The sequence below is a fragment of the Sphingomonas sp. NBWT7 genome, assembly GCF_014217605.1.
Taxonomy (GTDB): Bacteria; Pseudomonadota; Alphaproteobacteria; order Sphingomonadales; family Sphingomonadaceae; genus Sphingomonas.
Map to the genome: position 1 here is coordinate 1518999 of NZ_CP043639.1, position 57671 is coordinate 1576669.

52 protein-coding genes (2 of these 52 cut by a window edge) are annotated in these 57671 nt (G+C 68.5%); 11 read left to right on the forward strand and 41 right to left on the reverse strand.

Annotation, left to right across the window (positions count from 1 at the left end):
- Positions 1–135, reverse strand: the 5' end (the start) of a protein-coding gene (locus tag F1C10_RS07645; protein ID WP_185209894.1) for a polyhydroxyalkanoate depolymerase. It extends 1083 nt beyond the left edge of the window; the window shows 135 of its 1218 coding nt (coding positions 1–135); it begins with the start codon at positions 133–135; its stop codon lies off the left edge, out of view.
- A 129-nt stretch (positions 136–264) separates the two neighbouring features.
- Between F1C10_RS07645 and F1C10_RS07650 the strand changes: the two genes are divergently transcribed.
- Together F1C10_RS07650 and F1C10_RS07655 are read left to right on the forward strand one after the other, a co-directional pair.
- Positions 265–2043, forward strand: coding sequence for an ABC transporter transmembrane domain-containing protein (locus F1C10_RS07650; RefSeq protein ID WP_185209895.1), 1779 nt, complete (start codon positions 265–267; stop codon positions 2041–2043).
- A gap of 14 nt (positions 2044–2057) precedes the next feature.
- On the forward strand, positions 2058–3230 hold the full coding sequence (locus tag F1C10_RS07655; protein ID WP_185209896.1) for a trans-acting enoyl reductase family protein: 1173 nt from the start codon (positions 2058–2060) through the stop codon (positions 3228–3230).
- Positions 3231–3274: 44 nt separating this feature from the next.
- Here F1C10_RS07655 and F1C10_RS07660 read toward each other — a convergent pair whose 3' ends face one another.
- Genes F1C10_RS07660 through parE form a run of 3 tightly spaced genes read right to left on the reverse strand, consistent with a single transcriptional unit; the run spans position 3275 to position 7834 of the window.
- Positions 3275–3583: a hypothetical protein gene (locus F1C10_RS07660; RefSeq protein ID WP_185209897.1), complete on the reverse strand. Its 309-nt coding sequence runs from the start codon at positions 3581–3583 to the stop codon at positions 3275–3277.
- A gap of 2 nt (positions 3584–3585) precedes the next feature.
- Positions 3586–5823 carry a ribonuclease R family protein gene (locus tag F1C10_RS07665; protein ID WP_185209898.1) on the reverse strand — a complete coding sequence of 746 codons (2238 nt, stop codon included), beginning with the start codon at positions 5821–5823 and terminating at the stop codon, positions 3586–3588.
- Positions 5824–5854: 31 nt separating this feature from the next.
- Positions 5855–7834, reverse strand: a complete 1980-nt coding sequence (gene parE / locus F1C10_RS07670) for a DNA topoisomerase IV subunit B (RefSeq protein WP_185209899.1) — start codon at positions 7832–7834, stop codon at positions 5855–5857.
- A 158-nt stretch (positions 7835–7992) separates the two neighbouring features.
- Between parE and F1C10_RS07675 the strand changes: the two genes are divergently transcribed.
- On the forward strand, positions 7993–8856 hold the full coding sequence (locus tag F1C10_RS07675; RefSeq protein ID WP_185209900.1) for an outer membrane protein: 864 nt from the start codon (positions 7993–7995) through the stop codon (positions 8854–8856).
- A gap of 15 nt (positions 8857–8871) precedes the next feature.
- On the opposite strand, the gene F1C10_RS07680 is transcribed toward F1C10_RS07675, so the two are convergent.
- The 3 genes from F1C10_RS07680 to F1C10_RS07690 form a co-directional block, all read right to left on the reverse strand.
- Entirely contained in the window at positions 8872–10557 is a 1686-nt protein-coding gene (locus F1C10_RS07680; protein ID WP_185209901.1) for a pilus assembly protein TadG-related protein, read from the reverse strand.
- Entirely contained in the window at positions 10557–10976 is a 420-nt protein-coding gene (locus tag F1C10_RS07685) for a TadE/TadG family type IV pilus assembly protein (protein ID WP_185209902.1), read from the reverse strand. Before F1C10_RS07685 ends, F1C10_RS07680 begins: the two co-directional genes overlap by 1 nt.
- Positions 10977–11125: 149 nt before the next feature.
- Complete coding sequence (locus F1C10_RS07690; protein WP_185209903.1) at positions 11126–11860, reverse strand: GcrA family cell cycle regulator; 735 nt, start codon at positions 11858–11860, stop codon at positions 11126–11128.
- A gap of 67 nt (positions 11861–11927) precedes the next feature.
- On the opposite strand from F1C10_RS07690, the gene F1C10_RS07695 reads away from it, so the two are divergent.
- Complete coding sequence (locus F1C10_RS07695; protein ID WP_185209904.1) at positions 11928–12779, forward strand: ABC transporter permease; 852 nt, start codon at positions 11928–11930, stop codon at positions 12777–12779.
- Between the two features lie 37 nt (positions 12780–12816).
- Here F1C10_RS07695 and F1C10_RS07700 read toward each other — a convergent pair whose 3' ends face one another.
- The 21 genes from F1C10_RS07700 to F1C10_RS07795 all read right to left on the reverse strand — a co-directional run bounded on the left by F1C10_RS07700 (position 12817) and on the right by F1C10_RS07795 (position 37253).
- Complete coding sequence (locus F1C10_RS07700) at positions 12817–14004, reverse strand: deoxyguanosinetriphosphate triphosphohydrolase (protein ID WP_185209905.1); 1188 nt, start codon at positions 14002–14004, stop codon at positions 12817–12819.
- Entirely contained in the window at positions 14001–16601 is a 2601-nt protein-coding gene (locus F1C10_RS07705; protein WP_185209906.1) for a lipopolysaccharide assembly protein LapB, read from the reverse strand. Before F1C10_RS07705 ends, F1C10_RS07700 begins: the two co-directional genes overlap by 4 nt.
- Before the next feature lie 113 nt (positions 16602–16714).
- The gene (ftsZ, locus tag F1C10_RS07710) at positions 16715–18241 is read right to left on the reverse strand and encodes a cell division protein FtsZ (RefSeq protein ID WP_185209907.1); all 1527 of its coding nucleotides are present in this window, start codon (positions 18239–18241) and stop codon (positions 16715–16717) included.
- Positions 18242–18349: 108 nt separating this feature from the next.
- Complete coding sequence (gene ftsA, locus F1C10_RS07715; RefSeq protein ID WP_085808542.1) at positions 18350–19609, reverse strand: cell division protein FtsA; 1260 nt, start codon at positions 19607–19609, stop codon at positions 18350–18352.
- A 37-nt stretch (positions 19610–19646) separates the two neighbouring features.
- Positions 19647–20564, reverse strand: a complete 918-nt coding sequence (locus F1C10_RS07720) for a cell division protein FtsQ/DivIB (RefSeq protein ID WP_185209908.1) — start codon at positions 20562–20564, stop codon at positions 19647–19649.
- Entirely contained in the window at positions 20561–21475 is a 915-nt protein-coding gene (locus tag F1C10_RS07725) for a D-alanine--D-alanine ligase (RefSeq protein ID WP_185210139.1), read from the reverse strand. The genes F1C10_RS07720 and F1C10_RS07725 overlap by 4 nt, the downstream gene beginning before the upstream one ends.
- A gap of 44 nt (positions 21476–21519) precedes the next feature.
- The gene (gene murB / locus F1C10_RS07730) at positions 21520–22473 is read right to left on the reverse strand and encodes a UDP-N-acetylmuramate dehydrogenase (protein ID WP_185209909.1); all 954 of its coding nucleotides are present in this window, start codon (positions 22471–22473) and stop codon (positions 21520–21522) included.
- Entirely contained in the window at positions 22470–23888 is a 1419-nt protein-coding gene (murC, locus tag F1C10_RS07735) for a UDP-N-acetylmuramate--L-alanine ligase (RefSeq protein WP_185209910.1), read from the reverse strand. The genes murB and murC overlap by 4 nt, the downstream gene beginning before the upstream one ends.
- A gap of 52 nt (positions 23889–23940) precedes the next feature.
- Positions 23941–25035, reverse strand: coding sequence for a UDP-N-acetylglucosamine--N-acetylmuramyl-(pentapeptide) pyrophosphoryl-undecaprenol N-acetylglucosamine transferase (locus F1C10_RS07740; protein ID WP_374939378.1), 1095 nt, complete (start codon positions 25033–25035; stop codon positions 23941–23943).
- Between the two features lie 47 nt (positions 25036–25082).
- Positions 25083–26300: a putative peptidoglycan glycosyltransferase FtsW gene (locus F1C10_RS07745; protein ID WP_185210140.1), complete on the reverse strand. Its 1218-nt coding sequence runs from the start codon at positions 26298–26300 to the stop codon at positions 25083–25085.
- 5 nt (positions 26301–26305) lie between these two features.
- Positions 26306–27598, reverse strand: coding sequence for a UDP-N-acetylmuramoyl-L-alanine--D-glutamate ligase (gene murD, locus F1C10_RS07750; protein WP_185209912.1), 1293 nt, complete (start codon positions 27596–27598; stop codon positions 26306–26308).
- Positions 27595–28665, reverse strand: a complete 1071-nt coding sequence (gene mraY, locus F1C10_RS07755; RefSeq protein WP_185209913.1) for a phospho-N-acetylmuramoyl-pentapeptide-transferase — start codon at positions 28663–28665, stop codon at positions 27595–27597. The genes murD and mraY overlap by 4 nt, the downstream gene beginning before the upstream one ends.
- Positions 28665–30053, reverse strand: coding sequence for a UDP-N-acetylmuramoyl-tripeptide--D-alanyl-D-alanine ligase (gene murF, locus F1C10_RS07760; protein WP_185209914.1), 1389 nt, complete (start codon positions 30051–30053; stop codon positions 28665–28667). The genes mraY and murF overlap by 1 nt, the downstream gene beginning before the upstream one ends.
- Positions 30054–30162: 109 nt before the next feature.
- Positions 30163–30291, reverse strand: coding sequence for a hypothetical protein (locus F1C10_RS16680; protein ID WP_256926567.1), 129 nt, complete (start codon positions 30289–30291; stop codon positions 30163–30165).
- Positions 30281–31702 carry a UDP-N-acetylmuramoyl-L-alanyl-D-glutamate--2,6-diaminopimelate ligase gene (locus F1C10_RS07765; RefSeq protein WP_185209915.1) on the reverse strand — a complete coding sequence of 474 codons (1422 nt, stop codon included), beginning with the start codon at positions 31700–31702 and terminating at the stop codon, positions 30281–30283. The genes F1C10_RS16680 and F1C10_RS07765 overlap by 11 nt, the downstream gene beginning before the upstream one ends.
- Positions 31699–33426 carry a peptidoglycan D,D-transpeptidase FtsI family protein gene (locus F1C10_RS07770; protein ID WP_374939374.1) on the reverse strand — a complete coding sequence of 576 codons (1728 nt, stop codon included), beginning with the start codon at positions 33424–33426 and terminating at the stop codon, positions 31699–31701. The genes F1C10_RS07765 and F1C10_RS07770 overlap by 4 nt, the downstream gene beginning before the upstream one ends.
- Positions 33423–34109 (reverse strand): hypothetical protein, encoded by a 687-nt coding sequence (locus tag F1C10_RS07775; RefSeq protein WP_185209916.1) that lies wholly within the window; start codon positions 34107–34109, stop codon positions 33423–33425. Before F1C10_RS07775 ends, F1C10_RS07770 begins: the two co-directional genes overlap by 4 nt.
- Positions 34110–35117: a 16S rRNA (cytosine(1402)-N(4))-methyltransferase RsmH gene (gene rsmH / locus F1C10_RS07780; RefSeq protein ID WP_374939375.1), complete on the reverse strand. Its 1008-nt coding sequence runs from the start codon at positions 35115–35117 to the stop codon at positions 34110–34112.
- Positions 35114–35617, reverse strand: a complete 504-nt coding sequence (locus F1C10_RS07785) for a division/cell wall cluster transcriptional repressor MraZ (RefSeq protein ID WP_185209917.1) — start codon at positions 35615–35617, stop codon at positions 35114–35116. The genes rsmH and F1C10_RS07785 overlap by 4 nt, the downstream gene beginning before the upstream one ends.
- A 322-nt stretch (positions 35618–35939) precedes the next feature.
- Entirely contained in the window at positions 35940–36224 is a 285-nt protein-coding gene (locus F1C10_RS07790; protein WP_258043128.1) for a hypothetical protein, read from the reverse strand.
- A gap of 48 nt (positions 36225–36272) precedes the next feature.
- Positions 36273–37253 carry a cysteine synthase A gene (locus F1C10_RS07795; protein WP_185209918.1) on the reverse strand — a complete coding sequence of 327 codons (981 nt, stop codon included), beginning with the start codon at positions 37251–37253 and terminating at the stop codon, positions 36273–36275.
- A 102-nt stretch (positions 37254–37355) separates the two neighbouring features.
- Here F1C10_RS07795 and F1C10_RS07800 point away from each other — a divergent pair, with 102 nt between their 5' ends.
- The 3 genes from F1C10_RS07800 to F1C10_RS07810 are packed head-to-tail and all read left to right on the forward strand — an operon-like array spanning position 37356 to position 38499.
- Positions 37356–37625 (forward strand): type II toxin-antitoxin system VapB family antitoxin, encoded by a 270-nt coding sequence (locus F1C10_RS07800; protein ID WP_185209919.1) that lies wholly within the window; start codon positions 37356–37358, stop codon positions 37623–37625.
- A complete protein-coding gene (locus F1C10_RS07805; RefSeq protein ID WP_185209920.1) occupies positions 37622–38014 on the forward strand; it encodes a type II toxin-antitoxin system VapC family toxin in 393 nt (130 codons plus the stop codon). The genes F1C10_RS07800 and F1C10_RS07805 overlap by 4 nt, the downstream gene beginning before the upstream one ends.
- Entirely contained in the window at positions 38011–38499 is a 489-nt protein-coding gene (locus tag F1C10_RS07810) for a DNA-deoxyinosine glycosylase (protein ID WP_185209921.1), read from the forward strand. Before F1C10_RS07805 ends, F1C10_RS07810 begins: the two co-directional genes overlap by 4 nt.
- A 28-nt stretch (positions 38500–38527) precedes the next feature.
- Here the strand turns inward: F1C10_RS07810 and F1C10_RS07815 are convergent, their stop codons facing one another.
- A complete protein-coding gene (locus F1C10_RS07815; RefSeq protein ID WP_185209922.1) occupies positions 38528–39232 on the reverse strand; it encodes a glutathione S-transferase N-terminal domain-containing protein in 705 nt (234 codons plus the stop codon).
- A gap of 183 nt (positions 39233–39415) precedes the next feature.
- Between F1C10_RS07815 and F1C10_RS07820 the strand changes: the two genes are divergently transcribed.
- Positions 39416–39985: a hypothetical protein gene (locus tag F1C10_RS07820; protein WP_185209923.1), complete on the forward strand. Its 570-nt coding sequence runs from the start codon at positions 39416–39418 to the stop codon at positions 39983–39985.
- Between the two features lie 268 nt (positions 39986–40253).
- On the opposite strand, the gene F1C10_RS07825 is transcribed toward F1C10_RS07820, so the two are convergent.
- From F1C10_RS07825 to F1C10_RS07855, 7 genes are all read right to left on the reverse strand, one after another.
- Positions 40254–40472 (reverse strand): DUF2945 domain-containing protein, encoded by a 219-nt coding sequence (locus tag F1C10_RS07825; RefSeq protein WP_185209924.1) that lies wholly within the window; start codon positions 40470–40472, stop codon positions 40254–40256.
- A gap of 86 nt (positions 40473–40558) precedes the next feature.
- Positions 40559–43297 carry an alanine--tRNA ligase gene (alaS, locus tag F1C10_RS07830; RefSeq protein ID WP_185209925.1) on the reverse strand — a complete coding sequence of 913 codons (2739 nt, stop codon included), beginning with the start codon at positions 43295–43297 and terminating at the stop codon, positions 40559–40561.
- Between the two features lie 54 nt (positions 43298–43351).
- Complete coding sequence (locus tag F1C10_RS07835) at positions 43352–44578, reverse strand: sulfotransferase (RefSeq protein ID WP_185209926.1); 1227 nt, start codon at positions 44576–44578, stop codon at positions 43352–43354.
- 443 nt (positions 44579–45021) lie between these two features.
- Entirely contained in the window at positions 45022–45441 is a 420-nt protein-coding gene (locus F1C10_RS07840) for a hypothetical protein (RefSeq protein WP_185209927.1), read from the reverse strand.
- Positions 45442–45445: 4 nt separating this feature from the next.
- A complete protein-coding gene (locus F1C10_RS07845; protein ID WP_185209928.1) occupies positions 45446–45745 on the reverse strand; it encodes a hypothetical protein in 300 nt (99 codons plus the stop codon).
- 49 nt (positions 45746–45794) lie between these two features.
- Positions 45795–46217, reverse strand: a complete 423-nt coding sequence (locus F1C10_RS07850; protein ID WP_185209929.1) for a hypothetical protein — start codon at positions 46215–46217, stop codon at positions 45795–45797.
- Positions 46218–46441: 224 nt separating this feature from the next.
- Positions 46442–47698: a Xaa-Pro peptidase family protein gene (locus tag F1C10_RS07855; protein WP_185209930.1), complete on the reverse strand. Its 1257-nt coding sequence runs from the start codon at positions 47696–47698 to the stop codon at positions 46442–46444.
- 293 nt (positions 47699–47991) lie between these two features.
- Between F1C10_RS07855 and F1C10_RS07860 the strand changes: the two genes are divergently transcribed.
- Both F1C10_RS07860 and F1C10_RS07865 read left to right on the forward strand, forming a co-directional pair.
- Positions 47992–49341: a dicarboxylate/amino acid:cation symporter gene (locus F1C10_RS07860; protein ID WP_185209931.1), complete on the forward strand. Its 1350-nt coding sequence runs from the start codon at positions 47992–47994 to the stop codon at positions 49339–49341.
- 637 nt (positions 49342–49978) lie between these two features.
- Entirely contained in the window at positions 49979–50986 is a 1008-nt protein-coding gene (locus tag F1C10_RS07865; protein ID WP_185209932.1) for a hypothetical protein, read from the forward strand.
- Between the two features lie 12 nt (positions 50987–50998).
- Here the strand turns inward: F1C10_RS07865 and F1C10_RS07870 are convergent, their stop codons facing one another.
- The 3 genes from F1C10_RS07870 to recA all read right to left on the reverse strand — a co-directional run bounded on the left by F1C10_RS07870 (position 50999) and on the right by recA (position 54921).
- Entirely contained in the window at positions 50999–51643 is a 645-nt protein-coding gene (locus F1C10_RS07870) for a glutathione S-transferase family protein (protein WP_185209933.1), read from the reverse strand.
- Between the two features lie 529 nt (positions 51644–52172).
- Positions 52173–53003 (reverse strand): trans-aconitate 2-methyltransferase, encoded by an 831-nt coding sequence (locus F1C10_RS07875; RefSeq protein ID WP_185209934.1) that lies wholly within the window; start codon positions 53001–53003, stop codon positions 52173–52175.
- Between the two features lie 829 nt (positions 53004–53832).
- Positions 53833–54921 carry a recombinase RecA gene (gene recA, locus F1C10_RS07880; protein ID WP_085808568.1) on the reverse strand — a complete coding sequence of 363 codons (1089 nt, stop codon included), beginning with the start codon at positions 54919–54921 and terminating at the stop codon, positions 53833–53835.
- 241 nt (positions 54922–55162) lie between these two features.
- Here recA and F1C10_RS07885 point away from each other — a divergent pair, with 241 nt between their 5' ends.
- On the forward strand, positions 55163–55507 hold the full coding sequence (locus F1C10_RS07885) for a hypothetical protein (protein ID WP_185209935.1): 345 nt from the start codon (positions 55163–55165) through the stop codon (positions 55505–55507).
- A 21-nt stretch (positions 55508–55528) separates the two neighbouring features.
- Here F1C10_RS07885 and F1C10_RS07890 read toward each other — a convergent pair whose 3' ends face one another.
- Both F1C10_RS07890 and F1C10_RS07895 read right to left on the reverse strand, forming a co-directional pair.
- A complete protein-coding gene (locus tag F1C10_RS07890; protein WP_185209936.1) occupies positions 55529–57322 on the reverse strand; it encodes a lytic transglycosylase domain-containing protein in 1794 nt (597 codons plus the stop codon).
- Positions 57323–57327: 5 nt separating this feature from the next.
- Positions 57328–57671 carry the final stretch of a uracil-DNA glycosylase family protein gene (locus F1C10_RS07895; protein WP_185209937.1) on the reverse strand. 400 nt of this gene lie beyond the right edge of the window, so only the last 344 of its 744 coding nucleotides appear in the window; the start codon falls outside the window, past its right edge; the stop codon is at positions 57328–57330.

A 57671-nucleotide genomic window follows, 5' to 3' on the forward strand; every position in this document is an offset into this window, starting at 1 on the left:
CGACGCGATCACCTGCCCGCCGCCGAAATAGGCGAACGGGTTTGCCGGATTGCTCAGCATTCCCGCGCCGAAATTGGCCATCGCGCTGGCGGTGGCAAGCATGGAACGCTGAAATTCATAGGCGTCGTAGAGCATCGGGTATCCTGACCGCGGGTTCGACGGACGTGTCGTAACGCAATTGTGCAACTGCACAACGGGGCTGGGACACGATGGCTCCGGCGGGTGGCCGTTGAGCCACAGTCGCGCCGCTGCTAGGCCGCGGCGATGGCAAGCAACCCGGCGAACGAACCGCCCATCAGCCGTCGGATCGGCAACCTCGCGCTCGTCTGGCATCACGCCAAACGCTATCCGGGGCAGATCGCCGCGGCATGGGTCGCGCTCGCGATCACCTCTGCCGCGACGATCGCCATCCCCTACAGCTTCAAGCGCGTGATCGATCGCGGCTTCACCGCCGGCGGCGGCGAGGCGGTGAACGGCGCGTTCCACTACATGCTGATGATCGTCGGCGTGCTCGCGATCGGCACCGCGGTGCGCTTCTACTTCGTGTCGTGGCTCGGCGAGCGCGTCGTCGCCGATATCCGCACCGGCGTGCAGCGCCACCTGCTGACGCTCAGCCCGCGCTTCTTCGAGGAGAACCGCCCGTCCGAGATCGCCAGCCGGATGACCGCCGATACCTCCCAGATCGAGACGGTCGTCGGCACCACGGTGTCGGTCGCGCTGCGCAACGCCTTCACCGGCGTCGGCGGGCTGATATACCTGTTCGCCATCTCGCCCAAGCTCGCGGGCCTGCTCGTCCTCGGCATCCCGCTGATCATCCTGCCGATCATGCTGCTCGGCAAGCGAGTGCGCACCTATTCGCGCACCTCGCAGGATCGCATCGCCGACGTCGGATCGATGGTGACGGAGACGCTCGGCGCGATGAAGATCGTCCAGGCTTTCGGGCAGGAAGGGCGCGAGAGCCAGCGCTTCGCCGGCGCGGTCGAGGCGACGATGGCGGCGGCCGAGAAGCGCATCGCGCTGCGGGCGGTGATGACGGCGATCGTCATCGGCCTTATTTTCGGCTCGATCACGTTGGTGCTGTGGGAGGGCGCGGTCGACGTCGCCGCCGGCCGCATCTCGGGCGGATCGATCGCCGCCTTCGTGCTGACCGGCGGGATCGTCGCCGGCGCGTTCGGTGCGCTGACCGAGGTATACGGCGAGCTGCTGCGCGGCGCCGGCGCCGCCGGCCGCCTCGCCGAACTGATGAGCGAGACGCCCGAAATCGCCGCACCGCCCCAGCCTACCACGCTGCCGCAGCCGCCGCGCGGCGAGATCGCCTTCGATCACGTCGCGTTCCGCTATCCGACGCGGCAGGATACCGCCGCGCTGCACGATTTCTCACTCGTCGTCGAACCGGGCGAGACGGTCGCACTGGTCGGCCCGTCGGGTGCCGGCAAGACGACGCTGTTCCAGCTGCTTCAGCGTTTCTACGATCCCGCTGCAGGCACCGTCTCGATCGACGGCGTCGATCTGCGCGCCGCCGATCCCGCCGCCGTCCGCGCGCGGATCGCGATGGTGCCGCAGGAAACCGTGATCTTCGGCGCCACGGCGCGCGACAATCTGCGCTACGGCCGCTGGGATGCCGATGACGCCGCGCTTTGGGCTGCGGCCGAGGCCGCCAACGCTGCCACCTTCCTGCGCGCGCTGCCGGACGGGCTCGACACCTTCCTTGGCGAGGGCGGCGCGCGGCTGTCGGGCGGGCAGCGCCAGCGCGTCGCGATCGCCCGCGCGCTGCTGCGCGACGCGCCGATCCTGCTACTCGACGAAGCGACCAGCGCGCTCGACGCGGAGAGCGAGCGGCTGGTGCAGGAGGCGCTCGAACGACTGATGGCCGACCGCACCACCCTCGTCATCGCGCATCGCCTCGCCACCGTGCGCGCGGCGAATCGCATCGTGGTGATGGACGAGGGCCGCATCGTGGAGCAGGGTAACCATGCGGCGCTGATGGCGCGCGGCGGGCTGTACGCGCGCCTCGCAAGCCTGCAGTTCAGCGAAGCCGCCTGACAGGGAGAGAGACGATGGCCGACGCGACCGCAACCGACTTCGACGTGATCGTCTATGGCGCGACGGGTTACACCGGCCGCCTCGTCGCCGAATATATCGCCGGCGCCTATCCCGAAGGCGTGCGCTGGGCGATGGCCGGCCGCTCGCTGACGAAGCTCGAGGAAGTCCGACGCGAGATGGGAATCGGCACGCACGTGCCGCTCGTCACCGCCGACGCCGACGATCCCGCCTCGTTGCGCGCGCTATGCCGCCGCACCGCCGTCGTCATCACCACCGTCGGCCCGTATCAGCTCTACGGCAACGATCTCGTCGCCGCCTGCGCCGAAACCGGCACCGCCTATGTCGATCTGTGCGGCGAGCCCGGCTGGATGCGGCGCATGATCGATGCGCATCACGAAGCCGCCAAGGCGAGCGGCGCGCGCATCGTCTTCTCCTGCGGATTCGACTCGATCCCGTTCGATCTCGGCGTGCTGACGCTGCAGGAGGCCGCGATCGCCCGCTTCGGCCGCCCCGTCCCGCGCGTCAAATGCCGCGTCCGCACGATGAAGGGCGGCTTCTCCGGCGGTACCGCGGCCAGCCTCAAGGCGACGATGGCCGCCGCGGTGAAGGATCCTTCGCTCATTCCGCTGCTCGCCAGCCCCTTCGCGCTGACGCCGGGACACAGTGGCCCACATCAGCCGACCGGCCTCATCCCCGAATATGATACGACGATCGGCGCATGGGTCGCGCCGTTCGTCATGGCGCCGATCAACACCAAGAACGTCCACCGCACCAATTTCCTGCTCGGCCAGCGCTACGGCGACGATTTCGCTTACGACGAGATGGTCGTCACCGGGCTCGGCGATCTCGGCAAGGCGGCGGCCGAGGCGCTCGCCAAGATCAATCCGTTCGCCGACAACAAGGGCCCCAAGCCCGGCGAAGGCCCGACCAAGGAGGAGCGCGAGACCGGCCACTACGACGTGCTGTTCGCCGGGCTGATGCCCGATGGCACACGGATCGACGCGGTCGTCACCGGCGATCGCGATCCCGGCTACGGCTCGACCAGCAAGATGCTCGCGGAAAGCGCGCTCTGCCTAGTGCGCGACGTGAAGGGCGAAGGCGGCGTGTGGACCCCCGGCGCGCTGATGGGCCCCGAACTGCGCAAACGCCTCGTCGACAACGCGGGAATGACGTTCACCGCAAGCTGATCCCGTTCGCGAGCGGGGCTAGCCGGCGCAACGCAACTCTGCGCCTATCGCCCCAGCGCGATCGCCCCCGCCGCGGCAAAGCCGGCCACGGCGATCGCGCCGAGCACGCGGGCGAGCTCCTCCTTGCGGAAATGCACCAGCGCCTGCTCGTCCAGCCAGTGCCGCCCGTCCTCCTCGCGGATCGCTTGAAACGCCGTCATTCGGGCCAGCATCCGGGTCTCGCCGCGCCCCTCGGGGGCCAGCGTGACCGCATGCACTGCATTCAGCGCGTTCGCCGCGCGCAGCCGCTCGACCAGCCGGTTCTGCGCCCGCGTCGAATAGCGCTCCGCCGCCCGCACCACGAAATTGGCCATCGTCACTTCCCCCGTTTTCTGTCGCGCTTCTGATGCCGGATATTCGCCGGCCGCCCGCGGTGCTTCAACACCCGCGGCGGCCGCGCGTCGCGTCCGCTGCCGCGCACCGGCCGCGCGCCCTTGCCCTCCGCCAGCTCGAAGCGCAGCGCGCCCGACACCGGATTGGCCTCCGCCAGCCGCAGCTTGATGCGCTGCCCCAGCGTATATTCCTCGCCGCTCATCTCGCCCACCAGCTTGCGCGCCGCCTCGTCGAAGCGGAAATACTCGCCGCCAAGATCGCTGATCGGCATCAGCCCGTCGCCGCCGACACCCTCGACCGTCGCGAAGAAGCCGAAGTTCTGGATGCCCGTGATGCGCGCGTCGACCACCTCGCCGACGCGTTCGGCGAGGAACGCGGCGACGTAGCGGTCGATCGTGTCGCGCTCCGCCTCCATTGCGCGGCGTTCGAGCTTGCTGATCGTCTCGCCGAGCCGCTCGAAATCCTCATTCCCCGCCAGCCCGCCCGGTCCCAGCGCAAAGGCGCTGGTCAGCGCGCGATGGACCAGAAGATCGGCATAGCGGCGGATCGGCGAGGTGAAATGCGCGTAACTGCCCAGCGACAGGCCGAAATGCCCATGGTTGCCCGGCCCGTAATAGGCCTGCGTCTGGCTGCGCAGGATCTGCTCCATCACCTGCGGGCGGAAGTCGGCATCGCCGATTCGCTCGATGATGCGGTTGAAGGTCGCGGGCTTGATTACCTGGCCGAGCGCGAAGGGCACGTCGAACGTCTCGAGATAATCCTTCAGCGCGACGAGCTTCTCGCGCGCCGGCGGCTCGTGAATGCGATACATCACCGGCGCCTTCTTCGCCTCCAGCGCCTTGGCGGCGGCAACGTTCGCGGCGATCATGTAATCCTCGACCAGCCGGTGCGCGTCGAGCCGCTCGCGCGGCGCGACCGACAGCAGCCGCCCTTTCTCGTCCAACGCCACCTGCCGCTCGGGCAGGTCGAGCGCCAGCGGCTCGCGCTTGTCGCGCGCCGCCAGCAGCGCCGCCCAGCAATCCCACAGATGACGCAGCGCTGTCAGCAGTGCATCGTCGACCGGCGCGTCGGCACGATCGTCGATCATCGCCTGCGCATTCTCGTACGCAATGTTGGACGCGATCCGCACCGTCGCACGGCTGAAGCGCCACGATTTGAGCGCCCCCGCCTTGGTCACCTGCAGATGACAGGCGAGTGCCGCGCGATCGGCGCCCTCCTTCAGCGAGCAGACGTCCGCCGATAGCACCTCCGGCAGCATCGGCACGACGCGGTCGGGAAAATACACCGAATTCCCGCGCCGCCGCGCCTCGCGGTCGAGCTCGCTGCCCGGTCGCACATAGAAGCTGACGTCGGCGATCGCCACGATTGCGCGCCAGCCGCCGGCGTTCGCCGGATCGTCGTCGGGCTCGGCCCAGATCGCGTCGTCGTGGTCGCGCGCGTCGGCCGGATCAATTGCGACGATCGGCAGTTGCGTCAGATCCTCGCGCCCCTCGCCCAGCGGCTGCCGGGCGACACGCGCCGCCTCGTCGAGCGTTTCCTGATCGAAGACGTGGGGGATCTCGTGCTTGTGGATCGCGATCAGCGAGAAGCTCTTGGGCGCGAAGGGATCGCCCAGCCGCTCGACGACGCGCGCGGTGATCCGCGGCGGCCGCCCGGCGCGCTCGGCGAGTACCAGATCGCCCGCCTCGGCGCCGCCCGCGTCGGACACGGCATATTCGCGCCGGTCCTTCTTCTCGACGCCCTGCAGCCACAGCCGGTCGCCCTCGCCGCGCAGCACGCCGATCATCTGCTCTGCCGCGGGTGCGATCGCCTTCAGCGGATGTGCGATCCAGCCGCTGCCCGCCTCCTCGGTCCGCGCCAGAATGCGCATGCCGACGCCGCTCTCGCCGCGCTTGCGCTCGCGCACGCGCAGCCGCGGCGGCGGCGTGTCCGCCTCCCACCGCTCAGGCGTCGCCCAGATCGTGCCGCTGTCGTCGACGTCGACGATGCGCAGCACCGTCACCTTGGGTAGCCCCCCCATCTTGTGGAACGCCCGCCCCGGCGCGCTGTCAATCAGCCCCTCGTCGGCCATGTCCTTGAGCAGCGCCTTGAGCGCGATCTTGTCCTGCGCCGACAGGCCGAAGGCGCGCGCGATCTCGCGCTTGCCCGCGGGCGTATCGCTGCCGGTGATGAAGTCGAGGATCTGCTGGCGGCTCGGCAGCCCGGCCCGTGGTTTGCGCATCCGAACTAGATAGGTACTCGAACCCTCGCGGTCACGCGTCGATCGCTTCCTCGTCCATCCGCGCCGCATTCTCCTGGATGAAGGCGAAGCGGTGCGCCGGATTGGTCCCCATCAGCCGGTCGACCAGATCCTTCACGCCCGCGCGCTCCTCATATTCCTGCGGTAAAGTTATGCGGATCAAGCTGCGCGTCTTGGGATCCATCGTCGTCTCGCGCAGCTGCCCCGGGTTCATCTCACCCAGCCCCTTGAACCGCGCGACTTCCACCTTCTTGCCGCGGAACACCGTCCGCTCGATCTCGGCGCGGTGCGCATCGTCGCGCGCGTAGAGAGACTTCGTCCCCGCGGTCAGCCGGTAGAGCGGCGGCTGCGCGAGATACAGGTGCCCGCGCCGCACCAGATCGGGCATCTCCTGGAAGAAGAACGTCATCAGCAGCGTCGCGATATGCGCGCCGTCGACGTCGGCGTCGGTCATGATGATGACGCGCTCGTAGCGTAGATTGTCGGGCCGGCAGTCCTTGCGCGTCCCGCAGCCCAGCGCCTGCCCCAGATCGGCGATCTCCTGATTGGCGAAGATCTTGGCGCTGGTGGCCGACGCGACGTTGAGGATCTTTCCGCGGATCGGCAGGATCGCCTGCGTCTTGCGGTCGCGCGCCTGCTTCGCGCTGCCGCCGGCGCTGTCGCCCTCGACGATGAACAATTCCGTCCCGCCCGGCGCGTTGGCCGAACAATCGGTCAGCTTGCCCGGCAGCCGCAGCTTGCGCGCCGATGTCGCCGTCTTGCGCTTGACGTCGCGCTCCTCCTTGCGGCGCAACCGATCGTCCATCCGCTCGAGGACGTAGCCTAGCAACGCGCGCCCGCGGTCCATGTTCTGGCCCAACCAATGGTCGAAATGATCGCGCACGGCCTTCTCGACCAGCCCCGCCGCTTCGGGCGACGTCAGCCGGTCCTTGGTCTGCGACTGGAATTGCGGCTCGCGGATGAAGACGGACAGCATCAACTCGCTGCCGACCATCACGTCGTCGGCGGTCAGATCCTTGACGCGCTTGTCCTTCACCAGTTCGCCGAACGATCGCAGCCCGCGGACCAGCGCCTGCCGCAGGCCCTGCTCGTGGGTGCCGCCGTCGGGCGTCGGGATCGTATTGCAATACCAGCTATAGCTGCCGTCGGACCACAAGGGCCAGGCAACCGCCCATTCGACGCGGCCGGCCTCGCCGGGGAAATCCTGCGCGCCGGAGAAGAAGTCCGCCGTTGCACACTCCCGCCCCGCCACCTGCTCGCGCAGATGGTCGGCAAGCCCGCCCGGGAACTGGAATACCGCCTCCGCCGGCGTATCGTCGGCGATCAGCTCGGCCTCGCACTTCCAGCGGATTTCCACCCCGGCGAACAGATACGCCTTGGATCGCGCCAGCCGGTACAGCCGCGCCGGCTTGAAGCCGAGCTCGGGACCGAAAATCTCCGTGTCAGGCGTGAACGCGACCGAGGTACCACGCCGGTTGGGCGCCGCGCCGACCGCTTCCAGCGGCCCCAGCGTCTGCCCCTTGGCGAAGCGCTGACGATACAGCTGCCGGTCGCGCGCCACCTCCACCACCGTGTCGGACGACAGCGCGTTGACCACCGACACGCCGACACCGTGTAGCCCGCCCGACGTCGCATAGGCCTTGCCGGTGAACTTGCCGCCCGAGTGCAGCGTCGACAGGATCACCTCGAGCGCGCTCTTGTCGGGAAACTTTGGATGCGGGTCGACCGGGATGCCACGCCCGTTGTCGACGATCGTCAGACGGTTGCCCGGCTCCAGCGTCACGTCGATCCGCGTTGCATGCCCCGCGACCGCCTCGTCCATCGCATTGTCTAGCACCTCGGCCGCCAGATGATGCAGCGCCCGCTCGTCGGTGCCGCCGACGTACATGCCCGGCCGGCGCCGCACCGGTTCCAGCCCTTCGAGAACTTCGATCGACGAGGCGTCGTACGTGCCGGCCGGTGCCGCGGTGCGGAACAAATCTTGATCGGGCATCTCACACATATAGCGGATCCGCGCCGCACGGCGACCTGTTGCATCAAGGCAACGCTTCGGGCCGAACGCGCCCGCGCAATCTTTCGACATGCATCCTTCGGGCGGGTGGTCCCGTTTCTGCGGCTCTCCCGATTGAAGACCATTCGAAAGGTTCGCGTATGAAGTCCCTCATCCTCGCCGGCATCGCCGCCACCCTGATCGCCCCCGCGGTCGCCGCGCAGACGGTCGACGACGAAACCGGGTTCAACGGCATCTACATCGGCGCAGCCGGCGGCTACGACGTGCAGGGCAACGACATCGGCTCGCGCATCCTGTTCGACCGCAACCTCGACGGCCGCTTCGGCGACACGGTGACGACGGCGACCGGCGCGAACGCGTTCGGTGGCCCGGTGGGCGGCTTCTGCAATGGCAGCACCCGCGCCGCTACCTCGCCGACCAACACGACGGCGCCCGCCGGCTGCCGCAACGACAAGGACGGCTGGTCCTACTATGCGCGCGTCGGCATCGATCAGCAGCGCGGCCGTCTCGTTGTCGGCGCTGTCGGTGAATTCGGCAAGAGCGAGATCAACGACAGCGTTACCGCCTTCTCGACGACGCCCGCGTCGTACGTGATGACGCGGTCGATCGAGTGGGAAAGCTCGATCCGCGGCCGCATCGGCTACACGCCGAACGACACGACGCTGTTCTACGGTACGTTCGGCCCCGGCTACGCCCGCATCGACCGCAGCTTCTACACCACCAACACCGCCAACGGCTTCGCGGAGGGCGGCAAGCGCAACCAGTGGGGCATCACCGGCGGCGGCGGCGTCGAGCAGAAGCTCGGCCGCAACTTCTCGGTCGGCCTCGAATATATGTTCCATCAGTATCAGGACGACGATTATCGCGTCCGCGCCGGCAACTCGGGTACGACGCCTGCTACCAATCCGTTCCTGCTCGGCAATACCGGCGGCACCGATTTCCGTCGCAGCGACGACAAGTTCCGCTGGCACTCAATCCGCGCGACGGCGGCGTTCCGCTTCTGATCGGTCGCGCTGCGGTCAGGCGACGAGGATCGCCTGGCCGCAGCGCATTCCCGTCACGCTTAGATCCGCCTCGCCCAGCCCAACGCCCAGCGTGCCCGTCGCCGTCATCAGCAGGCGATCGAGCGCCGGCGCGATCGGCGTCAGCGCCGCACCGACACCGCGCAGCAGCGGATCGATCGGGATCGCCAACCCGATCACTTGGACGCTCAACGACGCCTGACCGATCAGCGAGGAGACGATGCCGCCGAGTGGCTGACTGCTCGCCACCGTCTTGCGTGCCCGCGTCGCGATCTCGCTCTCGCTGAACCGCAGCGACCGCCACGGCTCGGCCGCCCCGAGCGACATCCGGCTGCTCCCGATCACGTCGATCAGCAGCGTATCCACCAGCGCCGCACGCGCCGGCATCAGCGCGGTCGCAAAATCGTCAAGCCGGCCCGTCTCGATCGTCCCGATCGCCGCGCTGCCGATATCGGTCCGCCCTTCCAGCGTTACCCCGCGCCCCGCACCAGCCGCACAATCGATCGCCGCCAGCCGCCCCTCCGCGCTAGCCAGTTCGACCAACACCGGCAGGTTGATCGACACAAGGCTGCCGAGGCCCGGCAGCGCCATCGGTGACAATCGCGTCTCGAGATACGCCCGCGCCTGCGCGGTGCGCACGATCGGCGTACCCGTGTCGGTGATCGCGATCCACGGCGACTGCTGCGCGCGTTCGCCGATCGCAAGCATCAGACGGGTCGACGCGAGCCCCGGGATCGACGCCCCCAGATCGATCGCCACCTGCCGCCGCGGCCCGGCGAGCTGCAGGATCGCGGTCGCCAGCGCCATCGCATCTACGCGCGCGACGCCCGTGCCGCCCCCCGCCTGCCCGCCGAGCGGCCCGGCATCGATCAGCGCACCGAGCGACACCGACGCCCCGCCCGCCACCGTCGCGATCTGCCGCACCGCCGCCGCCGCGCTGGTCTGGTTGCTGCCCGTCAGCGCGTGCGCCAGTGCGTCGAGCAGCTTGGGCGTCGCCACCTGGCTCGTCAGAATGTCGCGGAAGGTTACCGCGTCGAGCGCCGCGCTGCTGCGCACCAGCGGCAGCAGCGCGAACAGATCGACCTGCGCGTTCGCCAGCGCGTCATAGTCCATCGCCGTCAGCCGGATGTCGCTGCCGGTCAGCGCACCGAGATACGCGTTGAGCAGGCCGGCATCGACGCTCGCCAGCCGCGATCCGATCGAGAAGGCGGCGAAGCGCTGGCGGCGCGCGGTAGCGGAGCGGGCGATGGACACCTCGCGCGTGCCAAATACGCGCGCGAAGAAGGTCGGTACCACGCTCTCCAGCGTCACGCGCGCCGCATCGGCACCGCTGGCGTTGGCCACGAAGCGCGCCGACGGCGCCTTGGCGGGATCGGCCGAATAGGCGCCCTGTTCGACGCGTACCGCCACATCATGCTGCCATCCCGATCCATCAACGATCGCCTGCGCCCGCTGCGTCGCGCCGCTCGTTGTGCTAGCCGCCGCCATCGCGGCGGCGTCGGCGATGCCCTGCAGCCGCCGCGTTTCGAGCTGCACCGCGCCGACATCGATCGCGAAGGCCGCGAAGCCGACCAGCACGGGCATCATGCCCGCCACCATCAGCCCCACGCCGCCCCGCCGATCGCGCGACAACCGCCGCACGCCGCTAACCGGGCGGAAGCGCACTACCGAGGCCAGTCCCATCACTCGATCCCGCCCTGGCGCACCGTTGCGCGCCGCTCGATCACCGGGTCGGGCATCGGCACGATGCGCGCCGCGAACAGGCCATGCGTCGCGGCATCGAGCCGCAGCCGGACGATCGTCAGCTCGCCAGCGTCCTCGACTGCGACGCTCATCTGCCCCGGCTGCACCGCGGGCATTTGCCCCAGTTCGCGCGCCACCGTGCCGTTCGCCAGCGCGACGCGTTCCGCCGCACTCAGCCCGCCGATCGTCGCCCGCGCGGCATCGTTGGCGATCTGCTGCACCGAATGCGCCAGCAGGAAATATTGGCCGTAGCCCAGAATGCCGAGCGCCAGCAGCGCGAGCAGCGGCAGGACGAGCGCGAACTCGATCACCGCCACCCCGCGGCGGCTGTCGGCCAGTGATGACGATGTTTGTCGCATGGTTATCCCTGGTCCTCCCGGACGCAGGGATAATCGTCGTCAGCTTAGCGCTACGCTGCGCGGATCACGCCGCCATTTGCGCAAATCACGTACGATATGCGTAGCTTGATCGTCGTCGTTGCTACCGTTCCGGACGGCGATCTACGCAATCAGCGTGCGCGCGGTCCCCCGAACGGCAGCGGCGCGGCGCGGCGGTCGCGGCGTGGCAATTGCGCCTGATAGGCGTGGCCGCAGTGCGACACGCAATACGGGAAACCGGGGTTCACCTTGTCGCCGCAGAAGTGGAAATCGGGCTCGCCCGGATGGCCGAGTGGCCATTTGCACACCTTGTCGCTCAGTTCGAGCAGCGTCGTCTTGCCCGCGATCTCGGCGGAGGGCTTGGCCGGTACCAGCCGACGCGGCGGCGCGGGCGTGCTCGGCGCCTGCTGCTCGCCCGGCGCCTGGCGCACGAACCCGCCCGGCCCGACCGACCGCACCATCCGCATCTGGTCGACCGACCGCTCGGGCTCGAGTGGCGTGGTGATCGTGATCGGCCGGTGATCCGCCGCCTGCGTGAAGACGGGGCCCGACGCCGCTTCGGGCTCGGCCTCGGCTTCGATCTCTTCCACTTCGGGCGCAGGCTCGGGTGCTGCGGCAGCAACCGGCTCGGGCTCGGCCTCGGCAGGCGTAGCCGCAGCCGCAATCACCGGCGCCGCCGGCTCGGCCTTCGCCTCGGCATCCTTGGGGACTACCGGCGACGGACGCGACTGCAGCCCCAAGCGATGCGCCTTGCCGATCACGGCATTGCGGCTCACCCCGCCCAGCGCCTCGGCGATCTGGCTGGCGGTCTGGCCGCCTTCCCACATCTTGCGCAGCGTATCGATGCGTTCGTCGGTCCAGGACATGGGCCTCGTCGTTCCTTCACTTGGCGCCGGTTGCGGCAGGCGGCGGCAGCGACTACGCGATATCGCGATGAGCAGCCACCCCCCGATCGGCAGAGATCAATCGTTGATCAGGAGCGCGCCCGGCGTGCCGACGATCCGGAACGTCAATTGGGGCGGCCTGAAGACCCTATATGTGAAGGAGGTGCGCCGCTTCTTCAAGGTCCAGCTCCAGACGGTCTGGGCGCCGGCGATCACCACGCTCCTCTATCTCGTCATCTTCACCGTCGCGCTGGGCGGGCGCAGCGCGGTGCCGATCGGCGGCGGCACGGTGCAGTTCGCCGATTTCGTCGCGCCCGGCCTCATCGTCATGGGGATGCTCAACAACGCCTTCGCCAACGCCAGCTTTTCGCTGCTTGTCGGCAAAATCCAGGGCACGATCGTCGATTATCTGATGCCGCCGCTGTCGACCGCGGAACTGCTCGCCGCGCTGGTCGGCGGCGCGGTGACGCGCGCGTTCCTCGTTGGCCTGACGGTATGGCTCGCGATGCTGCTGTGGCCCGGCGTCCACATCCTGCCGCGCCACCCGGTCGCCGTGCTATGGTTCGGGCTGCTCGGCTCGACCTTCCTCGCGCTGATCGGCGTGCTGACCTCGATCTGGGCGGAGAAGTTCGATCACGCCGCCGCGGTGACCAACTTCGTCATCGCGCCGCTAACGCTGCTGTCGGGCACCTTCTATTCGGTCGATCGGCTCGCGCCCGCGTTCCAGGCGATCAGCCACGCCAATCCATTCTTCTACATCATCTCGGGGTTCCGCTACGGCTTCCTCGGCATCGCCGATTCGCCCGTGTTCGTCGGCAGCCTGGTGATCCTCGCCATCGACGTCGCGCTCGGCATCCTGTGCTACACGCTGCTGCGGCGTGGCTGGCGGCTGAAGAACTGACTGGCGCAGACAGCGTCGTTCGACACGACGCGGCGGACTAGAAGCCCTCGGGCATCGTCACCGGCCCGACGACGCGGCGATATTCGCGCACCGCATAGCGATCGGTCATGCCGGCGATGTAATCGGCGATGTGCCGGCTCAGCGCCGGCTCGGCCTCCGGCAGGCGCGTACGCCACTCCTCGGGCAGCGTTGTGGGATCGGCGTGAAACGCCGCGAACAGTCCGGCGATCACGCCATGCGCCGCCTGTGCCGCCTCCAGCTGCAGCGGGTGATGATAGAGGTTGGCGTACATGAAGCGCTTAAGGTCGCGCTCGGCGATGCGCATCGCGTCGGAAAAGCCCACCAGCGCCCGCCCCGCGGCGTGCACGTCGGCAACGCTCGCGACCCCTGCGGCTGCGACCCGGGCGCGCGTCTCGGCGATCAGATCGTTGACCATCACGCCGATCTGGCTGCGCACCAGTTCGCGCGCCTGCCGCCGCTCGCTGACGTCGGCGAAGGTCGCGCGCACCCGCTCCCACCCCTGCGCCACCAGCGGCACGGCGAGCAGCTGGTCGATTGTAAGCAATCCCGCACGCACACCATCGTCGATATCGTGATTGTCGTACGCGATATCGTCGGCAAGCGCCGCGACCTGCGCCTCCAGACTGGCATAGCTATCGAGCGCGAGGCACGCTTCAGCATCGGCCTCGCGCAGCGCCCAGCCGGGGTGGCGCGCCGGGCCGTTGTGTTTCGCCAGCCCCTCCAGCGTCTCCCACGTCAGGTTTAGCCCGTCGAACCGCGGATAGGCGCGCTCGATTCGCATCAGCGTACGCAGCGTGTGGCCGTTGTGATCGAACCCGCCCGCCCCCGCCATCGCCGCCTTCAGCGCATCCTCGCCGGCGTGCCCGAACGGCGGATGGCCGATATCATGCGCGAGGCACAGCGCCTCGGTGAGATCCTCGTTCAGGTCAAGTGCACGCGCGATCGTCCGCCCGATCTGCGCCACCTCCAGGCTGTGCGTCAGCCGGACGCGAAAATGATCCCCGTCGGGCGCCAGGAACACCTGCGTCTTGTGGCGCAAGCGCCGGAACGCGATCGAGTGGACGATGCGGTCGCGATCGCGCTGATATGCGTCGCGTGGGCCGCGTTCGATCCCGTGCCCGGCGCTACCGGACCCGCTTTGTTCTTCGTGAAGGCGGCCTTTGCTGTGCGCCGGGTCCGATGCCCAGGGCGCCAGCGTCCTCACTTGGCGTCGAGCTTCTTCATCTTCTGGCCCTTCTCGCTGGTGAAGGGAAATGCCGATACGCCCTGCTTGGCGAGCGTGTTGACGAAGGCGCGCGCCTCGGCGTCGGTCTTGAATGGTCCGGTCACGACACGGTTGGTCGCGCGCAGCGGCGTCGAATAAGCCGTGCGGCCCTTCAGTGCCGCTGCCTTGCCCGCCGCGGCGGACCATGCCTTGGGCAGGTCGCTCTCGTTCGCGCCGCCGGCCACCTGCACCCAGATGCGCGGCGGATCCGCCTTCGCCGCTTTGGCCTCGGCCGCCGCCTTCTTCGCTTCCTCAGCCTTCTTCGCGTCGGCGAGCTTCTTCGCCTCGGCCGCCTTGCGCTCGGCAGCCGCCTTCTTCGGGTCGGCGGCGAGTGGCTTCTTGCCCTTGGCCGGCGCCGTCGCCTCGTCGTCGCCCGCCGCAGCATCGACCGGCTTGGGCCGCCCGCGACCATTTGCACCTTTGGCCGGCAGAGTATCGGCGGCGGCAAGCTTCGTTCCCTCGGCCTTCGAACGCGACGGCTTCGCGGAAGCACCTGCTGCGGCGATACGCGCTGCCTCCGCCTCTGCCGCCTTCACCTGACGCGCGACCCGCTCCGCCTCCGCCGCACGGCGTGCCGCGTCGGCCGACGCGATACTCTCCGGCGTCGCGATCGACGTGCCGGGCGCTGCCGCTTGCGGCTGCGGCCTGACCGGCGCGACGCCAAGCTCCTCCGCCGGGATCGAGATACCAGCCATGATTCGGGCGAGGATCGTATCTTCGCTGACCCGCGGGACGACCGGCGTTGCGGGCGCAGTCACAGCGGCAACCTGCGTCACGGTACCGGGATTCGCAGCAGGGCTGCCGGCGGCAGGCGACGACACGGCGGGCGCAACGCTCTGGGTCGAAGACCCGGCCGGTACGCTCGGCGCGGCACCCGTCGATGACGCCTGCGCAGCCAACGTCGGTGCAGCCCCGGGTTGAATCGTTTGTGGTGGCGACGCGGCCACCGTCACGGCGCCAGAAGACGGCGTTTGTCCAGGCAACGTCGGCAAGGCGGACGTGCCGTTCGTCGACTGAACATTACCCGGTGCAGACGCGGCCACTGTCACAGCCCGCGACACGCTGCTCGTCGATTGCGTTCCGATACTGCCGGCAGCGGCAGTCGCGACGTTCGAACCGCCAACGATCGGTGTCGACGAGGCAAGCGCCGGCGAGCTACGAGGGCTGTTGGATGCCACCACCGCCGCCGGTTCACCCGTAGCCGCGCTCGCCCCCGGCGCCTGAACGCCCGCCGCGGTCGCTGCCGCTGTCGACACGCCGGAGAAGATCGTTGCGCCCTGCTGCACGGTCGCGGTCTGGCCGACAGTCGGTGCCGCAGCCGATGTCGAGGCCGATTGCACGCGGGTCAACACGGAGGTGCCCGGCGCGACGGCGCCGGGTGCAAGCGCCGCCGCTTGCGTAACCGATGTCACCGTTGGTGATCGGGCGATTGACGGCGCCGAAGCCGTGGAAGGCAACGCCTGCACGACCGCGCGCGGCGGCGCATAGGTGACGCCGTTGCCGTAGCGCGGCGGTTGCATGCCATCGCCCGCTAGCCGGACGCGGCGGGGCGACGCGGCGCTCGCCAGCGCCACGCCCTGCGTTTTCTGCCCGTTCCGCCGCGCCAGCCGCTCGGCCCGCGCCTGTTCGCGGCGGCGTTTGGCTTCCTCGCGCGCCAGCTGCCGGGCGCGGCGCGGATCGGGTTTCGCTGCGACGGGCGGCGCGACGGCGGCAAGCTGCACCGGCGCCTCGGGCTGCAGCACCGGCAGGGGCGGCGTCATGCGCGCATCGGCAATGCGCTGCGGGCTCGCGCGCAATTCGCCGAAATGCACCGCAAAGGCGCGGTCCACTGCCGGCAGCGTCGCCAGCCGGGCGAAGAACGGCGCAAGCGCAGCGCCCATCCCCGGCGGCATCATCGTGCCCGCGATCTTTTCCGCACCCGGCACATCGCCCGTCATCGCCAGGATGAACGCGCGCGCACGCCACGCGCCGCGATCGTTGCGCCGGACGAGGTCGTCGATCTCGGTCAGGGCCGCATCACGCTTGCCGGCGATGCCGAGCGACAGCGCGTAGCGCCGCTGCACCTCGTCGTTGCGATCGCGCTTCAGCGCGGCGCGATACTCGCGCTGCGCACGCTCCTGCTCGCCGATCAGATCATAGGCCAGCCCGCGATCCCCGGCGAAACTCGCCGGATCGAGGCCGTAGCCGGTCGCCTGGTCGAAATAGCGCAGCGCCTCGCCGGGGCGCTCCTGCGTCACCAGGATGCGCGCCATGCCCGCCTTCACGCGCGCGTTCATCGGATCGACGTTCTCCGCGCGCTTGAACAGCGCCGCGGCGGCCGAGACGTCGCCCAGCCGCAATGACAATTCGCCCGCCTCGATCAGCGCGGACACATCGCGCGGGTTCGCGCCCAGCCGGCGCATCGCCGCGGCGAGCGCGTCGGCATCCGGCGTCGGCCGCGGCATCGTCTGCATCGGCGCGGCGGCGAAACCCTGCGCCAGCACGGACGGCGCGCCCACCAGCGCGGCGGCGAGGATCAAGGGACGGGTGATCAGCATGGGAAGCGACTATCTGGGGCAAGCACGCTGAAACGGCAACAAACCGGATGCCCCGCGCGCGCCGAGCCGGACGCGGCGACCGACGAACGTCGGCCGCACGCGTCCGCGCTGCTTTACTGGTTGTTCTGGCGGTGCAGGAAACGCGGAATGTCGAGCGAATCCTTGCCCTCTTCCTCTTCGCCGCGCGGTGCCCCGCGCGACGCGTTCTGCATCCGCTCGAACAGCGTACCGCCCAGCTTCACGCGCGGCTGCGGCGGCACGTCGTCCGCCGCCTCGCTGCCGCCCGACAGCCAGCGCCGCTTTGGCGCCTCAGCTGGCGCGTCGTCGCCGAACACGCGCGGCTGCGCGGGCGTTGCCGCCGGCGCTGCGGGCGTTTCGGGAACGATCGTGTCGCTGCCCAGCAGCAGCTCGTCGCCACCCGCATCTTCTTCCACTTGGCGCGCAGCAGGCGTCAGTTCGACATGCGGCTGCGCGCCGGGTGCCGGCACGCCGGCCGCCATCGCACCGGCTGCCGCCCCGCTCGGGCGCGGCGTTGCAGTGGTGGGGGCGGCAGCGGGAGCCGCGGGTGCAGCCGCAGCCTGCGTGGCCGGCGCGGCGGCGGGCGTTTCGATCCGGCGCGGTGCGGCGAAACTGAACGCACGCGCCGGCTCCGCCGTGGGTGCCTCGCTTGGCGCCACCGCCTCGATCCCGGTCGCGACGACCGAGACGCGGATCTTGCCTTCCAGATCAGGGTTGAACGCCGAACCCCAGATGATGTTGGCTTCGGGATCGACCAGCTCGCGGATGTGGTTCGCCGCCTCGTCCACCTCGAGCAGGCGCATGTCGTCGCCGCCGGTGATCGAGATGATGACGCCCTTCGCGCCCTGCATGCTGACGCCGTCGAGCAGCGGGTTGGCGATCGCCTTCTGCGCCGCGACCAGTGCGCGATCGTCGCCGTCCGCCTCGCCGGTACCCATCATCGCCTTGCCCATTTCCTGCATCACCGAACGCACGTCGGCGAAGTCGAGGTTGATGAGGCCCGGCATCACCATCAGGTCGGTGATTCCGCGCACACCCTGCTGCAGCACTTCGTCAGCCAGCTCGAACGCCTGCTTGAAGGTGGTGTTGGCGTTGGCGATCAGGAACAGATTCTGGTTCGGGATGACGATCAGCGTGTCGACGAATTTCTGCAATTCCTCGATGCCCTGCTCCGCCGATTTGGAGCGGCGCGCGCCCTCGAACGCGAACGGCTTGGTCACGACGCCGACGGTCAGGATGCCCATGTCACGCGCGGCCTTGGCGATCACCGGCGCGGCGCCCGTGCCGGTGCCGCCGCCCATGCCGGCGGCGATGAAGCACATGTGCGCGCCCTCGAGCAGCTTCGATACCTGATCGATCGTCTCTTCCGCCGCGGCGCGGCCGATCTCCGGCCGGCTGCCCGCCCCCAGCCCCTGCGTGATCTTCGCGCCGAGCTGAATTTTCTGCGGCGCGATCGATTGCTTCAGCGCCTGCGCATCGGTGTTCGCGATCAGAAAGTCGACGCCCTGGACGTCGGCGCGCATCATGTTCGCAATCGCGTTGCCGCCCGCACCGCCGACGCCGATCACGGCAATCTTCGGGGTCAGCTCGTCCACCTCGGGTGCAATGAATTCGATGCCCATCGCCAAATTACTCCGTCATTTCGGGCACGAAACACTGGCCCGCCATCGCCATTAATCTTTGTGCAGCATCGCGAACCTGCGTACCAGCCGAAAAGCGGCCGTTCGCGATCAATAATTCGCCTTCGCCGCCTGAAACAACCGCCTCAGCGCGCCCAGCCCCTTCTGCCGCACCACCATCTGCTGTTGCGGCACCAGTCCGCGCAGGTCGACCGGATCGGACGCGGCGAAGAAGGCGAGCCCGGCGAGTGTCGCGAAACCCGGCCCGCCGTGCGCCTCGGGCAGCCCGGTCAGCCCGCGCGGCCGCCCGACGCGCACCGATCGGCCGAGCACCTGCTGCGTGTAATCCGCAATGCCCTTCAGCTCCGCACCACCGCCCGTCAGCACCACCTGCCGCCCGACCGGCCCGTCGAACTTCAGCTCCTTCAGAGCCGCCTGGATCTCCGATACCAGATGTTCCAGCCGGGTGCGGATGACCGAGATCAGTGCTGCCTTGGTGATCTGCAGCGGATCGACGTCGTCCTCCGCAACCCCGGGGCGGATCGTAATCATCTCGTGGTTGTCGCGCGGCGAGGCATTGGCGGAGCCGTGGAAGCACTTCATTCGCTCGGCCTGCCCGCGAGTCGTGCCGAACGCCGAGGCGATATCGTCGGTGATATCCGCCGATCCGATCGCGAGCGACTTCAGCCCCACCAGCATCCCGCCCGCGAAAAGCGACACGTTGGTGATCCCCGCGCCGATCTCGACCAGCGCGACGCCAAGGTCGCGTTCCTCGTCGCTGAGGCAGGCGAGCCCCGTCGCCACCGGCGAGGCGATGATCGATTTCACCTCGAGATGCGCCGAGCGCACGGTAAGGTCGAGGTTGCGCACCGGTGATCCATCCGCGGCGATCACGTGGATGTGTACTCCAAGCCGGTCGGCGTGGAGCCCCAGCGGCTTCTTCACGCCGGTCAGCCCGTCGAGCGTGTAGAGCGCGGGCTGCGCGTGCAGCACCATCCGCCCCTGCGGGTCGATCGCCTGCCGCCCTTCCTGCAGCAGCGCGTCGATATCCTGCTGCTCGATGCGGTGGCCGTTCAGCTCGACCTCGATGAACGCCTCGTCGCTGACCAGCCCGCCCGCAGAGAAGCCCGCCCAGACGTTCTCGATGTTGAGCCCCGCGATCCGCTCGGCCTGCGCCACCGCCTCGCGCACCGCCACCTCGGTCAGCGCCATGTCGGCGATATAGCCGCGCTTGACGCCCTTCGATTCGCGCTGCCCCGTGCCAAGCACGATCAGCTCGCCGCCGTCGCCGCGCTGCGCGATCATCGCCGATACCTTCGACGTGCCGATATCGAGTGCGGTGATCAGACCTTCCGGTGCTGCCTTCGCCATTGCCTGTGCCCCTGTTCCCTGCCCCGAACCATTCGCCCTACGCGTCGCTTATCCGTGCCAGCCGCTCCGGCTCCACCGCCGCCCCGTCGCCCGCATCGGGCACCTGATGCTCCATGTCCGCCCCCGGCTTGCGCGCCACAAGCTTCGCCGGATCGCGCATGTCGAAGCGCAGCCACCCCTTGCCGAGCAGCGCGCGCGCCCCGTCGAGCTGCGCGAACCGCACCAGCGCGCTCGCCGCGCCCTCCTGCGGCAGCGCCAGCGTCTCGCCGGTGTCGAAGGTGAGGTCCCAGCGGCGATTGCCGACCCACGTCGCCGCCTTCACCCGCGGCTTGAGCGCGGGCGCGGCGGCGAGCAGCCGCTGATACGCCGCCTCCTGCCGGTCCGCCCCCGGCCCGATCACCAGCGGCAGATCGGGCATGTTGTTGCGGTCCACCGCCTCCAGCGGCACGCCCTTCGCATCGATCAGCGTCAGATTGCCGCCGTTCTGCCAGATCGCCGCCGGTGCGCGCTCGACGATGTGGATCAGCAGCCGATCGGGCAAGCGGCGCGAGACATAGGCGTCCTCGACCCAGCCATAGGCGAGCAAGCGATCGCGGATCCGCGTCAGATCGACGCGCAGCATTGCCGGCGGCTGGTCCTCCAGCGCAACGGCATAGACCGTTTCGCGGTTCATCCGCTTGAGCCCCGTGATATCGACCTGCTCGACGCGCAGACCGAGCTGCCCCGTGCTGTCCGCGACCGCGGTGCCGATCGCGGCGGGCACGCCGAACCACGATGCGGTCGCGACCGCGGCGGTCCCCGCGACGCCCAGGATCGTCCACGTCACGATGCGCTTCAGCGTCGCCTCGCTCACCGGCAGCATCGCGACGATCCGGTCGCCGAGCGACTTCTTCGGCGGCGGACGGCGCACCACCGGGCGGCGCGGCGGCGTGTCGCGCTTGATCGCCCGGCTCATGCCGCGCCCTTCATCGGCTTGCGCATCGCCTCGTCCACGATCGCCTGCACCAGGTCGGGATAGCTCATGCCGATATGCCGCGCCTGCTCGGGCACCAGGCTCAGCGGCGTCATCCCCGGCTGCGTGTTTACCTCGAGCAGGAACAGCCCGTCGACGCCGCGCTCGTCGTCCCAGCGGAAATCGGCACGGCTGCACCCCTCGCAGCCCAGCAGCCGATGCGCACGCAGCGCGATCGCCATGCACGCCTCGGTAATCGCATCCGGAATCGGCGCCGGAAACAGGTGATCGGTCATCCCGTCGGTATATTTCGACTGGTAATCGTACCAGCCAGTCTTCGGCCGCAGCTCGGTGACGCCGAGTGCGCGGTCGCCCAGCACCGCCGTCGTCAGCTCGCGCCCGCGTACGTACGGCTCGGCGAGCAGCTCGTCGAACTCCTGCCACGGCCCCGCCACATCGCGGCCGATCGGATTGCCGTAATTGCCGTCCTGCGTCACGATCGCGACGCCGACCGACGACCCCTCGTTGACTGGCTTCAGGACATAGGGCCGCGCCAGCGGATCGCCGGCGTGCAGTTCCTCGGTTGTCACGATCCGCCCGCCCGGCATCGGCACGCCGTGCGGCACCAGCGCCTGCTTGGTCAGCACCTTGTCGATCGCGATCACCGACGTCGCGAGCCCGCTGTGCGTATAGCGCAGCCCCATCACGTCCATCAGCCCCTGGATCGATCCGTCCTCGCCCGGCGTCCCATGCAGCGCGTTGAACACCAGATCGGGCCGCGCCTCGGCGAGCCGCGCGGCGACGTCGCGCTCCATGTCGATTCGCGTCACGCGATGGCCGAGCGTTTCGAGCGCGTCGGCGACCCCCGCGCCCGACGACAGCGACACGTCGCGCTCGGCCGACCAGCCGCCCATCAGCACGGCGATATGGAGCGGCGCCACGGCCGCACGATCAGCACTCACGACGCCACTCCGACCCGCTGAATTTCCCACTCGAGCGTCACCCCGCTCTCCGCCTTCACCCGCGCGCGCACCTCCTCGCCCAGCGCCTCGATATCCGCGCTCGTCGCGCTACCGAGGTTGAGGAGGAAATTGGTGTGCTTCTCGCTGACCTGCGCGTCGCCGCGCCGCAGGCCCCGGCAACCGGCCGCATCGACCAGCTGCCATGCCTTGTGTTCCGGCGGGTTCTTGAACGTCGATCCGCCGGTCTTCGAGCGCAGTGGCTGCGAAGCTTCGCGGCTCGCCGCGATCCGGTCCATCTCGGCCTGGATCGCCGCACGATCGCCGGGCGTGCCGCGAAAGGTCGCGGCGACGACGATCGCGTCATCGGGCAGCGCCGAGTGGCGATAGGTGTAGCCGAGGTCGCTTGCCGTCAACGTCTGCCGCTCGCCGCTCCTCAGCACCACGTCGCAGTCGACCAGCACATCGGCCGTCTCGCGTCCGTAGGCGCCGCCGTTCATCCGCACGAACCCGCCAACCGTGCCGGGGATCGAGCGAAGAAACTCAAGCCCCGCGATCCCCGCGTCGCGCGCCGTCGACGATACCAGGATGCCGCTCGCCCCGCCGCCGCAGCGCAGCGTCGTCGCGTCGATCCGCTCGACCGTCGCGAACGACTTGCCCAGCCGTACGACGATCCCGCGTACCCCGCCGTCGCGCACGATCAGGTTGGAACCCAGGCCAAGCGCCATCACCGGCACCGCCGGATCGAGGTTGGCGAGGAACTTGGAGAGATCGTCGACCGAGCCCGGCTCAAGCAGGAAATCCGCCGCGCCGCCGCTCTTGAACCAGACGAGCGGTGCCAGCGGCGCATTCTGCCGCAGGCGCGTCGGAGTGGACGCCGGCGAAAGGGCACCGCCCTGCTCCCCTTCCCGCTCCTCAATCGACGAGGCGCCCGTTTGCGCGCTGTTGCTCATTGCCGCGCCGCCTCGATCGCGGGCGCCAAGCCGGCGGCCCATTTGGTGATGTCGCCAGCGCCCAAGCACACCACCTGGTCGCCCGCGCGCAGGTCGCCGGCCAGCACGTCGGCAAGTGCCGCGGCGTCGGTCACCGCCTCGGCCGCGCGATGCCCGCGCCGACGCAGCCCCTCGACCAGCGCGTCGGCGTCGACGCCCGCGACGGGCGCCTCGCCCGCGGCATAAACCGGCGTCACGTACACCGCGTCGGCGTCGTTGAACGCGCCCTGGAAATCCTCCATCAGGTTGCCGAGCCGCGAGTAGCGGTGCGGCTGCACTACCGCGATCACCCGTCCCTGCGCACTCTCGCGCGCCGCCGCCAGCACCGCGCGAATCTCGACCGGATGGTGGCCGTAATCGTCGATCACCGTCGCCACCCCGCCGTCGAGCGCCACTTCGCCCACCTTGGTGAAGCGCCGCTTGACGCCGTCGAACTTCTGGAACCCGCGCTGGATCGTCGCGTCGTCGATGCCGAGCTCGAGCGCCACGCCGATCGCCGCCAGCGCGTTCTGCACATTGTGCCGCCCCGGCATCGGCAGGTCGATCTCCTCGATCGAGCGCGTCGCCCCGTCGCGTCCGCGGATGATCGCTTCGAACCGGTTGCCGCCGGGATAAGGGCTGACGTTGACGCCGCGCACGTCGGCACTCGCCGCGAAGCCGTAGGTCACGATGCGCCGATCGCGCACGCGTGGGATCAGCGCCTGCACCTCAGGATGGTCGAGGCACAGCAGCGCCGCGCCGTAGAACGGCACGTTCTCGACGAATTCGACGTACGCGTCCTTGGCGCGCTCGAAGCTGCCGTAATGGTCGAGATGCTCGGGATCGATGTTGGTGACGACCGCGATCGTGCCGTCGAGCCGCAGGAAGCTGCCGTCGCTCTCGTCCGCCTCCACCACCATCCAGTCGCTGGTGCCGAGCCGCGCGTTCGATCCGTAGCTGTTGATGATCCCGCCGTTGATCACCGTCGGGTCGACCCCGCCCGCGTCGAGCAGCGCGGCGACCATCGACGTCGTCGTCGTCTTGCCGTGCGTACCCGCCACCGCGACAGTCGATTTGAGCCGCATCAGCTCGGCCAGCATCTCCGCGCGCCGCACCACTGGGATACGCGCGTTGAGCGCCGCCTCCACCTCGGGGTTGCCGCGCTTCACCGCGGTCGACGTGACGACCACCGCCGCCCCGTCGACGTTCGCCGCCTCGTGCCCGATCGTCACCGCGATGCCGCGCTTGCGCAGCCCCTCGATGACATAGCCCTCGGCAACGTCGGAGCCCTGCACCGCGTAGCCGAGATTGTGCATCACCTCCGCGATACCGGACATGCCGATCCCGCCGATACCGACGAAATGGATCGTCCCGATATCGGTCGCGACACCTTTCATCGGCTTTCTCCGATGAAAGGTGTCGCCTGTCCTGAGCTTGTCGAAGGGCCTTTCACGCGAACGCCTCCTTGCGCCGCGCGACGCCGACCGGCAGCTTGGCACGCGGCGCGTCGAGGCTCTCGACCAGATCGGCGAGATCGATCGCCGCATTGGGCTTGCCACAGCCGCGCGCTCGCCCGGCGGCATTCTCGAGAGCCGCGGGATCGAGCCCCAGCTTCTGCATCTGCTTGGCGAGCTCCGCTGGCGTAAAGGCCGTCTGCGCGATCGTCCGCGCGCCGCCCGCCGCGGTAATCTCGCGCGCGTTCGCGGTCTGGTGATCGTCCGTCGCGCCGGGCAGCGGTACCAGGATCGCCGGCCGCCCGGCTGCGGTCAGTTCCGAAATCGTCGACGCGCCCGCGCGCGCGATCACCAGATGCGCCCAGCCAAGCTCCTCGGGCAGATCGGGCAGATACGTCGCCAGCGTCGCCGCGATATCGAGCTTGGCATATTTGGCGCGCGCCGCGTCGATATCCTCGATCCGCGCCTGGTGCGTTACTTGCAACCTCCGGCGGAACGCGACGGGCAGCATCGCCAGCCCCTCAGGCACCACCTTCGACAGCACGCTCGCGCCCTGCGATCCGCCCGTCACCAGCACGCGGAAGATGCCGTCCTCTTCCAGCAGCGGATAAGCCTGCGTGCGCAGTGCGAGGATGCTGTCGCGCACCGGATTGCCGACATGGTGCGCCTTCGCCGCATAGCCCGGCTTCAGCCGCTCGGTCGTGGCATAGGAGGTGGCGATCGCGTCGACGCGCCCGGCGACCAGGCGATTGACCCGGCCAAGCACCGCATTCTGCTCGTGCACCGCGGTCGGGATCTTCTCCGCGAACGCCGCCGCGAGCGCCGGAAAGGCGGGATAGCCGCCGAAGCCGATCACCGCCGCCGGCTTGAACGTGCGGTACAATTGCCGTGCCATCGCGCGACCGCGCCACATCTCGCGCGCGGCCTTCGCCCAGCCGATCGGCCCGCCGGAGAAGCGCCCGGCGGGCAGCACGTGCGTCTGCACCCCCTGGAACAGCCCCGGGAAGCGCACGCCGCGCGCGTCGCTGACCAGCGCCACGCGGTGCCCGCGCCGCATCAGTTCCTCGGCCAGTGCGGCGGCCGGCACCATGTGCCCACCGGTCCCGCCCGCCGCGAGCACGAAATGCCGGGCGCGCGTCACTGCGCCGCGCCCCAGCGCGTCACGTACGGGCTGCGCAGCAGGAACGGATTGCGCCGCGTGAAGGCGAGCAGCAGCCCCATCCCGATCGATAGCGCGATCATCGACGAGCCACCGTAACTGATGAACGGCAACGTCATTCCCTTCGATGGCGCAAGGCCGGTATTGACCGCCATCGACACCATCGCCTGCACGCCGAACTGCGTCGCGAGCCCCGATGCGGCCAGCAGCTTGAAGCTGTCCTGCTCGTCGAGCATCTTGACGAACACGCGCACCACGATCGCCAGGAACAGTACCGCGATCACCATGCACGCGATCAGCCCAAATTCTTCGCCGATGACGGAAAAGATATAGTCGGTATGCGCCTCGGGCAGACCGAACTTCACCGTGCCCGCACCCGGCCCCGTGCCGGTCCAGCCGCCCGACGTCAGCGTCGCGTGTGCCGCATCGGTCTGGAAATGCGCGCCTTCCGCCTCGTTGGGATCGCGGAACAGGAACGCGTCGATCCGTGCGCGCGCCGTGCCGTAGAATAGGTACGCCGCGCCAACCCCCACCGGCGCCATCGCGAAGAACGCCGCCAGCGTGCGGATCGGCGTCCCCGCGATCATCAGCAGCACCATCCAGACCGTCGAGAAGACGATCGTCTGGCCGAAATCGGGCTGCAACATCAGCAGCCCTGCCACCGTTGCGGTCATCGCAAAGGTGATCGCGGTCAGCGGTAGCCCATCCTCCTTCGATCGCAGCGACAGCAGCCACGCCACCGTGACGATGAAGCACGGCTTCAGGAATTCGGACGGCTGGAACTGCGCGATGCTGACGCCAAGCCAGCGCTTCGCCCCGTTCACCTCGACGCCGACGCCCGGGATCAGCACCAGCACCAGCATCGCGCCAAAGCCCGCCGCGCCGATAACCGCCGCGCGCCGCGCCACGTTGGCCGGCAGCATCGAGATGCCGATCATCACCGGCAGCGACACCGCCACCCACATCACCTGCCGCCAGAAATAATAGAGCGGCGCGATCTTCAGCTGCTCGCCGGAATAGCGCACCGCGCTCGCCGGCGATGCCGCGGCAACCGCGAGCAGCCCGACCGCGATCAGCGCAAAGGTCAGCAGCAGCAGCACGCGGTCGGTATCCCAGAACCACGTGCCCAGCGGCGATCGATCGCCGCGCCCGCCGCGTTCCTTCAGCCGTCCGCGGAACCCCGCCCTGGTCGACATGTCGTTCAAGCCAGCCCCCCTACCGCTTCACGAAATGCCTGCCCGCGATGCTCGTAATCGCGGAACTGGTCAAACGAAGCCGCCGCCGGTGACAGCAGCACCGTGTCCCCCGGCTGCGCCTGGCGCGCTGCGCTGGCGACCGCGGCGGCCAGCGTCCCCGCTTCCTCCACCGCCACCTTGCCGTCCAGCGCACGCGCGAAAACCGCGCCGGCCTCGCCGATCGTATAGGCGCGCACGACATGGGCGAGCGTCGGCACGCAGGCGTCGAGATCGTCGCCCTTCGCCCGCCCGCCGACGATCCAGTGCACGCGATCGAACGCAGCGAGCGCGGGTGCGCTGCTCTCCGGATTGGTCGCCTTGCTGTCGTCGACGAAGGTGACGCCGTTCACTTCGGCGACCTTTTCCATCCGGTGCGGCAGTCCGCCGAAGCTCGCCAATCCACGATCAATGTCCGCCTCGCCGACGCCCAGTGCCTGCGCCACCGCGATCGCCGCCAGCGCGTTCTGCGCATTGTGCGGCCCCTGCAGCGCCGGCCAGCCGCGCTGGTCCATGCATACGCCCGGCGCGATCTTGGTCAGATGCTCGCCGCGCGCCGACAGGCTGCGCGCGATCCCCGCCGACGCCGCGTCGCCGATCCCGATCACCGCCTCGTGCGCCGGCGACTGCATCGCGAACAGCCGCGCCTTGGATGCGGCATAGCCCTCGAACCCGTCGTAGCGGTCGAGGTGATCGGGCGTGATGTTCAGCAGCACCGCCACGTCGCAGTCGAGGCTGCGCGTCAGATCGATTTGGTAACTCGACAGCTCGAGCACATAGACCCCGCCCGCCGCCAGCGGCTCCTGCCCAAGGATCGGCAGCCCGATATTGCCGCCCATCAGCACCGGCACGCCCGCCGTCTGCAGGATGTGCGCGACCAGCGCCGTCGTCGTCGACTTGCCGTTGGTGCCAGTGATGCCCACCACCTTGTGCGGCGGCAGCGTAACACGCGCCTCCGCGAACAGCTCGATATCGCCGACGATCGGCACGCCTGCCGCGTGTGCCTGCGCCACCAGCGGATGCGTGTTGAGCGGGACGCCGGGCGAAACGACCAGCCCCGCCGCGCCCGCAAGGTTCAGCGTCGCAAGGTCGTGAACGATGACGCCGTCGATCTCTTCGGCCCGCTCGCGCGCCTCAACATTGCTATCCCACGCAACGACGTGCGCGCCCGCCGCCGCCAGCGCGCGCACGGTCGCGAGCCCCGAGCGCGCGAGGCCGAGCACCGCATACCGCTTGCCGGACCAGGCGGGCGACGTGATCACCGCAGCTTCAACGTCGACAGGCCGGCGAGCGCCAGCACCAGGCTGATGATCCAGAAGCGGATCACGACGGTCGGCTCGCTCCAGCCCAGCTGTTCGAAATGGTGGTGGATCGGTGCCATGCGGAACACGCGCTTGCCCGTCCTTTTGTACCAGAACACCTGGATGATGACGCTCATCGCCTCGACCACGAACAGCCCGCCGATGATCCCCAGCACGATCTCGTGGTGCGCGACGACGGCGATCGTGCCCAGCGCGCCGCCCAGCGCGAGGCTGCCGGTATCGCCCATGAACACCGCCGCCGGCGGCGCATTGTACCACAGGAAGGCAAGCCCAGCGCCGATCATCGCGCCACAGAAGATCGCGAGGTCGCCCGCGCGCGGCACGTGCGGGATGCCGAGATAGTCGGCGAACTTCACGTTGCCCGCGAGGTACACGATCAGCATGAACGCGACGCTGGCGATGATCACCGGCATCGTTGCCAGCCCGTCGAGCCCGTCGGTCAGGTTCACCGCATTGCCGAACGCCACGATCGTGAAGGCGGCGAAGATCGGATAGAACAGGCCTAGCTCGATATAGGTGCGGTTGGTGAACGGCAGGAACAGCCCCGTCCCGTTCTCGTAGCTGACGATCCACGCCGCGATCCCCGCGATCGCGAATTCGAGCAGCAACCGCGTCCGGCCGGAGACGCCCGCCGTGCTCGCCTTACGCACCTTGTCGTAATCGTCGAGGAAGCCGATCGCGCCGAAGCCCAGCGTCACGAACAGGCACGCCCAGACGAACGGGTTCTTCAGGTCCATCCACAGCAGGATCGACAGCGCCAGGCTGGTCAGGATCATCAGCCCGCCCATCGTCGGCGTGCCGCGCTTGGCAAGGTGCGTCTGCGGCCCGTCGGCGCGGATCGGCTGCCCCTTGCCCTGCCGCACGCGCAGCCAGCCGATGAACTTGGGGCCGATGACGAGGCCGATCAGCAGCGCCGTCGCCACCGCCGCTCCGGCACGGAACGACAGGTAGCGGATGAGGTTCAGCCCGCCGGGAAACCCGAGCTGCTCGGCGATCCAGTACAACACTAAAACATGCCCCCAGCGAGCGCCGCGACGACCCGCGACAGCCCGACCCCGTTCGATCCCTTGACGAGCACCGCGTCACCCGGCGCGAGCATTCCCGGAAGAACCTCCAGCGCCGCCGCAGCGCCGGGCACATGGACGAAATCGGTCCGTCCCTCAAGCGCCTGGGCGAGCGGCGCCATCGCTTCGCCGACGAGCAGCGCCGCTTCAACGCGTGCTGCCACGATCGGCGCGGCGAGCCCGGCGTGATAGTCGGCCGAGCTCGCGCCCAGTTCCCGCATCTCGCCCAGCACGGCGACGTGCCGGCCGGGCTCGCCGGCGAGCACCGCGAGCGTCGCCGCCATCGACGCAGGGTTGGCGTTGTAGCTCTCGTCGATCACCAGCGCCTCGCCGCCAGCCACCCGCACCATCTGCCGCGCGCCGCGTCCTGCAAGCCCGCCGAGCTCGCCCAGCGCCAGCCCGGCGAGGCCAAGGTCGCCGCCCACCGCATCGACCGCGGCGATCACCGCCAGCGCGTTCGATACCCAATGCTGGCCCGGCTGCGCGATCGTGAAGCTCAACTCGCGTGCGCCGACGCGCGCGGTGACGAACGTACCGCCGGTTTTCACCGGCATCGTCTCGATCGGACGCACGTCCGCCCCACGCGACAGGCCGAACGTCACGATCTTTTCAGCATAGGGCGCGGCCGCGGCGATCAGCCGGTCGCGATGCGGGCTGTCATAGGGCACGATCGCGACGCCGCCCCGACCCCCGTCCGGCGCCTCCAACCCCCGAAAGATTTCCCCCTTGGCGTCGGCAATCGCGCTCTCGTTGGGGAAGAATTCGGTATGCGCCGGTGCGATCGCCGTCACGATCGCAACGTGCGGGCGCACCAGCGTCGTCAGATGCGCGAGCTCGCCGGGGTGGTTCATCCCCATCTCGAACACGCCGAAGCGCGTCGCCGCCGGCATCCGCGCTAGGCTCAGCGGCACGCCGGTGTGGTTGTTGTAGCTCTTGACCGACCGATGCGTCACGCCGCGCGCGCCGCGATCGAGCGCCGCGAACAGTGCCTCCTTGGTCGATGTCTTGCCGACCGATCCGGTCACTCCGATGATCCGCGCATCGGTACGCACGCGCGCCGCGCGGGCGAGATCCTCCAGCGCCGCAAACGTATCCGCAACGCGCACCGCCGGATGCGCCGTGTCGGCAGCAACGATCGCGCCCGCGGCCCCTTGCGCGAACGCCTGGTCGATGAAGCGATGGCCGTCGGTCGCCTCGCCCGACAGCGCGACGAACAGGTCGCCCGCGCCCACCTCGCGCGAATCGAACGCGACGCCGCCGGCGGAAAAGCCTGCCGATGCGGTGCCACCGGTGGCGGCCGCGATGCCGTCCGAGGTCCAGAGCGTGTCCATGCGGCCCTATAGCATCCGCGGCGCGCCGGTCGCGCGCCAATCGATGGATCGCCGCTTCATCGCGCGCGTCCGCGCCCGATCGGGCTGTCGTCGCGGCGCGCGTCGCCGCTCAACGCAGCCCGCTGACGCTGTCGCCCGTCACCAGCTCGTAGCGCAGGCCGAGCGTGCGCCGCTCGCGCGGCTTCTTGTCGGCGTCGCTCACCGCGGGCTTGGATGGAACAACGAACTTACGCTTCACCTGCAACCTCCCTGGCTACGCTTACATCGTCGAACGGCAGGACGAGATCGCCGACGATCTGCCCCTGCTCGTGTCCCTTGCCCGCGATCAACACGATATCGTCCGCCCCGGCCTGGCTGATCGCCAACCGGATCGCGCCGCGCCGGTCACCGTGCTCGATCGCGCTCGGTGCGCCTTTCAGGATATCGGCGCGGATCGCGGCGGACTGCTCGCTGCGCGGATTGTCGTCGGTAACGATCGCCACATCGGCCAGCGCCGCGGCGACCGCGCCCATCGGCTCGCGCTTGCCCTGGTCGCGGTCGCCGCCGGCGCCGAACACCAGGATCAACCGCCCGGTGACGTGCGGGCGCAGCGCCGCGATCGCCGCCTCCAGCGCGTCGGGTGTGTGCGCGTAATCGACGTAGACCGGCGCGCCGCTCGCGGTGATGACGGCGCGCTCCAGCCGACCTCTGACGGGCTGCAACCGCGCGAGCCCGGCGATCGTCTGCGCCACATCGCCGCCGGTCGCGATCACCAGCCCCGCCGCGACCAGCGCGTTCGCCGCCTGATACGCGCCGATCAGCGGCAGCGTCACGCGATGCTCGCGGCCCTCGGCGGCGATCACCAGCCCTTGCCCGAGCAGCGTCGGATCGCGCGATACCAGGCGCAGGTCGTCGCCATGCTCGCCCACCGTCAGCAGCCGGTTGCGCCGCTGTCGCGCCAGATCGATCACGCGTTCGGACTGCGGATCGTCCGCCCACACCACCGCGGTACCATCATCGGCGAGCACTTCGGAGAACAGCCGCAGCTTGGCGGTGAAATAAGCCGCCATGTCGCCGTGATAGTCGAGGTGGTCGCGGCTGAGGTTGGTGAACGCCGCCGCCGATACGCGCAGCCCCTCGGTGCGGTATTGCGTCAGCCCGTGGCTCGATGCCTCGAACGCAAGGTGAGTTACGCCCTCACGCGCCAGCCCCGCGACGTTCGACAGGAAAGTGACGACGTCGGGCGTCGTCAGCCCGGTCGTCACGCGCTCGTCGCTGGTAGTGACCCCCAGCGTCCCGATCGACGCTGCGTGCTCGCCGGCCATGTTCCACAATTGCCGCGTCAGCTCGACGGTGGAGGTCTTGCCGTTGGTCCCCGTCACCGCAACGCAGGTCGCGGGAAACGGCGCGAAGAATTGCGCGGCGAGATCGGCGAAGCGCGCGCGCGGATTGTCGGACACGATATGCACCGCGCCCTCGACGGTCGCGCCGCGCCGCGCGACCACAGCGATCGCACCAGCCGCGATCGCCGCCGGGATGAAATCCTCGCCATTGACGCGCGCACCCTCGAACGCGCCGAAGATCGTCCCCGGCGCCACCTTGCGGTGATCGATCGCGAAGCCGGTGACGCTCGCGTCGGCATCGCCGCCGATCATCGCGCCGAGCTTCATTCGCCTTCGACCTTCTTGTCGCCCGGCGCGTGCCACAGCAGCCCCTGCAGGTCGCGCATGTCGATGTCGCGCTGCGCATCGGGGATCACCCCCAGCATCGCGCCGGTGCGGCTGATCACCCGGCTGACGACGGGCGCGGCGGTATAGGCCGCGGTCGTCTGGAACGAATTCGCCTCTACCCGCTTCGGGCTGTCCATCATCGTCAGCACCACGTAGCGCGGCGCATCCATCGGGAAAGCAGCGGCAAAGGTCGACACGTTGCGGTTGCGCGCATAGCCGCCGGCCTCGGCCGCTTCGGCGGTGCCGGTCTTGCCGCCGACGCGATAGCCCGGCGCCTCCGCCTTGCGCCCCGTACCGTCGGTTACGATCAGCCGCAGCAGCTGGCGCAACCGCACGCTCGTCGTCTCCTTGATCACGCGCCGGCCCTTGGGCGCATGGCCCGGCGCCACCTTCAACAGCGTCGTCGGGCGCCAGATCCCGCCGTTGACCAGCGTGGCATAAGCGTTGGCGAGATGCAGCGGCGTCACCGCGATACCGTGGCCGTAGGCGGTCGTCATCACCGTGGTGCGCGCCCAGTAATGCGGCCACAGCGGTCGACCCTTCTCGATCAGCTCGATATCGGGTTTGGTATCGAAGCCCATCTTGCGGAACATCGCCTGCATCCGCGCCGCGCCGATCTCGTCGGCGATCCGCGCTGTCGCGATGTTGGACGAATGGATCAGCGTTTCCGGAATGTTGAGCCAGCGGTTCTGCGCGTGGTCGTCCTTGATCTTGAACCGGCCGACCTGCAGCGGCGCGGTCGCATCGAAGCGGCGCGACATGTCGGTAACGACGCCGGTGTCGATCGCGGTCGCCATCGCGATCGGCTTGAACGCCGATCCCAGCTCGTACACGCTCTGCGTCACCGTGTTGCGCAGCTGTTCGCTGCCCGCCATGCCGACGCGATTGGGGTTGAACAGCGGCAGCGACACCATCGAGATCACCTCTCCGGTATCGACGTCGAGCACCACGCCCGCCGCAGCGCGCGCCTGCATCTCCGCCATCGCGCGGCCGAGCTCGCTCTCCATCGCCGCCTGGACGCGGCTGTCGATCGACAGCGCCACCGGCGTTCCCGACAGCGCCGGATTGGTCAGCCGCTCGTCGAGCGCGCGCTCCATCCCCAGCCGGCCGTGCACCGTCGGGTCCTTCTGCGTCGTGCCGATATAGCCCAGCACGTGCGCCGCCATCGTCGACTGCGGATACAGCCGCTGCGTCTCGCGCTCGAACACGATGCCAGGCTCGCCGATCGCGTTCACCGCCTGCACCAGCGCGGGCGACGCGCGACGGTTGAGGTAGGTGAAATTCACCGGCCGGGTGATCATGCGATAGAAATAGGCCTGATCACCCGTATCGGGCATCAGGTCCGCCAGCCGCTTGGCGATTTCGTTGCGGTCGCCCAGCAGTTTCGCCGGGTGCACCCCGATCGTCCACGCATCGATCGTGCGCGCCAGCTGCTGGCCGTTGCGATCGACGATATCGCCGCGCGGCGCGGTCGCGATCGCTGCCACCCGCCGCGGCCCGGCATCGAGCGCCAGCATCGCCAGCCGCCCGATGATCAGCAGCACGCCCGCGCCGAACAGCAGCATCAGCATCATCAGCCGCTGGTGCTGCGTCGCGAGCAGCGCTTGGCGCTGCTCGTTGGCGCGCATCGGGCGCGCGGCCTGCCGGGCGGCGAGCGTGCTCAACGAAGCCGGCTCGTCTCGGAGCGCGCGCCGCTCAGCAGATCGCCCAGCGTCGTGTCGCTCAGCAGCGACTTGTCGAGCATCGCCACCGCGCGCGCCTTGCGGATCGACGCGGCGGGCGGCGCGCTCACCATCGCTACCGCCTTGATCGCAGCCACGCGGCCGAGCTGCTCCTGCGCGCGCGGCTGCGTCACCGGCATTGCGACGCGCACGCTGGTCGGCCGCGGCGCGGGCGTACGCGCGGCAACCTTCACCAGCGTGGCGGGCGCAGCGGCGGGCGCCTCGTCGATCACGGCGGGGGCGGTCGGCACGACGTCGCCGAGCCGCGACGGCACGATCAGCTGCGCGGTGCGCACGTCGCCCTCGCCCGCGCCGAAGCCTGGCTGGCCGGGGCGGAAGCTGATCGCCGCCAGCTGCCCCTCGTCGCGCACGAACTGACCTGCGGTCGGCGCCACCAGCGCCAGCGTGTCACCGTTCCACCGCTCGAGCTGCGCCAGATTGGCGCGCACGTCGAACTCGGTCTCCAGCGCGCGGATGTCGCGCTCGGCCGCGCTGATCTTGGCATCCACCTGCGCCAGTCGCTTGCGCTCGGCCGCCACCTGCAGGCTGACGAGATAGAAGCTCAGCGACACGATCACCACGCCGCCGAACCACCCAAGTCCCTTTAATCGATACGCCGCCGTCATCTACTCGTCTCCACTCGCCGGCCCGCCCGCCATGCCTGCCTGTCTGTCGTCGCCCCGCCACGCCGGCGCATCGGTGCGACGCGCGGTCCGCAAGGTCGCGGAGCGCGCGCGCGGATTGCGCGCCACCTCCGCCGCGCCCGCGCGCACCGCGCGGGCCGTAATCTCGAACGTCGCCGCGCGCGCGGCGACGGCTGCCGGGCGATGCCGCGATCCCGCCGGCGTCGCGCCGCTGCGCTCGCGCAGGAAGCGCTTCACCATGCGATCTTCCAGCGAGTGGAAGCTCACCACCGCCAGCCGTCCGCCCGGCGCCAGCACGCGCTCGGCCGCCTCAAGGCCCGCGGCCAGCTCCTCCAGCTCGCGATTCACATGGATGCGGATCGCCTGGAACGCGCGCGTAGCCGGATCCTTCTTGTCGTGCGGCCGGTGCCCCAGCGCCTTGCGCACGACGCGCGCCAGATCGCCCGTCGTCGTCAGCGGCCGCGCGGCGACGATCGCACGCGCCACGCGGCGCGACTTGGGCTCGTCGCCGTAGCGCCACAGCACGTCGGCGATCTCGGCTTCGTCGGCGGTGTTGAGGAAATCCGCCGCGCTCTCGCCCGCCTGGCTCATCCGCATGTCGAGCGGGCCGTCCTGTTGGAACGAGAAGCCGCGCGCCGCCTGATCGAGATGCATCGATGACACGCCGATATCCATCGTCACGCCGTCGACCGCATCGACGCCGATCGCCGCCAGTTCGCGATCGAGCCGCGAGAATTCGGTGGGGACGAGCGTCAGCCCCGCCTCGGCAGCCTCCAGCGCGCGCCCGTTGGCGATCGCGTCGGGATCGCGGTCGAACGCGAACACGCGCGCGCCCCGGTCGAGTAGCGCGCGGCTATAGCCGCCGGCGCCGAACGTCGCATCGACCATCGTCTCGCCCGCCGCCGGCGCCAGCGCCTCGATCACCTCGTCGAGCAGGACAGGGATGTGCGGCGTCTCGGGGACAGCAGCGTCGGCGATGGGGGCGCTCACAGCGTGATCCCCTTGTCGCGGCACATGATGGTCGCATGCCGCTTCACCATCTCGTCGACGCCGTCGTGTGCCACCAGCGCACGCGGGTCCCAGATCATGAAGCTCTCGTAATCGCCCAGGAAGAAGGCGATGTCGCTGATTCCGGCAAGTTCGCGCTCGGCCGCGGGCAGGATGAAGCGGCCGCTGCCGTCGAACGGCACCGGCTCTACCGATGCGCCGCGCATGCGGGGGGCGTAATAGGCGGCTGATCCGATCGCCGCATTGGCCTCGGCCTGGCGCTGAATCAGCTGCGATTTGGCGAAATCGAGATAGCCGCGATCGTGCGCGATCAGGCAGGGAAAATCGGGGTGGACGCCGACCAGCACGGTCCCGCCATCCTTGCCATCGGGGCGCGGCGCATTCTGTGCCAGCGCGGCGCGCAGGGTGTTTGGAATGGCGACGCGGCCCTTGTCATCGACAAGGCCAACCCCCTTTCCAAGATAATTCACCCGTTCCGACACGCCCACCTCGCACAAGGCGCGCAAGACCTCCCCGTTCCGAAAAGCAGTTCCCACTGCCCCCGGTTGCCGCCCTCGACAAAAAACAGTGGTCCTGCCCCTCTGTCAGTTGATTGGTATCAACAGACCTCGGGGATGAAAAGGGAAATTCGGGGAGAAACGGGGAAACGGGATCAGTCTGGCGGGAAAGCGTTGCGCCCTTGCGACAGCGGTCGGCCGTGTTCCACCTAGGTTCCGGTCGAAGAAAATCCGAAATGCATGCTTCTGGTGCGACTCGTTGCACCGTCCCCGGATTTCCCCGACAATGCCGGTTCGACATCCGCGATCATTGTGCCGGCTCCTTCGCCGCATTCGATTCGGCGGCACTGGGCGCGACACCCAGTTCGGCGAGCGGTTCGTTGGCCGGATCGGCCGCCTGCGTCGAATTGACGACGGTCATGTTGGCAACGACCGCCGCCTGCGGCGCACCCGCGGCAGTGATCGGCCGCTCGCGGTTGGCAGAGCTGAAGATCGCGCTGGCGAGCCCGATCAGGAGGACGACCGCGGCGAGGCCGACCATGCCGACCTTCACGCGCTGCATCGTCTGGCTTGGTGGTGCGACAGACTTCATTTTGCCGCGCATCGTTAACGGGTCGTCGCAGCTTTGTCGAATGCACGATCAGTCACGGGCGGGTGCCAAACCTTTGGTCGAGCGCCACGCCGGGTTGTAGAGACTCGACAGGTAGCGAAAGCCGGTATCGCAGAGGATGGTGGCGACGCGCTTGCCCGGCCCCAGATGCTTGGCCAGCCGAACCGCACCGGCGACGTTGATGCCCGACGACAGGCCAAGGCAAAGCCCCTCCTCCTTCAGCAGCCGGTCGACCCAAACCAGCCCCTCGTCGTCGGCGATGCGGAACTGCGTGTCGATCGGTGCACCCTCGAGATTGCCGGTGATCCGCCCTTGCCCGATCCCCTCAGCGACCGACGATCCTTCGCTCTTCAATTCGCCGTTGGCGTAATAGTTGAACAGCGCGGCGCCGTGCGGATCGCTCAGCGCGATCGTCACGCGCTCGTCCTTCTCCTTCAGACCCAGCCCGACGCCGGCGATCGTCCCGCCGGTTCCCGCCGCGCAGGTGAAGCCGTCGAGCCGCCCGTCCATCTGGTTCCAGATCTCCTCCGCGGTGCCGACGATATGCGCGCGGCGGTTGGCGATATTGTCGAACTGGTTGGCCCAGATCGCGCCGGGCGTCTCCTCGGCGATGCGGCGCGACTGATGGACGAAGTGGCACGGGCTCGAATAGGGCGCCGCGGGCACCGTCACCAGCTCGGCGCCGAGCGCGACCAGCGTGTCCATCTTTTCCTTCGATTGCGTGTCGGGCATGACGATGATCGTGCGATAGCCCTTGGCATTGGCGACCAGCGCCAGCCCGATCCCGGTGTTTCCGGCAGTCCCCTCGACGATCGTCCCGCCCGGCTGCAATGCCCCGCGCGCCTCCGCATCCTCGACGATGAACAAAGCCGCGCGATCCTTCACGCTCGCGCCGGGATTGGCGAATTCGCATTTGCCGAAGATGTCGCACCCCGTCGCCTCGCTCGGCCCCTTCAACCGGACAAGCGGAGTGTGGCCGATGAGCGAGAGCGTGTCGTTGGCAATATGCATCGCACCTAGATGGCGCGCGGGCCCCCGGGCGGCAACCGCCGACCGACTTTGTTGTCGCATAGCGCAGCGCATGGTAGAACGACCGCGCGATGGAGGTATAACGTGGGCGTCCAACTCAACATCAAGGATCCGGAAACCGTCCGGCTCGCCCGCGCGCTCGCCGACGCAACAGGCAAGTCGGTGACCGAGACGATCCGTGCCGCGCTGGAGAGCGTGCAGCAGCAACGTTTGCACCTAGATCGGCAGAAACAAGATCGGGTTACCGCTGCCATTGCCGACGTCCGCCGTCACTTGCCTACCGCGTGGCATTCGATGACATCCGCGCAGGTCATCGACAGCGTGTACGGAGAGGATGGATCGTTCGCCCAATGATCGTCGACACCTCGGCGATCATGGCGATCGTTCTCGACGAGCCCGAGAAAGCGTCGTTCCTCGATGCTATGTTCCGAGCCGATCGCACGACCATGTCGGCAGGTTCGTGGCTTGAGCTCGAGGCGGTAGTCACCCGGCGCGGTACTCCGGCCCTGGCGCAAGCGGTGGAGCGTCTGCTGGAAGCGCTCGAGATCGAGATCGTCGGGCTATCATACGCCCAAGCGCTGCTGGGGCGCGACGCCTATCGTCGCTATGGCCGGGGCACCGGCCACCCCGCCGCGCTGAATTTCGGCGACTGTTTCGCCTACGCGCTCGCCAAGGACACCGGCCGCCCGCTGCTGTTCAAAGCCGATGATTTCGCCCGGACCGACGTCACACCCGCCGCGTGACCGTCAAAGCCTCCTTCCCGCCGGTCGCGCGGCCTGACGCGCGCGTGCTGATCCTCGGCAGCCTGCCCGGGGACCGCAGCCTCGCGCAACAGCGCTATTACGCGCATCCGCAGAATCAGTTCTGGCACCTGCTCGCGCCGATCGTCGGGCACGATCTGCCGGCGCTATCGTACGACGATCGCCTCGCGGCGCTGATCGCCGCGCGGATCGCGCTGTGGGACGTCGTCGCCACTGCCCGGCGCGTCGGCAGCAGCGATGCCGCGATCCGCGATGCCGCCGCCAACGATCTGCCCGCGCTACTCGATCGCCTGCCCGATCTGCGCGCGGTGGCGTTCAACGGCGGCAGCGCGCTGGCGATCGGCCGGGCGCTCGTCGCCGATCGGTCGGTCGCGATCCTCGCGCTGCCATCGTCAAGCCCGCTGCACACGATCGGCCGCGCTGCCAAGCAACCCGCCTGGAATGCGATCGCCGACCATCTTGCCTAGCGCGGGCGGGCCCTGCGACACGCAGCGGCTAGTCGCGCGCCGGTATCTTCAACCCGCGCTGCACCGCCGGCCGCGCGAGTCCGCGCTCCAGCCACGCCGCGACATTCCGATGCTGTTCGAACCCGGTAATCGCGCCCGCCTCGTAGAAGTTGACGAGGCCGTTGACCCAGCCAAGCATGGCGATGTCGGCAATCGTATAGTCGTCACCCATGAACCATGTGCGTCCGTCGAGCGCCGTGTCCATCACCCCCAGCAGCCGCTTGGTCTCATCAACGTAGCGCTGCAGCGGGCGCTTGTCCTCCCACTCCTTACCCGCGAACTTGTGAAAGAAGCCCAGCTGCCCGAACATCGGCCCGACGCCGCCCATCTGGAACATCACCCACTGCACCGTCTGCCACCGCCGCGCGGCATCCGCCGGCAGAAAGCGCCCTGTCTTGTCGGCAAGGTACAACAGGATCGCCCCACTCTCGAACAGCGCGAGCGGCGCACCGTCCGGCCCATCGGGATCGAGGATCGCCGGAATCTTGCCGTTGGGATTGAGTGACAGGAATTCGGGCGACTTCTGATCGTTGCTGGCGAAATCGATCAGATGGGCGTCGTACGGCAGGCCCGTCTCTTCAAGCATGATCGATACCTTGACCCCGTTGGGCGTCGGCAAACCGTAATATTGCAAGTGGTCTGCATGTTTCGGCGGCCAGCGCCGCGTGACTGCATAAGTCGAAAGGTCGGCCATTCTCTCTCTCCGTCAGTTGTTCATCTACTATTCAGTCGATGCGCAACGAAGCGCATTTCTGCTATCTTGCTTCTCTGTCTACTCCATTCACCGGACCAAGAAGCCGATCCATCGCGCGTCGCTTGCAAGGAACCCTGTTGCGGCACCCTCGTTGCCTACGTGATGCACCAACAAGGAGTTTTTATGCACCGTTACGCATTCGTCCTGCTCGCCGCGACGCCGCTTGCCGCACACGCACAGACTGCCGCGCCGGCACCGACAACGGCCCCGGCAGCACAGACCGCACCCGCCGCGGGCACGGCACCCGCCGCCACGGCCAGCGCTGCGCCGACGGTCGGCGCCACCATCTATGACGCACAGGGCGGCGTCGTTGGCACGATCGCGTCGACCGACGGGACCAGCGCGGTCGTCGATACCGGCGCCAACAAGGCCGCCGTGCCGCTGACGTCGTTCGGCACCAGTCCCAAGGGTCCGACGCTCGGCATGACCAAGGCGGAGCTTGACGCCGCCGCCGGCCAGGCGACCGCACAGGCGACCGCAGATTTCAAGTCGAAGCTCGTTGCCGGCACCACCGTCTACGGCACGGGCGGCGCCTCGCTCGGCACGATCAAGACAGTCGACGCGCAGTTCGTCACGCTGACGACGCCGAAGGGCGACGCCAAAATCCCGGTCGGCTCGTTCGGCCCGGGCGCGCAGGGCGTCACCATCGGGATGACGGCGGCGCAGCTTCAGGCCGCGATGGGCGGCAAGTAACGCAAACTTACAGATCGCGGGGCGGGGCGGCACAGAGTGCCGCCCCGCACCTGCTTCGAGCAAGCTCTGCTCGGCTAGCAGCGCATATTGCCATCCTTGTGCAATGCGCGCGTTGGGCGCTGAACGGCTTCCGCCCTCCTCAAAAACTTACGACTTTGCGAGCGTTTTATGTTGGGTCGCACACCGCCTGTGCTGACCGTGTTTCGCGTTACGCACGCTTAAGCAACAACGGACGCGACATGAGCGCGACCCCGACGCAGCGCCGCGCTCAGCCTTTCTCGAGTTCCGAACCGCGCTTCAGCGCCTTGCCGCCGTCGTCCTGCGACACCTCATACGCCGGATTGTCCTTGGTCCCGTTCTTGACGACCTTAGATCCCTTGATCGTCCGCTGCACGCGCCGCTCAAATTTCTCCTCGACCTTGCCGTGCGCCTTGCCGTTGCCCCACGACCACGAGACCTTGTCACCCTTCTTGAAGCTGTTCGCCATTCATCGCCTCCTGTTGGAACAATGAACAACGCGGGCAACCGCGCGGGGCTGCACGCCGCCGCGCGGAATCAGCAAGGTCCGCTCAATCAGGCGACTTCCTTCGCCGCCTCCAGCGCCGCGCGCACCGCGGTGATTGCGTCGGCTGCCTTGGCGCCATCCGGCCCGCCGCCCTGCGCCATGTCGGGCCGGCCGCCGCCGCCCTGCCCGCCGACCGCTGCCACCGCGAGCTTGACGAGTTCCACCGCGCTCCACGTCGCGACCAGATCGTCGGTCACCCCGACGGCGACGGTCGCGCGGCCGTCGTTGACCGCCACCAGCGTCACGACACCCGATCCGATCCGCTTCTTCGCCTCGTCCACCGCGCCGCGCAGCCCCTTGGCCTCGAAGCCGTCGAGCACCTGTGCGACGAACGCCACGCCGCCGACCTTCTCGGGGCCCGCCGGCGCCGCACCGCCACCCCCGCCAAGCGCCAGCGCCTTCTTCGCTTCCGCCAGTTCGCGCTCCAGCCGCCGCCGCTCGTCGAGCAGCGCCGCGACACGCCCCGGTACCTCGTCCGGGGTCGTCTTGAGCGTCGCTGCCGCCTCGCGCAGCTTCTCGTCGCGCGTCGAAAGGTACGCCCGCGCCGCCTCGCCGGTCAGCGCCTCGACACGTCGCACGCCGGACGAGACCGCGCTCTCGCCGACCACCTTGAACAGCCCGATATCACCCAGCGCGTTGACGTGCGTGCCGCCGCACAGCTCGACCGAATAGGTCTTGCCGTCGTCGCCCGCGCCCATCGACACGACGCGCACCTCGTCGCCGTATTTTTCGCCGAACAGCGCCATCGCGCCCATCGCGATCGCGTCGTCGGGGGTCATCAGCAGCGTCGTCACCACGCCGTTCTGGCGGATCTTGGCGTTCACCGCCGCCTCGGCATCGGCGATCTCGCCCGCGTTCATCGCGCTCGAATGGCTCACGTCGAAGCGCAGCCGGTCGGGCGCGACGAGCGACCCCTTCTGCGCGACATGCGTGCCCAGTCGCTGGCGCAGCGCCTCGTGCAGCAGGTGCGTCGCCGAATGGTTCGCGCGGATCGCCGCGCGCCGCGCGACGTCGATCGACAGCTTCACCGTATCGCCGACTTTCACCTCACCGGTGTCGATCGTCGCGTGGTGCACCCACAGCTTGCCGAGCTGCTTCGACGTCTCCGCGACCGTCGCGGCCAGCCCGGCGTCGCTGCCGATCGTCCCGGCATCGCCCACTTGGCCGCCGCTCTCGCCGTAGAAGGGCGTCTGATTGACGATCACGTCGACCTGCTCGCCCGCGGTCGCCTTCTGCACCCGCGCGCCGTCCTTCACCAGCGCTAGCACCATGCCCTCGCCGGTATCGTTGGCGTAGCCGGTGAACTCGGTTGCGCCGATCTCCTCGACCAGATCGAACCACAGATCGTCGGATGCCTTCGCGCCCGATCCCTTCCACGCCGCGCGCGCGGCGCGCTTCTGCTCCGCCATCGCCGCGTCGAAGCCGGCGCGATCGACGCTGTAGCCTTGAGTTCTCAAAACATCTTCTGTGAGATCAAGCGGGAAGCCGTAAGTATCATAAAGCTGAAATGCGACATCACCTGGCAACCTGAGATCGGGCTCGGACATCTGCCGGATGCGATCTGGCTGCATCGGATCGTCGTTCATCCAATCTATGTAGTTTTGATGCTTCTGCCTGATGTAAGCCACTTGTCCGTTTAGAAGCTTCAGGCCCTTGTCGAGCGTCTGGCGGAAGCGCGTTTCCTCCTGTTGCAGCGTCGCCTCGATCAGCGGTTGCGCGCGCAGCAGTTCGGGATAGGCCGCGCCCATTTCGGCGACCAGCGCCGGGACCAGCCGGTGCATCAGCGGCTCCTTCGCGCCCAGGAGGTGCGCGTGGCGCATCGCGCGCCGCATGATCCGCCGCAGCACGTAGCCGCGCCCGTCGTTCGCCGGCAGCACACCATCCGCCACCAGGAAGCCCGAGGTACGCAGGTGATCGGCGATCACGCGATGGCTCGCCTGATTGTCGCCCGTCGTCGCGGTGTGCGTCAGCGCGCCCGACGCGGCGATCAGCGCCTTGAACGTGTCGGTATCGTAATTGTCGTGGACGCCCTGCATCACCGCCGCGATCCGCTCCAGCCCCATGCCGGTGTCGATCGACGGGCGCGGCAGATCGCCGACGATGCTGTCCGCCTCCTGCACGAACTGCATGAAGACGAGGTTCCAGATCTCGACGAAACGGTCGCCGTCCTCGTCCGGGCTGCCCGGCGGGCCACCCGCGATATGCTCGCCATGATCGTAGAAGATCTCGCTGCACGGCCCGCACGGGCCGTCGCTGCCCATCGCCCAGAAATTATCCTTGGTCGCGATGCGGATGATGCGGTGGTCGGGCAGTCCGGCGATCTTCTGCCACAGTTCGAACGCCTGATCGTCGGTGTGATAGACGGTTGCGGTCAGCTTGTCGGCCGGCAGCCCCCATTCCTTGGTCAGCAGCGTCCAGGCGTGGGTAATCGCCTGTTCCTTGAAGTAATCCCCGAACGAAAAATTGCCGAGCATCTCGAAGAAGGTGTGATGTCGCGCGGTATAGCCGACATTGTCGAGATCGTTGTGCTTGCCGCCCGCGCGCACGCACTTCTGCGACGAGGTCGCAGTGGAATACGGCCGGCTTTCCAACCCGGTGAACACGTTTTTGAACGGCACCATGCCCGCATTGACGAACATCAGCGTCGGATCGTTCTGTGGCACCAGCGGCGCCGATGGCACGATCGTGTGGCCGTTCGATCCGAAGTAATCGAGGAAGCTGCGGCGGATGTCGTTCGTCGAGGTCATGGCTGTGCGACTTAATCGCCCGATCGCACGCTGACTAGCGCCCTCCTGCGTGCGTCAGGCGGCCTGCAACGGGACGCTCGCGGCCCGGTCCGCGGCCGAACCCGCCAGCGCGGCGGCGACACCCGCCTCGGTCAGCCCGAAATCGCCCAGTGCGTAGCGGTGGCGCGACAGCCCGCCATGCTGCGGCCTATCTAGATAGCGCGCCATGCGTTCCTCGACGGTAACGGTCAGCGGCACGCCAAGCAGGCGGTAGACGCGGCGGATCTCACCGCGCCAGTCGCCGCCGACCGCCTCGAACCCGACGTCGATCTGCGCCACGTCCGCCGCCCGCCGCGCCCGCGCGGTACGCTCCTGCCGCAGCACGATCTTGCGCAGCCACTCGCGCCCGATCCAGTGCGGATCGACCGCGTCGCTCTGCGTGCGCATCTGGCTGTGTACCAGCGACGCCGACGATGCGACCGTCTCGCTCACCGGCCGGTCGAGACAGATCAGCCGCGCGTCGGGAAATACATCGACCACCGCCGCCAGGTCCTGCGTGAATTGCGGCAGCTTCAGCACCATCGGGCGATCGCCACGGTCGCGCCGAAGCCACGCGGTGATCTGCAGCAGCCGGCGGAACTCGGCATAGATCGGCCGCGTGTCGATCCGCTCGTTCAGCGCGGCGAAGCGCGGCACGCGCCACTGCGCCTCGAACGCCGATCCGAAAATCGATACGTTGTGAAAGCCGATCTCCTCGTCGGCCTGCGCCGTGCCGGTCGGGTGGATCGTCGCGAATTCGGGGTTGAGCCATTTGGCGCAGCGCAGCCCGAACCAGCCGCGCAGCCGCCGGTCGTCGATCGGCCCCAGCCGCCCGCTCGGCAACGGGTTCCAGCTCTCGAAGAAGCGTGTGTGGCCGAACCGCGGATCGCAGGCGAGCAGCCGCTGCATACGCGTACTGCCCGATCGCATTTGCCCGACGATGATGATCGGGCGGCGGATCGGCTGCGCGAGGATCTCGGGATAGCGGCGGCACCATTCCGCCATGCGTGCACGATTGGCGAGCGCGGCGACGATCTGTCCATGTGCGACGACGGTGCCGAGCGAGGTCAGCGCCGCCTCCTCGCGCAGCGCGTCGGCCAGCACGTCGAGCCGCGCGCGCCACGCACCGTCCGCGCCGAGGCCGCCTGCTCCCTTCTCGCGCCGTGCCGCCGCGATCAGCGCGTCACTCTCCAGGATCGGGCGCGTCGCCCAGCCCCGCGCCCAGGCATGATCAAGCAGTTCGTTGATGCGTGCGCGCCGCATCGCGGCAGGATCTTCGCCAGCGACAGGAGTGCGGCGTGGAGCGTCGGAAAGAAGGGCGGCCGGTGACACGGCGATAGCTGGCATCATCGGTGAACCGCCGACAATGCCATTTCGCTCCACGCCCTCCGGTCAACATGGCGTATAATATGGGAAATATGGATCAAGCCGGCCGGATTAGAAGGCAGAACGGCCGCCTTGATCACGTCGGAGCAGCCGTTTCCGGTCCGGATCAGACCGGCGAGGCGCCCATGAATCCGAGCGTGAGACGACGAGGCGCAGCGCTCGTGATCGCCGTGATGATGCCACCGATATTGATGTTGGTCCGTGCGACCGCGACGTTCTCGCCAATGCGACCTTCTGCCATCGAAGATCGACCAACCCTATCTGTCACGTCTCCCGCGACAGGCTCAGGCCCCGCCGCGCGAAGCAATAACGCACCGGCGTTACTTGGGCTCGCCGTTGACCGTGCGCTCGCGCGTGATGACGGGCTTCTCGCCGCGCTGCTTGTAGATCGTCATCGAATTGGACCGCACGTCGCCGTTCGGATTGACGTTGGTCATCGATCGCGAACGCGCGCGTTCATCGTCGTCACGCGCCGTCGCCGTGGACCGTTGGCGTGCCGTATTGTTCGCGGTGTTGAAGCGCGCGTTGGCGTCGGTCGTCGCGGTGCCGCCGTTCGCCGCCGCCGCATCCGCGGTGCCCGACACGCCAACGGTGTTGTCGCCGCTCATGCCGCTGCTCGTCGTGCCCGCAGAGACGTCACCGGTCGTCGGCGAGGACGTGCCCGCGCTGCTGCTGTTCGACTGCGCGCTTGCGGTGCCCCCCAGCATCAATGCCGGGGCAAGAAGAAGAAGGGTACGCATGATGTTACTCCCGTGTGGGTCGCTCATCGATCGTGATCGTGCAGCCGTTCGCGTCGCGCTTCACACTGACGGAGCGCGTCTTGCCGTCGGCGCTGCTGGTGCTGCTTGCCGACGATGTGCCGTTGCTCGATGACGAGGCGGAGACGTAACTGCTCGAGGAATGGCTGCCCGACGATCGCGAGCTTGCCTGTGCCGTGCTGGCCACGTCGTCATCGACCATGCTGGTCTCCACGCGCCCGTCGGCGAAATATTGCGTTTGCCGGCACTGCCCGGGGGCAGCCATGGCAAGCGCGAGGATCAGCATCGCTGACATGAAAGACGGGGGCGGGCCGCCTTGGCCCGCCCCCTCATCCTCAGTTCTGCGGATTGGTCTGCGGCGTCTGGGCGTTTGCCGAGCTGTCGCCGAAGACTTCGCCGGTCGAACCGTTGCGATCGGTCGAGCCATAGGCATCCACCGACGTGCCGCTCGACGTCGCACCGCTGCCGGTTGCGGTACCGCCGGCTGCGACGCCGCCGGTCGCCTTGGTGCGATCGGTGTAGATCGAACCCGCGCCGTAGGTCGACGACGAACTGCCCGGCTGGCGCTGCTCACGCTTCTGCATGCGGTCCATTCGCTTCTGCTGGCCCGTGCTCATCGTGCCGCCCGAGGCGCCACCGGCAACCGAGCCCTGCGGCGTCGATGCCGCCGCGCCGCCGCCGGCGGTCGTCTGGGCACCGGCAGTCGCGCTCAACAGACCAGCGGCAGCAACCGTCGCGAATATGGAAGTGATACGCATTGTACTCTCCGATATCTCGGCCCTCACACGAGGAGGACAGGCAGAGAAGCGAACGAGCCGCCGGAAGGTTCACCCAATCGCTAATAAAGTTGATTAACAAATGTCCATTTTTTAGCTGGCGAAGACTTTGCTAGGCCCCAAACATACCAGACGATCAGCGTGAAACAGTGCTGTATCGCTTTATCGTCATGACGCATGTGGAACATCATTAACGAGCAAATTCACTATACCGGTCGCTCGATGCTGGGGGGCGGCGTGCTGAACCAGCGCGGTCCGGCGCCGCTCATCCAGAAACAATCCTCTAACCGGACGCCGAACTTGCCGGGCAGGTAGATCCCGGGTTCGTTCGAGAAGCACATCCCCGCCGCCAACGGCGTCGCCTCGCCGTGGACGAGGTTGATTGGCTCATGCCCGTCCATGCCGATGCCGTGCCCGGTGCGATGCGACGTCCCCGGCAGCTTGTAGCGCGGGCCGTAGCCCCAGCTCTCGTACCGTCGCCGCACGGCGTCGTCGATCGCACCCGCCAGCGCGCCGATCGTCGCCGCCGCCAGCGCCACCCGCTGCCCCTGCGCCACTTGGTCCCACACCCGCCGCTGCTCCGCGGTGGCACTGCCATGCACCCAGGTGCGCGACACGTCGGACTGATAGCCCTGCACGGTGCAGCCGCAATCCATCAGCACGACCTGCCCCTCACCCACGCGGTGCACCTCGCGGCTGCCGTGCGGATAGGCCGATGCCTCGCCGATCAGCGCCATCGAGAATTCGGGCTCGCCGCCCAACTGCCGCGTCGCCGCGGTCATCAGCGCGCCCACCTGCGGCCCCGTCATCCCCTTCTCGACGCGCGGGTGCAGCCAGCGATACGCCGCGACCGTCACGTCGGTCGCCTGCTGCATCAGCGCGATCTCGGCCGGCGTCTTGATCATCCGGCAGCCGCGCACCACCGGATTGGCGGATACCAGCTGCACATTGGGCAACGCGCGGCGCAGCCCGTCGCTCGCGAAGAAGCGCACCGTTTCCTCGATGCCGACCGGCTGCCGGTCGAGCCCGCGCTCCTTCAGGAAGCCTGCGATCAGCCGCAGCGGATCCTCGTCCTCCTGCCACACGCGCACCTCCGCCGGGATGCCCAGCGTCTCGCGGACTGACGGTTCCTCGAAGAACGGAGTCACGATCAGCGCCTCGCCCTCGACCGGGATCAGCGCCGCGGTCAGCCGCTCGCTGCGGCTCCAGCGCACGCCGGTGAAATAGGTCTGGCTCGATCCCGGCTCGATCAGCACCGCGCCGATCCCGTTCGTGCGCATCAGCGCCTGCGCCCGCGCAACCCGCGCGGCGCGCTCGGCGGCGCCGATCGGCACCGCGCCCGTCGTGATGTCCTTCAGCCCGGCCAAATCCGGCTCCGCGGCGCGGAGCACCCCCGCCACGGCAAGCATCGGAAAGGCGGCGGCGGCGGTCAGCACGCCGCGACGAGTAGGGGTAAAGCGCATGAGATCTTTCTGGCACGGGAAGCGGGCGGCCACAAATTGCGCCGCTACCTATCGGACGTAGCGCATCCCAGCCCAATCACCTCTGAAGACGCGTCCCACAGGCAATCCAGATCCGGTCGCTTTGCCCGGACCGCCGCCGCCATACGGTCACTGCCGCGTCCCTCGCTAGCGGTACCGAGCGCCCACCGGGCTTGACCTTCGCGCCTCAATCCCGTTCACCTTCCCCCCACCATCCCGCACCCGTTCGCTCCCGAGCCTGAACGGAAAGCCGGGGCAGCAATCCGGGAGCATTCATGGCCAAGCGGCTGACCTTATTCATCCTTATCGGGCTTGCCGCGGGCGTCGTGCTCGGCCTGACGCTCAATGCCTCGATCGATGATGGATCGCCGGCCGCCGCCGCCCGCCTGTCCGAGATCGCCGGCTATTTCTCGATCGTCACCGCGGTGTTCCTGCGGCTGATCAAGATGATCATCGCCCCGCTCGTCTTCGCCACGCTGGTCGCCGGCATCGCGCACATGGGGGATACCACCGCGCTCGGCCGCATCGGCGGGCGCGCGCTCGGCTGGTTCATCGGCGCCAGCCTCGTCAGCCTCACGCTCGGCCTCATCCTCGTCAACCTGTTCCAGCCCGGCGTCGGGCTCGATTTCCCGATCCCCCCCGTCACCGCGGGCAGCGGCGTCGAACAGGCCGCGTTCAACCTAAAGGATTTCGTCACCCACGTCTTCCCCGCCTCGGGGATCGAGGCGATGGCGAAGAACGAGATCCTGCAGATCGTCATCTTCTCGATCTTCATCGGCGTCGCGATCACCGCAGTGGGCGAGAAAGCCGCCCCGCTGGTGCGCGGGATCGAGGCGCTGGTGCAGGTGATGCTCGTCGTCACCAACTACGTCATGCGCCTCGCGCCGATCGCGGTGTTCGCCGCGGTGACGGGCACGCTGGCGGAGCGCGGACCGTCGATCATCGGCAACCTCGCCTATTTCATGGGCACGTTCTACGTCGGCATCATCCTGCTGTGGCTGCTGCTGATCGCGGTCTGCTACGCGATCGTTGGCCGGCGCACGACGTTGCTCGTGCGCTACATCCGCGAGCCGCTGCTGCTCGCCTTCTCCACCGCCTCGTCGGAGGCCGCCTATCCCCGCACGCTGGAGGCGCTCGACAAGTTCGGCGTGCCGCCGCGCATTGCCAGCTTCGTGCTGCCCTTGGGCTACAGCTTCAATCTCGACGGCTCGATGATCTACATGACCTTCGCGACGATCTTCATCGCGCAGGCCTATGGCATCGATCTCAGTTTGGGGCAGGAAATCACCATGCTGTTGGTGCTGATGATCACCAGCAAGGGGATCGCCGGCGTGCCGCGGGCCAGCCTGGTGGTGATCGCCGCGACGCTCGGCTTCTTTAACATTCCCGAAGCCGGGCTGCTGCTGATCATCGGCATCGATCACTTCCTGGACATGGGGCGTAGCGCCACCAACGTCGTCGGCAATGCGGTGGCGAGCGCAGTCATCGCCAAGTGGGAGGGCCAGCTTGATCCGCTCGAGCCCGACGCCATCCCCGATCCCCGCGCCCCGGCGGGTCACGGCCCCGCGCATCCCACCGAAAGCTTCACCGAGACGCCGGCACTCGGCGGCGATCGACAAGGCTGACGCGGCCCCGATGGCGGCCCGCCGTCCGGCGGGCGATCGCGCAGGCCGATCGTCGCCGCCGAAATGCTGACGACGCGGTGATCTGACCCGGCGCCGGTAGTTCTCCGCAATGGGCGGCAGCCGTTCACGCCAGCCAAGGCGTCATCGGCACCTGCTGCCCCGGCAAGGTCGTCCACAGCCGGGCGCGTCTCGCGTCGGCCGGAATGCCAGCTACCTTGTCAACCATCCCATGATGGCAACGCCGGCCGTGCTCTGCTGGAGGTCATCGAACGGCGGGCCCGCCGTTCGATCAGAGCATGAAGCGACGCCGCTTGCCGTTTTCACCGCCCCGCCCCGGCCCCGGCCGTTACCGATCGTGCTGCCGGCGCTTGTCCTCAGCCTGGTTATGCTCGTGGTCCGCTCGCCGCACGGCATCCGCTCGCCGCTGCAGGACGACGCAACGTACCCTCACGTAACCCGAAACCTCGTTGAGGCCGTCGCCCGGAAAGGATGCCCATCGCCAGGCGCGTCGCGCGGCACCCCGGATGCCGCGCGCTGCCGGCAGCCGCTTCACCCGCCATCCCACGATGGTGACGCCCGCCGTGCTCTGCTAGGCTAACCGAGCGGCGGCCCGCCGTTCGATCCGGAGCATGAAGCGATGCCCCTCGCCGTTCCCGCCGCCCCGCCCCGGCCAAGGCTGTTAGCGATCGTGCTGCCGGCGGTCGCCATCGGCCTCGCCGCGCTCGTCGTACGCACCCCGCTTGCCGCCGCGCATCCGCTCGCCGCCGCACTGTTCTGGTCATGGGTCGTGGCTGATAGCGCGCTGCTCGGCCTCCTCGCCGGCACCGACGGCCGGCCGACCCAAGCCGCGATCCTCGCGCGTCTCGCCGGTGCCGGCGTCGTCGTCTGGGCCGCTGCACCGATCCCAATCCGCGAGATGCTGAGCGCCAATCCCGCCTGCGGCGTCCTGACGATTGGCCTCGTAGCGGCGCATCTGGCGATCGGCGCGGTCCGCGCGCATCGTCTCCTGCGTCAGCGTGGCGAAGAGCCACGCCTTCGCCTGATCTCTGCGCTATCCGCGATCCTGCCGCCGGCTCTTGTCCGCGTCGCGGCGGCGGAGCTCGCGATCATCCATATTGCGCTGCTACGCTGGGGCGGCGCAGTGGACGTGCCCCCGGGCAGCTGCGCATTCGGCTATCATCGCCATCTCGCGCCGATCAGCATCGCGCTGCTCGTCCTGTCGTCGATAGAGATCGGCGTCGGGCATCTCGTCCTGATGCACTTCAGCCGCACCGCCGCACTCGTCCTGATGGGCATCAGCCTATTCGGGCTGATCTACCTCGTCGGATTGATCAAGTCGTTCCGCTACCGTCCGATCCTGCTCGGCCCAACCACGCTGCGCGTGCGCGCCGGCTTCCTGATCGACGTCGACGTTCCCCATGCCGTAATCGCCAGCGTCGACACGGGTATCGCCGGCGAGGTGGTACGCGCGCCCGGCACGCTCAACGCAGCGCTGCTCGCCTGGCCCAACGTCGTGCTGCACGTCGATCCGCCCGTGTGGCGTCACCGTGCGCTGCGCACGCCCCGCAGCTACGATCGCATCGCTTTTCGCGTCGACGATCCCGCGCCGTTCCTCGATCGCTTGCGTTACGCAATCGCGCCGTAGGGCAGGCGGCGGTCACGCATAAGCATAGGGCCCGCCCTTCGCGAGTGCGGCCTGATACGCCGGCCGGGCGTGCACCTTGTCGAGCCACGCGATCGTCGCCGGGCGCGAGGCGTCCAGCCCGCCGCGGCTGCGCGCCGCCTCGAGCGGGAAGCTCATCATGATGTCCGCCGCCGTCATGCTCTCGCCGGTGAACCACGGCCGCGTCGCCAGATGCGCCTCGACGAAATCGAGATGCGTGTCGATCATCGGCTGCACGCGCTTGATCGCGCTCTTGCCGAACAGTGGCACGCGGCCAAGCACCAGCTTGAGCAGTAGCGGCGGCATCATCGATCCCTCGGCATAGTGCAGCCAGTAGCGGTAATCGAGCGCGCCCGCGCGCTTCGCCGGCGCACCCAGCCGCCCGTCCGCCTTGTCGACCAGATATTCGACGATCGCGCCCGTTTCCGCGATCACCCGCCCGCGCCCGTCGACCACGTCGTCGCTGTCCTCGATCACCGGCGATTTGCCCAACGGGTGCACGCGCTTGAGCGCTGGCGGCGCAAGCATCGTCTTCTTGTCCCGCTCGTACCGCTTGATCTCGTACGGCAGCCCAAGCTCCTCGAGCATCCACAGGACGCGTTGCGAGCGGCTGTTCTCGAGATGGTGAACGATGATCATCGCGAAACGTCTCCTCGCCCGCCGGTTGCCGGGCACACGCCTCACACTAGCCGCGCCGCGCCGCGCAATGCCAGCGCGAACGCGCCGTGAAATCCATATCGCCCGGACGAACGCTGCGGCCGCGCAAAGCCTTGGCGTTACGGCACGGTCGGCTGCCTCGGCCGCATCCACTCACTCAATCGAGACGACTTCGGGAACATTCCGGGCCCCTCGCTCGGCACTCAACCTATCGCTTGCGGCATGCGCGTGCGCCGTCACGATCCATGCCGCAGCCGGAAAGTCGAGCACATCGCCACACGCCCGCGTCACAAATTGTGCGTGAAGCCCGTCGGCCAACGCCAGCCGTTTGCCCCGTGCTTGGTGCTCGATGCTTGACCGGCCGCCCGCCTCACGCGCGCGCCGTCACGATCTACGCTGCGGCCAGGAAATCGAGCACATCGCCACGCGTGAATCGCGATATGCGCGCGCAGCCGGTCGGCTAGCCGCCGCCCTCGCTCGACCCGAGCTTAAGGCTCAATCGACCGCCTGCTCACGCGCGCGCCGTCACGATCCACGCCGCCGCCGGGAAGTCGAGCACATCGCCCCGCACGTGCGTCGCAAGATGTGCGCGCAGGCGGTTCACCAGTACCGGCCGATCCGCCTCGTTCGCCGCGGCGAAGAGCTTCGATACAGTCCCGATACGGCGAAAGAAGTCGGCGCCGTCCCCCGCCGGATCAGGGCCCGCGCCCGCGCAATAGCGATAGTCCGCCGCCGCAATGCACACGTCGCCGAAACCCGCGCCGGTCAGTAGATCGACGATCGTCGTCCGATCGGCGAAGGCGAACGGCCCCGGCGCGTAACCGTGCGGCGGGTCGAGCCTGCCGCCGAGCGCCGCGATCGTCCCGGCCGCCCACGGATTTTCCGCCGGCGTTCGGAAGCAGGAAAAAACCAGTGCGGCGCCCGGCGTCATGGCCGTGCGAATGCCGGCGAAGGCCGCGCGCGGATCGTCGAAGAACATCACGCCATGGCGCGACACCGCCAGGTCGTAGCGCGGCGTCGCGCCCAATGCCGCCGGCACCGCACCGACCGCAAAGGTCACGTTGCCCGCCCCCTGCCCGGCCGCCCGTGCGCGCGCGACGTCGATCAGTGCCGGCGACAGATCGAACCCGTCGATCGCGAGGCCGGGGCGTGCCGCCGCGAGCGACAGGCTCGTCACCCCCGCCCCGCATCCCAGATCGGCCGCGCGGCCATCCTCCGGCGCCACCGCCGCGATCGCGACATCCAGCTGACGCGAGAGATCCGCGAAGCTCCGATCCGTCCGCCGCCACTCCGCTGCCCACACGTCGCCCACGCGGGTCTGCCATTCGGGTGCGGTGGTCATGCGTCGGTTCCTTACGGCTGGTGCGGACACGATAAGCGTCTGCGTACCGCCGCGATAGGATCAGCCGGACGTCGCCGCACTGACGCCATCGCCTGGAGCCGGACGCAGCCCCTCAATCATTCCCAACCGACGATCCTCGAGTTGGCATGCGACGCGCAATCCCGAGAGAGCGACGCCCCATCCTTAAAGCGCGGTACGAGAACCGACCACTCATCGGAGTGATTACGCCATCGCAGGGATAGCCGCGACAAGCAGGCACGATATTTTGCACGGCTTCGACACGAACCCCATGATCCTGCCGCCCCGACCTATCTAACGGCCAGCGGTCGTTCGCCACGATGATCAGCCCGCAAACCGTGCCTGCTGGACGGAAACCAGACCCTACTCGTACTCAGACAACGTCCGCACGATATCGAACAAACGCCGTCACCGAGCGCGAATGAACTCCGGCCGGGTCGCTGCAATCAGCGGTCCCGGAGCGGTATCGGACGACTAGACTAGATGGCCGTCTGCCATAACCGGCGGCCCGCCCGCGATAGCCCGCGCGTATAGCTTCACGTCCGGTAATCACCCTCCGACGAGCATGTGGATCCTAGATTACCTAGCCCACGATGCCCAACGCCCAATGCCCGATGCCCGATGCCCGATGCCCGATGCGATTTTGCTGCAGCCCTTAAGGCAAGGCCAAAACGGCGGCGCGAAACAGAAGCGAGAAAGACGCCCGCCGCTGCCCGTCACGGCTTCACCCATCGCGCAAGTTTCGAAAAACGAAAAAGGGCCGGTCGCGCGCGGCGGCCGGCCCATTTCACGTACTGCCGATGGCTTCGGCTCAGACGTCGTCGTCGTCGCTCGGACCGGCCATCAATTCCTCGCCGAGCCCTTCCTGGCGCCCGCGAATCTGCTTCTCGAGCCGCTCGGCGACCTCGACGTTCTCGCGCAGGTAGTTCTTCGAATTCTCGCGCCCCTGCCCGATGCGGATCGAATCGTAACTGAACCACGATCCCGACTTCTCGACCAGGCCGGCCTTGACGCCAAGATCGATGATCTCACCCAGCTTGGAGATGCCCTCACCGAACATGATGTCGAACTCGACCTGCTTGAACGGCGGGGCGACCTTGTTCTTGACCACCTTGACGCGCGTCTGGTTGCCGGTCGCCTCCTCGCGATCCTTGACCGAGCCGATGCGCCGCACGTCAAGCCGCACCGAAGCGTAGAACTTGAGCGCATTGCCGCCCGTCGTCGTCTCGGGACTGCCGTACATCACGCCGATCTTCATGCGGATCTGGTTGATGAAGATGACGAGGCAGTTCGAACGGCTGATCGTGCCGGTCAGCTTGCGCAACGCCTGGCTCATCAATCGTGCCTGCAGGCCGACGTGGCTGTCGCCCATCTCGCCCTCGATCTCGGCGCGCGGCACCAACGCGGCGACCGAATCGACCACCAGCACGTCGATCGCGTTCGATCGCACCAGCGTGTCGACGATCTCCAGCGCTTGCTCGCCGGTATCGGGCTGCGACACGATCAGATCGTCGATATTGACGCCAAGCTTCTTGGCATAGGCCGGATCAAGCGCGTGCTCGGCATCGACGAACGCCGCCATGCCGCCGGCCTTCTGCGATTCGGCGATCGCATGCAGCGCCAGCGTCGTCTTGCCCGACGATTCGGGGCCGAAGATCTCGACGATCCGTCCCTTGGGCAGCCCGCCGACGCCGAGCGCGATATCGAGCCCGAGGCTGCCGGTCGACACCACCTCGACCTTCATCGCCTCCTTCTGCCCGAGCTTCATCGCAGAGCCCTTGCCAAAGGCGCGATCGATCTGCGCGAGGGCGGCGTCGAGCGCCTTCTGACGGTCCGCGCTCTGACGGTCTGCGGTCGGGCTAGCCATGTTAGCTGGTATCACCTTGAGATTGGCGGCCATGAAGAGCCCTTTCGCTAGAGCATGCGCGCGAACCATTCAACGCGGCAACCAGCATGTATTACGTTTGTTCTCGTGGAACAAGTAGCGAACAAGCGTTTTTTCGCTCAATCGCTTGGCCTCCTCCACCGCATCCGAAGCGCAGCGAGGGCGGTATCGAATCGACATCAACCAATGCTAGCGGCGCCGGATTGTGCATGACGAACAAGCGCGCCCCGAAAGCATCATCTCGGTCCTTGGCTTCTTGAGCATACCCCTGCTCGCCGTCACGGGGCTGGCGCTACGTTCTTGTCCGAGCCTGAGCTTTCCACCGAACGAGGCGCGGCGAAAGGAGTTGATCGCGCTCGCGATCCGAGAAGTTGCGCAGGCGGGACCGAACGGTGCCGAGAGCGTCGCTGCGGCGCCCCTCGCCGACGATTGCTGCGTCGTTTACAGCGGCTGGGGCGAACATCAGATAAGCGACATCGCCGGCTCGATGAGTGTCGCTCGCCACATCGTGACAATCCAGTGGAACACCCCACGCCACACGCATCTATATGTCGTGTCGCTCGGCGATGATTTCCGCGCGATCGACATTACCGGGCACTGACCCGCGGCGGCAGGCCCGCCGCTACTGCGCGCTCGCCACCGTCGTCGTGCCCGCGCCCGGCGCGACCGCCGCGTTCACCGCCACCGTGTTGGCGGCGGGGCGGCCGGCGATGCGCACCGCGGCATCGCCCTTCATCCCCGGAAAGCGCGGCCACATCCCCTGCGCCAGCGCCGATCGGCTGGCGGAGGCGCGGCGCCCCGTCTGCCCCTCGTACATCCAATAGTTGCGCAGCACCGTCACCACGTAGCCGCGCGTCTCCCAATAGGGGATGCTCTCGATGTAGAGCAGCGGATCGCCATTATCGCGCACCAGCGAATTCCACTCGCCGACAGGCTTGGGCCCCGCATTGTATGCCGCGATCACCTTGGGCAGCAGCCCCTGCGTCAGTCCCATGTCGCGCAGCTTTTCCAGATGGCGCTGCCCGATGTCGATGTTGGTCGACGGCCGCGTCAGCGCGCTCTTGTCCACAGAGATACCGCGCTCGCGCATGTAATCGGTCGCCGCCGCCGGCATGATCTGCATCAGGCCATAGGCGCCCGCGGGCGACACAACCTTGTTGCGGAACCCCGATTCCTGCAGCGTGTGCGCGTAGACCAGCGCCTTGTCGACACGCCACCCGGTGTCGGGCGTCCAATTGGGCGTGGGATAGCGCGTGTCGGCGGTCGCGACGAAACCCTGCGGGCAATTGTGCGCCAGCCACACAACGCTCGCCGGCAGGTCGAGCTGCTCGGTCACGCGCACCAGGCTGGCAAATTCCGCCGCCGGGCCGATCTTCGCCTGCTGGCGGATCACCTGGTCGGCCGCGTCGTTCTCGCCGATCTCGGCCAGCGCCGCGGCGACGCGCACGTTGGGTCGCCGCTCCAGCGTCGCCCAGTCGCTCGTCACGCGCTGCGGCTTGGTTGCCGTGCTCGTCATGCCGAGCGACTGGCGGGCGATCTGACCGTAGAAGGTCTCGCCATATTGCGCCGCGTTCTTCAACCGCGCCTCGATCCGGTCGGGCCGCCCGCACGTCATGTCGGCGCGGCTCGCCCAGTAGAGGCCGGCAGCGCGCATGTCGGTGTCACCCGCGCGCGCCGACACCGCCTCGAAGCCGGCGCCCGCCGCCTGGCAGTCGTTCTGCCGCCACGCCGCCAGCGCCGACGTCCAGCGCGCATGCGTCGCCCAGTCGCCTTGGCCGCGGGCCGCCTTGTCGCCCATCCGGCGCGCGTCGCCGTCGAGACCTTGCAGGAAATAGATCCACGCGATGCGCGATTGCCACTCGGTCTCGGCCTCGAGCGTCAGCCCGCCGGTCTCCCCCAGCAGCGCTTCCGCCTCGCGCCCCATGTCGCCCTTGACGTAGGGCGTCATGCGCTGGGCGAGATCGGCGGCGATCGCATCGCTCTTGGTCGCCTTGGCGCGCACGCGCGTCGGCGCGCCGTCCTGCCAGATCAGCCGCTGCGCGGTCGGCAGCACCGGCAGCTCCGCCGCGCCGCGCGCCTTGGCGAGCCGCGCCAGCACTTCCGCCTGCGGCAGTTCGGGCGCTTCGGTCAGCAGCCGCACGAGCGGCTCGAGCTCGACGCGCGGCGATCCCTTGGCGGTGTACAGTTCGGCGCGGGCGTAGCTGTGCAGCGGCCCGGTCGCCATCGCGTCGAGCGCGAGCTGCGCATCCTGCCAGCGGCTGTCGCGGATCGCGGCAAAGACGGTGCGATACTGTTCGCGCTGCGCGACGGAGAGCTGCGCCGGCGCCGCGGGCGTCGCGGCCTCGACCGGTCGCGCGGTCTGCGCCGCGGCGATCGCCGGCGTCATCGCACCCATCGCGGTGGCAGCAAGCAACATTCGGATCACGATAAACCCCCGATCAGCAACTGCAGGTCCTTCCACGATTCAGCCTTCAGCGCCGGCCGCTCGAGCAGCATGCGCGGATGGAAGCTCGCGGCGACCGCGGTCACTCTTCCGCCGTCATGGTTAAGTACGTGTAAACCGCCGCGCGCTGCCATGACGTTCGCCGACAGGATCGCACGGCTCGCCGCATCACCCAGCACCAGCAGCCGTTTCGGCGCGACAAGCCCGGCATGATGACGCGCGATCTCGCTCAGCCGCGCCTCCAGGTCGCGCGGCATCCGCCCCGCCGTCGGGCGACGCGCGCACACGCTGGCGAGGTGCACGTCGTCGCGGCTGCGGCCGA

Bases quoted from the DNA above. Each gene is read 5' to 3' on its own strand.
- F1C10_RS07860 (WP_185209931.1), top strand. From the start codon at position 47,992: ATGGCCAAGCGGCTGACCTTATTCATCCTTATCGGGCTTGCCGCGGGC.
- F1C10_RS07745 (WP_185210140.1), bottom strand. From the start codon at position 26,300: ATGTCGACCAGGGCGGGGTTCCGCGGACGGCTGAAGGAACGCGGCGGG.
- F1C10_RS07825 (WP_185209924.1), bottom strand. From the start codon at position 40,472: ATGGCGAACAGCTTCAAGAAGGGTGACAAGGTCTCGTGGTCGTGGGGC.
- F1C10_RS07835 (WP_185209926.1), bottom strand. From the start codon at position 44,578: ATGCGGCGCGCACGCATCAACGAACTGCTTGATCATGCCTGGGCGCGG.
- F1C10_RS07665 (WP_185209898.1), bottom strand. From the start codon at position 5,823: ATGCGCAAACCACGGGCCGGGCTGCCGAGCCGCCAGCAGATCCTCGAC.
- murB (WP_185209909.1), bottom strand. From the start codon at position 22,473: ATGAGCAACAGCGCGCAAACGGGCGCCTCGTCGATTGAGGAGCGGGAA.
- F1C10_RS07790 (WP_258043128.1), bottom strand. From the start codon at position 36,224: ATGAAGTCTGTCGCACCACCAAGCCAGACGATGCAGCGCGTGAAGGTC.
- F1C10_RS07890 (WP_185209936.1), bottom strand. From the start codon at position 57,322: ATGTTGCTTGCTGCCACCGCGATGGGTGCGATGACGCCGGCGATCGCC.
- F1C10_RS07820 (WP_185209923.1), top strand. From the start codon at position 39,416: ATGCACCGTTACGCATTCGTCCTGCTCGCCGCGACGCCGCTTGCCGCA.
- F1C10_RS07840 (WP_185209927.1), bottom strand. From the start codon at position 45,441: ATGCGTACCCTTCTTCTTCTTGCCCCGGCATTGATGCTGGGGGGCACC.
- ftsA (WP_085808542.1), bottom strand. From the start codon at position 19,609: ATGGCGAAGGCAGCACCGGAAGGTCTGATCACCGCACTCGATATCGGC.
- F1C10_RS07650 (WP_185209895.1), top strand. From the start codon at position 265: ATGGCAAGCAACCCGGCGAACGAACCGCCCATCAGCCGTCGGATCGGC.
- F1C10_RS07845 (WP_185209928.1), bottom strand. From the start codon at position 45,745: ATGCTGATCCTCGCGCTTGCCATGGCTGCCCCCGGGCAGTGCCGGCAA.
- alaS (WP_185209925.1), bottom strand. From the start codon at position 43,297: ATGACCTCGACGAACGACATCCGCCGCAGCTTCCTCGATTACTTCGGA.
- F1C10_RS07720 (WP_185209908.1), bottom strand. From the start codon at position 20,564: ATGAGCCGGGCGATCAAGCGCGACACGCCGCCGCGCCGCCCGGTGGTG.
- F1C10_RS07765 (WP_185209915.1), bottom strand. From the start codon at position 31,702: ATGAAGCTCGGCGCGATGATCGGCGGCGATGCCGACGCGAGCGTCACC.
- murC (WP_185209910.1), bottom strand. From the start codon at position 23,888: ATGAAAGGTGTCGCGACCGATATCGGGACGATCCATTTCGTCGGTATC.
- F1C10_RS07705 (WP_185209906.1), bottom strand. From the start codon at position 16,601: ATGCTGATCACCCGTCCCTTGATCCTCGCCGCCGCGCTGGTGGGCGCG.
- F1C10_RS07690 (WP_185209903.1), bottom strand. From the start codon at position 11,860: ATGTCCTGGACCGACGAACGCATCGATACGCTGCGCAAGATGTGGGAA.
- F1C10_RS07870 (WP_185209933.1), bottom strand. From the start codon at position 51,643: ATGATCATCGTTCACCATCTCGAGAACAGCCGCTCGCAACGCGTCCTG.
- ftsZ (WP_185209907.1), bottom strand. From the start codon at position 18,241: ATGGGCATCGAATTCATTGCACCCGAGGTGGACGAGCTGACCCCGAAG.
- F1C10_RS07740 (WP_374939378.1), bottom strand. From the start codon at position 25,035: ATGGTGCCGGCCGCCGCACTGGCCGAGGAACTGATGCGGCGCGGGCAC.
- murF (WP_185209914.1), bottom strand. From the start codon at position 30,053: ATGGACACGCTCTGGACCTCGGACGGCATCGCGGCCGCCACCGGTGGC.
- F1C10_RS07660 (WP_185209897.1), bottom strand. From the start codon at position 3,583: ATGGCCAATTTCGTGGTGCGGGCGGCGGAGCGCTATTCGACGCGGGCG.
- F1C10_RS07680 (WP_185209901.1), bottom strand. From the start codon at position 10,557: ATGGGACTGGCCTCGGTAGTGCGCTTCCGCCCGGTTAGCGGCGTGCGG.
- parE (WP_185209899.1), bottom strand. From the start codon at position 7,834: ATGCCCGATCAAGATTTGTTCCGCACCGCGGCACCGGCCGGCACGTAC.
- F1C10_RS07805 (WP_185209920.1), top strand. From the start codon at position 37,622: ATGATCGTCGACACCTCGGCGATCATGGCGATCGTTCTCGACGAGCCC.
- F1C10_RS07815 (WP_185209922.1), bottom strand. From the start codon at position 39,232: ATGGCCGACCTTTCGACTTATGCAGTCACGCGGCGCTGGCCGCCGAAA.
- F1C10_RS07655 (WP_185209896.1), top strand. From the start codon at position 2,058: ATGGCCGACGCGACCGCAACCGACTTCGACGTGATCGTCTATGGCGCG.
- F1C10_RS07695 (WP_185209904.1), top strand. From the start codon at position 11,928: ATGAGCAGCCACCCCCCGATCGGCAGAGATCAATCGTTGATCAGGAGC.
- recA (WP_085808568.1), bottom strand. From the start codon at position 54,921: ATGGCCGCCAATCTCAAGGTGATACCAGCTAACATGGCTAGCCCGACC.
- F1C10_RS07795 (WP_185209918.1), bottom strand. From the start codon at position 37,253: ATGCATATTGCCAACGACACGCTCTCGCTCATCGGCCACACTCCGCTT.
- F1C10_RS07675 (WP_185209900.1), top strand. From the start codon at position 7,993: ATGAAGTCCCTCATCCTCGCCGGCATCGCCGCCACCCTGATCGCCCCC.
- F1C10_RS07855 (WP_185209930.1), bottom strand. From the start codon at position 47,698: ATGCGCTTTACCCCTACTCGTCGCGGCGTGCTGACCGCCGCCGCCGCC.
- F1C10_RS07850 (WP_185209929.1), bottom strand. From the start codon at position 46,217: ATGCGTATCACTTCCATATTCGCGACGGTTGCTGCCGCTGGTCTGTTG.
- F1C10_RS07775 (WP_185209916.1), bottom strand. From the start codon at position 34,109: ATGACGGCGGCGTATCGATTAAAGGGACTTGGGTGGTTCGGCGGCGTG.
- F1C10_RS07865 (WP_185209932.1), top strand. From the start codon at position 49,979: ATGCCCCTCGCCGTTCCCGCCGCCCCGCCCCGGCCAAGGCTGTTAGCG.
- F1C10_RS07725 (WP_185210139.1), bottom strand. From the start codon at position 21,475: ATGGGCGGCTGGTCGGCCGAGCGCGACGTGTCGCTGTCGTCGGGCGCG.
- F1C10_RS07685 (WP_185209902.1), bottom strand. From the start codon at position 10,976: ATGCGACAAACATCGTCATCACTGGCCGACAGCCGCCGCGGGGTGGCG.
- F1C10_RS07875 (WP_185209934.1), bottom strand. From the start codon at position 53,003: ATGACCACCGCACCCGAATGGCAGACCCGCGTGGGCGACGTGTGGGCA.